The organism is Lysobacter sp. KACC 24251 (assembly GCF_057747755.1).
Genome location: NZ_CM173222.1, coordinates 2,980,001 through 3,036,463, shown reverse-complemented (window position 1 = coordinate 3,036,463; position 56,463 = coordinate 2,980,001). Strand labels below are relative to the sequence as shown.

Here is a 56,463-nt window from a genome sequence, read left to right as displayed (position 1 = left end):
CGCTCGCGCGCACGGGACCGGGTGCGCGCCCCGCCACGGCCACATCCATCCGCGCGAGGTCGCCGCGCGCCACCAGCCCGAGCCGCGGCGCGGTGCGGCCGACCGGCGCGGGGAACACCGCGGTGGCGGTCAGGTCGGCGCGGTAGTCGTCGCGCGGCACGTAGTCGCCATGCAGGGTGAAGCGGCCGCGGTCGCTGTCCATCGCCAGCCGTTCCACGTGCAGCGTGCCGGGTTGTGCGTCCACGCCGCCGCGCAGCTGATGGATGGTGAGCAGCGGGGCGCCCGCGCGGTTCACGCGCAACCCGTCGATGTGCAGGTCATCGGCCTGCAGGGCCAGCGGCGGCTGGATGTCGGGCAGCACGTCCGGCCAGCGCGGCAACTCGAACGGCTCGTTGTCCTCGGGCAGGTCCAGCGTGGCCCCGCTGATCCGCAGCGCATCCAGCCGCAGGCGCCGACCGAGCAGTGGGCGGATGGCCGGGTCCAGCACCAGCGTGTCGGCGGTGAACACCACCGGCCCACTCGGGGTGCAGTCGTGGCGCTCGGGCGGGCACGCCGGGGTGTAGGCGAAGCGCACGCCCCGCAGGGTCATCGGCCCCGCCGCCGGGCCCTCGGCCGAGCGCCAGGTCAGGGATGCGCCATCGGGCAAGCGCGCCACGATCTGCTTGAGCAGTGCGTCGCGCCCGCCAATGGTGGTCAGCAGCCAGTAGACCAGGGCCACGACCGCGAGGGCGAGCACGCCGGCCACCAGGCTGCTGCGCAGCGCCAGCCAGCGCATGCGTGCACGCCGACGCGCACGCAGCTCGGCGATGCGCGCCTCGCGCTCTTCGGGCGACAGGTCCTGCAGGTCGGTGCGCCGCCGGATCACCATGGTTACAGGTCCGGGCCGATGTTGAGGTACAGCTGGAAGCCCGAATCCGGGTCGTCCAGTCCACGGGCAACGTCGATGCGCACCGGGCCCACCGGCGAACGCCAGCGCAGGCCGATGCCCACGCCGGTGCGGAAGTCGGGCGAGTCGTTGAACGCACTGCCGCTGTCCACGAACACCGCCGCGCCCCACGCGTCATTGAAGTAGCGCTCGTACTCCACGCTGCCGGTCAGCACGTTCTTCGCCCCGACCGGAAACTTGTCACCGTCGTCGCCGATCCGCGGGCCCACCTCGCGCCAGCCGTAGCCGCGGATGCTGCGATCGCCACCGGCGTGGAAGCGCAGGCTGGGCGGCAGGTCGACCAGTGCGTCGGTGAGGGTATGGCCAAGTTCGCCGCGGGTGATCAACCGGCTGCGTTCGCCCAGGCCGCGATACAGCCGTGCGGTAATGTGGGCCTGCAGGAAGTTGGCGTCCGAGCCCGCCCCTTCGACGCCCCCGCGCAACATCACCGCACCGCCAAGGCCACGGCGCGGATACAGCCGGTCGTCGGTGTCCAGGTACTCGCCGCGCAGCGACGGGTAGGTATAGCTGGCGTAGCGGTACTCCTCCGGCCCGATCGTGCCCAGCCGACGCTCCGCCTCATACGCCCAGCGCTCGCGCAGTGCGTGCACCGAAGCGACCGCCGTCCAGTGGGCATTGATCTCGCCGCTGCGCGCGGCGATCAGCTCGACCCGGCGATTGTCGATGTAGTCGGTCTGCTCATCGGCGGCCTGCGCGGTCAACGTGTACCAGCCATCGATCCAGCCGAAGGCCGGGATGCGGTACTGCGCGGTCAACGTCTTGCGCTTCACCGCCCAGTCGACCTGGGCCAGTGCCTTGTGGCCACGGTCGTTGACGTAGCGCCGCTCCGCGCCCAGGCGCACGCCCGCGCCACTGTCGGTGCCGTAGCTGAGGCCGGCGGTGTAGATCGACCGCTTGGCAGGGGTCAGCGTCACCGTGGTCGGCACCCGCCCGTCCACCGCCGCGTGCGGGTGTGGTTCGATGTCGATGCTGGAGAAGTAATCGAGCTTGGCCAGCGACTCGCGCAGCCGGTCCAGTTTGCCCTGGTGGTAGTAACTGCCTTCCTCCCAGTACACGAAGTGTTCGAGTATGCCGTCGCGCAGGATCCGCTTGGGCGACTGCACGAACGTGGTCGCGCCCATGTCGTAGCGATCGCCGCTGCTCCAGCGCAGGTCGATGTCGGCGGCGTGTTCGGCGCGGGTCACCTCGACCCGCCGCGAAGTGAAGTCGGCATCGAAATAGCCGCGTTCGGCCAGGCGGCGGGTGATGCGCGCCTTGCTGGCCTCGTAGATGCCATGGTCGAAGATGTCGTCGGTCGCGGGGGTGAACGCGGCGATCTCGCGATCGAGGTAGCGGTCGTCCGCACCCGGGCCCTCGATGGCGACTGTCGCCTGGCGGACCCGCACCGGTTCGCCGGGCTGCACGTTGATCACCACTTCTGTGGTGCCGGCATCATCATCGCGGGTGCGCTCGACGGTGATCGTCGGCGAGTAATAGCCGAACGGCTCCAGCGCCTCACGCGCTTCGTTCTCCGCTTCACGCACCAGATAGCCCAGCCGGCGGCCGGAAATCTCGCGGTCGATGGCGTCGACCAGCGACAGGGAGACCCGCACGTTGGTGGCCATCGCCTCGTCCAGGCCGCGGATGTCGACCCGGGTGACCTTCGCCGCCTGTGCCGTGCCCATCAGGCACAGGCTCATCAGGCCGCAGGTGAGGATCCGGACGACAGGTCGCATCGCCGCAGGATACCCACGGCGTGTCAAAGCGCGATTAACGTCCGCCGCGGGACCAGCCAGCGCTGCCCGCGCCTCGGCCCGCGGGCAAGCCGCGCGGGCCACGGTTGCTGCAGTGGCGAGTCCGTTCGCGATGGGGTGCATGCGTGACCGGCGCGCCGGTCAGATCGCCAGTTGCTCGATCGCCGCCACGCTGCCGAGGCGGTCGCTCAACCGCTGCAGCAGGGCGAGCCGGTTGTTGCGCACCGCCATGTCGTCGGCATTGACCATCACCGCGTCGAAGAACGCATCGACCTGCGGGCGCAGCCGCGCCAGGCGGCCGAGCACGGCCACATAGTCGCGTGAATCCAGCAGGGCGTCCGTGTCGGCCACCGCCGCATCCATCGCCGCGGCCAGCTCGCGCTCGGCCGGCTCGGTCAGCAACGCGGCATCGATCGTCGTCGGCACCGCGCCTTCGACCTTGCGCAGGATGTTGCGGCTGCGCTTGTTGGCCGCGGCCAGCGCGGCCGCCTCCGGCAACTTGCTGAACTCGCCGATGGCGCGCAGCCGCGCGTCGAAGTCCGGCAGCGATTCGTGCACGGCGTTGTACACCGCCTCGAACTGCGCGGCCGACACGCCCTGCTCGGTGTAGTAGCCGCGCAGGCGGTCGTAGACGAACTGGGTGATGTCCAGCGCACCCAGTTCCGGATGCGTGGTCGGCTGCAGCGCCACAGCAGCTTCGACCAGTTCGTGCAGCACCACGTCATGGCCGCCTTCCAGCAATGTCCGCGCCAGACCGAGCGCATTGCGGCGCAGGGCAAACGGGTCCTTGTTGCCGGTCGGGCGCAGGCCCGCGGCGAAACCGCCGGCCAGCGTGTCCAGGCGCTCGGCAATCGCCAGCACCTGGCCCAGCTTCGACGGGGCGATGGCGTCGCCGGCAAAGCGCGGCATGTACGCCTCGTCCAGCGCGTTGGCCAGTTCGATCGGCTCGCCGGCCACCGCCGCGTAGTACCGCCCCGAGATGCCCTGCAGCTCGGGGAACTCGTTGACCAGGCGCGACTGCAGGTCGGCCTTCGACAGTTCCGCCGCACGCCGCGCCAGCGCCGGGTCCACGCCCGCCGCCCGCGCCACGCGTTCGGCCAGCGCTGCCACGCGCGCGACCTTGTCGGCCACCGTGCCGAGCTTGGCCTGGTAGGTCACGCTCGACAGACCCTCGTTCATCGACGCCAGGCCCTGCTTCATGTCCTCGACGAAGAAGAACTTGGCATCGGCGAAGCGCGGCCGGATCACGCGCTCGTAGCCCTTGCGCACCTCGGCCTCGTCGTTCGACTCGATGTTGGCGATGCCGACGAAGTGCTCGCTGAGCTTGCCGTCGGCGTCCAGCACCGGGAAGAACTTCTGGTTGGTTTCCATGGTCGCGATCAGCGCTTCCTGCGGCACGGCAAGGAATTCGCGCTCAAAGCTGCACGCCACCGCCTTCGGCCACTCGGTGAGGCCGTTGACCTCCTCGAGGATGCCGGCATCGATGCGCGCGCTGCCGCCAGCCGAACGTGCGGTGGCCTCGACTTCGGCGACGATGCGCGCGCGGCGCTCGTCCGGATCAACCAGCACCTTGGCACTGCGCAGCGACTCGACGTAGTCGCCCGGGGTGCTGAACCACACCGGCTTGTCATGCATGAAACGGTGGCCGCGGCTGAGGCGGTCGCTGCGCACGCCCAGCACTTCGGCATCGACCACGTCCTTGCCCAGCAGCAGTACCAGCCAGTGCACCGGGCGGGCGAAGCCATACTCGTTCGCGCCCCAGCGCATCGGCTTGGGGATCGGCATCGCCGCGATGGCCTCGCGCACGATGTCGCCCAGCAGCTCGGACGTGCGCAGGCCAGGCTTCACCGAACGATGCACGAAGCGTTCGCCCTTGGCGTCGCTGGTCTTCTGCAGCGTCGTCCAGTCGATGCCCGCCTTGGCGGCGAAGCCCTGCAGCGCCTTGGTCGGCTGGCCGTCGGCATCCAGCGCGATGTTGAGGTACGGTCCCAGCACTTCCGACGCCTGCTCGGGCTGCTCGACGGCCACGCCCGGCAGCAGCACCGCGAGCCGGCGCGGGGTGTACAGCGGCTTGGCGCCTTCGCGGTCGAAGGCGATGCCGCGCTTGTGCAGCCCGTCGATCACGCCGTCGAAGAACGCCTGCGCCAGCCCGGCCAGCGCCTTGACCGGCAGTTCCTCGGTGCCCAGCTCGATCAGCAGGGCCTTCATGTCGGCAACCGCACGCCCGCCGCCGTTGGTCTCATCCATCATCGTCTCGTGTTCCGTCCTGCCGTCTGCCGCGATTGCGTTCGCCTGCGTCGCCATCACGCGGCCTCCGCGTCGGCAGCGCGCTTCAAGCCGGGGAAGCCGAGCTTCTCGCGCTGTGCGAAATACGCCTCGGCCACGCCTTGGGCAATGCGGCGCACGCGCAGGATGTAGCGCTGGCGCTCGGTCACGCTGATCGCGCGGCGCGCATCCAGCAGGTTGAAGCTGTGGCTGGCCTTGCACACCTGGTCATACGCCGGCAGCGGCAGGCCGAGTTCGATCAGCTTCAGCGCCTCGGCTTCGCACGCATCGAAGCGGTGGAATAACTCGGCCACGTCCGCGTGCTCGAAGTTGTACGCCGACTGCTCGACCTCGTTCTGGTGGTACACGTCGCGGTAGGTCACCGGCGTGCCGTCGGGGCCGTAGGTCCACACGATGTCGAACACGTTGTCGACGTTCTGCAGGTACATGCACAGCCGCTCGAGGCCGTAGGTGATCTCGCCCAGCACCGGCTTGCACTCGATGCCACCGGCCTGCTGGAAGTAGGTGAACTGGGTCACCTCCATGCCGTTGAGCCACACCTCCCAGCCCAGGCCCCAGGCGCCCAGCGTCGGCGATTCCCAGTTGTCCTCGACCAGGCGCAGGTCGTGCACCAAGGGGTCCACGCGGAGCGCCTTCAATGAATCGAAATACAGCTCGACGATGTTGGCCGGCGAGGGCTTCATCGCCACCTGGAACTGGTAGTAGCGCTGCAGGCGGTTGGGATTCTCGCCGTAGCGCCCGTCGGTCGGCCGGCGGCAGGGCTGCACGTAGGCCGCGTTCCACGGCTCCGGGCCCAGCGCGCGCAGGAAGGTGGCCGGGTGGAAGGTGCCTGCGCCGACCTCCAGGTCGAGCGGCTGGATCAGCACGCAGCCCTGTTCGGCCCAGAAGGCGTTCAGGCGCTGGATGAGTTCCTGGAAGGTCGGTGCGGCCATGGTCTCGTTTTGCGCGCGACAAGGCGGGCTAGTATAGCGGCGAGGCTGCAGTCGACGGCCCGGAGACGGTGCCGGCGCGTAGCTGCCGCGGGTGGGTCGACGTCCCGTCCACGGCCCGCCAACACGACTTCCTGCCGCCATTTCGTCCAGCTCCCGTCCTGCCGCCGTGTCCAAGTCCGCCCGTGCCCCGTTCCTGATCCTTGAAACCGGCCAGCCGGTGGCCTCGATGCGCCGCCATCGCGGCTTCCCGCACTGGATCCGCGTCGCCGCCGGGTTGGAGGCCGACGAGACCGTGGTGGTCAACGTCCAGGCCGGCGAGCCGCTGCCCATCCGCGAAGGCTTCGCCGGTACCCTGGTGACGGGCTCGGGCGCGATGGTTACCGACCGCGCCGAATGGAGCGAGCGCAGCGCCGACTGGTTGCGCGACGCCGCCCACGCCGGCATGCCGCTGCTGGGCATCTGCTACGGCCACCAGCTGCTGGCCCATGCCCTCGGCGGCGAGGTGGCCGACCATCCGGCCGGGCGCGAGATGGGCACCATCGGCCTGGCCCTTCATGAGACCGCCGCGCACGACCCGCTGTTCACCGGCCTGCCGCCGGTGTTTCCCGCGCAGGCCACGCACCTGCAGACCGTGCTGCGTCCGCCCGTCGGTGCCACCGTGCTGGCCCGCTCGGAACACGATGCCTGCCATGCCTTCCGCTGGGGCGACCGGGCCTGGGGCCTGCAGTTCCATCCCGAATTCAGCGCCACCCACATGCGCGGCTACGTGCGGGCGCGCAGCGAGGCCCTGCTGCGCGAGGGCCGCTGCCCGAAGACCGTGGCGCGCGAGGTCAGCGCCACCCCGCACGCGCGCCGCGTGCTGCGCCGCTTCGTCCGCCACGCGCGCACCCTGTCGGGGCACTGACGGCTCGGGTAGCATGGCCGGGTGCGCGCAGGCGCACCCTTTTCGAATTCCGGGGAACCAGTTCCATGACGACACGTGCGATGGGTCCGATGGCGGGCCTTGATTGGCTCAAGCGCGGGCTGAACCTGGGTCGCCACAACCCGAAGGCGATCTTTGGCGGTGCGGCCGTGCTGGTGGCGGCGGTCTTCGTCGTCGCGCTGGTGGTCAGCCTGTTGATGAGCGGCTTGGCTGCTGCCTTCGGCCAAGGGAGCGCGGGGGCCATGGCCATTGGCCTGCTCACCATCGTGCTGATGCTGCTGGCCATGTCGATCCTGATGGTCGGCTACTTCCGCCTGCTGGATGCCGTTGAGCACGGGCAGCCCGCCCGGGCGCTGGATGTGCTGGCCGGCTTCCGTGACCTGCCCACCAGCGGACGGATGATGGGCTTCATGCTGTCGCTCACCGTGCTGCAGAACCTGCTCCTGCTGGTCGTGGTCGGCACGCTGGCCAGTGACTTTGGCGCGTGGTACCTGGCCAACATGCAGGCCTCGATGGGTGGGGGCACGCCCGCGCCGATGACCGCGCCGCCCGCGGGCTTCGGCCTCGCCTTCGTGGTCATCGTGATCATCGGGTTGTTCTGCTACGCCGTGCAGGCCATCGGCTTCGGCCAGATCGCGCTGCGTGGCCGCGGCATCGGCGGCGCGCTGGCGGACGGCGGCGCCGGGGCGGCCAAGAACCTGCTGCCGCTGCTGGTGTTCGCGCTGACCATGTTCGCGGCGATGCTGCTGCTGGGCGTCGCCATCCTGCTGGTGGCCGGCATCGGTGGCCTGCTGGTCAAGCTGCTCGGTACCTGGGTGGGCATCCTGTTGGGGGTGCCGCTGTATGCCGCCTTCATCATCGGCGTGGTGGTGGTCATGTTCGGCGTGATGTATTACCTGTGGCGCGACGTGGCCGGCGGTGGCGAGCCGCCCGCGGTCAAGCCGGCCGACAGCGGGCACCACATCGAGCTGTAACCCGCTCGGGCCGGTTCCTCCCGAACCGGCTATGATCGGCAGGTGACGACCCCGCGGGCAGCGCCCCGGGTCGCCACGATGCCCCGCACAGGAGTGCGGGATGGGCATGGACCGCGATGACGCCACCCGGCGCGTCGCGGGCACACAAGGAGGTGGAACGCCATGGATCTACTCGCATCGGTGCTGGCCGTGTTGGCCGGCGGCCCCCTGCAGCATGATCGCCTGCTCCGGCTGCACACGCCGCTGGGCCCCGACGTGCTCGTGGCGGAAACGCTGGACGGCGTCGAATCCGTGGATGGCGGCGGCTTCCGCTTCGAGCTGACCGCCCTGTCCGTCGACGCGCACCTGTCGCTCGACCGCCTGTTGGGCGAGCCGGTGCTGCTGCAGTGGCAGACCGACGGAAGCAACGGCACGGCTGGTGCCCACGGCGGCAATGCCATTCAGGGGATGCTGGACAGCGCGCAAGCAGTGCGCCCGCTGCATGGCCACGTGACCCGCTGCGAGCGCGTGGGCAGCAACGGCGGGCTGGCGCGGTACCGCCTGCGCATCGAGCCTTGGCTGGCGTTCCTGCGCCAGCGCGTGGACAGCTACGTCTTCCAGGACATGACGGTGGTCGAGATCGTCGAGTCGGTGTTCGCCGATTACGTCGATGGTGTCGCCGGGCCCGGGGGTGGCGGGAAGCTCGCGCCGGCGTGGCGCTGGGCGCTGAACGATCCGGCCGTGTACCGCAAGCGCAGCCTCACCACGCAATACCAGGAAAGCGACCTCGCGTTCGTCGAGCGACTGCTGGCGGAGGAAGGCATTGCGTACTGGTTCGAACACGAGGGCGCCGCCGGCGCTGCGGCGGGTGGCAGTGACGGGGCGGACGGCGCCTCGCTGGGCACGCACACGCTGGTGCTGGGTGACAACGCGGAGGCCTTCGCCGAGTTGGGCAGCGTGCGCCACCACCGCAGCGACGCCACCGAACGCCACGATGGCGTGCACACCTGGAGCACCGCGCGCCGTTGGCGGCCGGTGCAGCTGCGCCGCGCCAGTTGGGACTACAAGACGCTGGACGTGCGTGCGGTTGAGGCCGGCGTTGGGGGCGACGGCATCGTGGTGCTGGACGATGACACCGCCGGCCCGTACGCGTGGCCCGACCGCGACACCGGCGAGCGCTATGCGCGGCAGCAGTGGGAAGCGTTGCAGGTCGGTGCGCAAACCGGACATGGCGCCGGCACTTGGCGCAGCCTGCGCGCGGGCGCGCGCTTCCAGCTGCTGGACGATGACTGGGCCGGATGGCTGGGTTTGTCCTCGGCATCGAGTACAGCCAGCGTGGACGCCGCAGGCGACAACGCCTTCATCTGCCTGCGCGTGCACCACCGCGCCCGCAACAACCTGGGCGCGCAGATGCTGGCTGCGGTGGAACAGGCGCTGGGGCCTGCCGTCACGGCGACGCCGGCGTTGCCTGGCGCATGGGCGGTGCAAGATGAGGCAACCTGCACCGGGCCGCATCCCGGACTCAATGCCGACTCTGCCGGCGTGGGACGAAACCCTGCCGCAGATGCCGAGACCAACGAGGCAGGCGCGTACTTCTACCAGAACGGTTTCGACGCCATCCCCGCGCATCTGCCGTACCGCCCGATCACCGTGGACGGCCACGGCGTGCGCCGCCACCCGCGCCCCACCGTGCACGGTACCCAGACCGCGATTGTGGTCAGTGACGACGCGCCGCTGCTGACCGACCGCGACCATCGAGTCAAGGTGCAGTTCCCGTGGCAGCGTGGCGGCGACGCCGGGAATCGACTGGAGCACCCGTCCGGTGAAACCAACGCCCCGGCCCACGGCGGCACGGGGACCTGGGTGCGCGTGGCGGGCCCGTGGGCGGGCGACAACTGGGGCAGCGTGCTGGTGCCGCGCAAGGGCCAGGAGGTGCTGGTCGTGTTCCTGGAGGGCGACATCGACCGCCCCGTGGTGATCGGCAGCGTGTACAACGGCCGCGGCAACGCCGACGCCGCGCACAACCAGACCGGCCTTGGTGCGGGCGGCGCCACCGGCAACGCGCCGGCGTGGTTCGATGGCAACGAGCACGCGGCGGTGTTCACCGGCCTCAAGAGCCAGCAGCTGGCCGACAGCCAGGGCGGCACCGGCGGCTACCAGCAGCTGCGTCTGGACGACACACCGGGCCAAGGCCGGGTCCAGGCGAACACCACCCAGTTCGCCAGCGGGCTGACCCTGGGCCACCTCAAGGGCGGCCAGGACAACGAACGCGGCCCCGACCGTGGCTTTGGCTTCGAGCTGGTGACCCAGGCCAGCGGCGGGGTGCGCTCCGGCGCCGGCCTGCTGCTCACCACCGAGCGCGGTAGCCAACAGCTGAGTGCGGACGGCGCACTGCAGCAATTGCAGCAGTCAGAGCAGTTGCTGCAGAGCCTGCACGACGCGGCTACCGCGCAGAACGCCACCTTGCCTGATGATTCGCGTGCGCTGCCCGCGCACGAGTCGATCAAGGCGCTGCAGGAGACCCTGCGCGCCACCCAGACCGGCACCGCTCCCGGCGACGGCATCGGCGGCGGCGAAGGCGACGCGCCGGGCTGGTCATCCCCGGCCATCGTGGCCAGCAGCCCCGACGGCATCGTCAGCGTGACGCCGGCCGACCAGGTGTGGGTGTCGGGCACGCAGTCGGTGATCACCGCTGGGCAGGATCTGCAGTGGATGAGTCAGGGCGAAGCCGTGGCGGCGGTGGCGGGCGGGGTGCTGCTGTATGCGCATGGCAACGAAGCGCCGAAGGGCAAGCCGAACCAGGAGCGGGGGATTGCGCTGCATACGGCGCAGGCAGCAGTCAGCGTGCGGGCGCACGCCAACTTGGCGAGAGTGGCGGCCAAGGTGGGCGTCACGGTGGCCAGTACCAACGCGACTGTAGACCTGAAGGCCGCCAAGCACTTGCTGGTAACCGCTGCAGGAGCCTATCTAAGGATCGAGGGCGGCAACATCGAGCTGGCCGCGCCCAGCTCGATCGAGTTCAAAGCGGCGAGAAAAGAATGGGCGGGAGCACGGAGCGTTCATTCCAGATCGCCGGCATTCCCGCTCCCCCAAAAGCTCCAACGCTTCAGTGAGCAGTTTGACCTCGACGAATTGGTCCTGATGGACGAGACGCTAATCAACGCCGGCTACCTAATGCGCAGCGCCGGCGGCAGGGTGGCGCGGGGAAGGCTGGACTTCAACGGGATGACCGCCCGGATCTACAGCGAGGACAAAGTCGACGTTGAACTATTGGTAGGCGACGGAGACTGGGATGTGTTTGAGGACGTGGGAGCAGAGGATCTCTGGGTAGAGGAAAACAATGAAGGGATTACACATTCTTGACGCAGGTGCGCTTTGCGTTTTGTTGCTCATTGCGGGATGCGGGAACGGATATACCCGCCACCGAATCGTCTTGCCGAGCAGCGAGGCAGGAGCGAGCCGCGCAACAAGCACATCGCACGGGTTCCGGCGGATTGATGCGCCAGTAGGGTGGGCAAAGTACCAGACCGAAATTTTCAATCTGTTGTCAAAGGAGCCATCCGTGATAACCGGGAAGGTGTCCTATGACAAGGAATTCAGCAATGCATTCTCGGCGATGCTGTCAGACGTTGGTGAGAGCGAGCCCAAGCTGTTTGATCAACTCCTGAGTGGGCCGGCAGCAGAAGGAGAGTTCTGGAAAGTGGGTGCTGAATCCGGCTTCCTCTACTCTGTTTGTCAGGCGCACTCATGCTCAACGACCAACTTGGTCATCTTCTACCAGCCACATTCTTCGAGAATGAGCGGGCGACTGCAGCTTAGATGTGTCGTTGAGTGGCTGGGGGCTGCAAGTGACGCTGAAAGGAAATTCTTTGATCTTGTGAAGCCAATCGATCATGGGGACCCAAGTCGTAAGGCGGATTGTTGACGGTCTACAAGGAGGTGGACTAATGGCGTACGGACTACGTGATTTCTTGCACGCTGTTGCCCAAAGGGAAAGTGGTGGCGATGCGCGTGTCATCAATCGGGCTGGCTTCGTCGGCAAGTATCAATTTGGGGAGGCCTGCCTGATCGATACGGGTTACTACATGTCCGACGGGAGCAACTACAGAAACAACTGGGCCGGGCGTTGGACCGGAAAGAATGGAGTGCATAGTCTGGATCAGTTCCGGAGCGCGCCAAATGTTCAGGATATGGCGGCTGTCGAGTGGTTCAGCTTGCTCTGCAAGCGAGCTAGGAACTTGGGGCTGCATAGGTACTACGGCGCTACGATCGCCGGTGTCCCGATCACGGAGTCGGGTGTGTTGGCTGGGGCGCATCTCGTTGGACTGGGAACAAGAAAGAACCCGGGCGGTGTCACCACGTTTCTCCAAACCTCTGGGAGAATGGATCCGGTGGATGGGATGGGGACGAGAGCATCCGAGTATGTGCGCAAGTTCGGTGGGTATGACTTGGACTGTTGCACGGGAAAGTTGAACATCTCCATCCTGGATCGAGACGGCGAACCGATTGCCGGCGCAATGTATGAATTGCGGCGAGGTGGCCACACCGTGCAAGTGGGGACAACAAGGGATGATGGCTTGATCCGGCGCCCGCTCCAAGGCGTGTCCTTTGCCGATCAGTTTGAGTTCTGGATCGCACGCATGGAAGGCGATTTCAAGAAGATCTGGGCTGGGTCCGTTGAATCGGCTGAAAAGATGATCGTTCTGCGCAGCCCGAAGGTCAGGATCACGGGGCAGACGCGCGAGCACGCTGGGGAGCCCGCAGGACACGAAAATCGCACCGTGGAGGCTAGATCATCCGGCGTCCACATCGTACGGAACGGCGACCGACTATGGAACATCGCCAAACGACACAAAACCACGGTTGAGCACCTGAGGCAGCTAAACCCGGCAGTGGCGAAAACCGACACGATCCACCCCGGGCAAAGGATTGTGCTGATTTCCACCACCCATGGCCACGCTCCCGAAGGGCAGCGTAGAGCTCAGGGAGCACGTGGCGTTACGCGAGGAGGTGTCGACACCCTGACATCCACGCCGGTACGCAATGATCAGGGGCATCCCGTCGGCAAGGTAGACAGGACGCCGGCGGTCCCTGTCACCACGGGCACGAATGATCGCCTGATCGAGATCTTGATGACCAATGTTCATTATGGTCGGAAAGACGTCGACTTGGTCGGTCCGGTGGCGGTGAAGAATGTGCTTGCCGGCCGACCCATATCGCAACACAAGAAGCCGCAGTCGAAATCCCTCGGTCGGTGTTACAAGTACGTCAAGATTGCTCTGCAAGCGTCGGGGTTGGTGAACGCCTACTTGTCCTCTGGCCATGCCAAGCAGGCGGGCGCGGATCTGAAAAGGCAAGGGTTTAGAAATCTTCTGGACGCACAAGGTCATGGCATCTCAAGTCCGTTTGATGCGCCAATTGGATCGTTGATCGTCTACGACGTCACAGACGGCACCCCGGACGGGCACATTGAGGTTCGGACTCCCTCCGGATTTGCCAGCGACTATTTCAGCGATAACAGCAGATGCACCGTGCGTGGGAAACCACCGACTATGGTTGGGCGGCATCGTAAGGTGACTGGAGTATGGGTCAAATGAAGCGATTGACACTGGCGATCTTGGGCCTCTTCTTCGTGGCCGCTTGTGGCGAAGCATCCTCCCAGTTGGTGGCGGACGGTGCCACAACGACTACGAGAGCCAGCCTCTCAGCCGTGGATGCGTTCTATTCAAACTTCGGTGAAAGCGAGAGCTTTTCCTGCACACACGGCAACCGCGTCATTGACCTTGGCATAAGTGCTCTCGCGCCAGAAATGGTGGGATTTGACGTGCCGAGGGGTGCATCACCCGATTTCTATAAGGACAAGTTGGCAGTGGACATCACGGAGGACGGTCGCGAGATCACGAGATCTTGGGGTGTTCTGCACTGTGCGTCCAACGAATGCACGATACAACTCCCCAAGGGGGAGCCGCTGCGCTTGCGGCGGTTCGCGAGAATTCCGGATGCATATGCCGACAGGCCGAGTCGGACCCCCTACTTTGATGCTTACGTCGGCAAAGAAAACTTCAAGTGCCGTCTGGAGGCGCAGGATTGAGCTCCCGAGGAGGTTTTGACCTGGCCCGCGGAGAGTGGGGGATAATGCCTGATTCGTTTCGATCCCCGCATACAGGCCACGATGCCCCTGCCTGAACTCCCCGACTACACTTTCAAGCCCCGCCGCTTCGAGGTCCGTCCCGGCATTGCCCTGAGCTACCTGGACGAGGGCCCCCGCGACGGCGAGGTGGTGGTAATGCTCCACGGCAACCCGTCGTGGAGCTTCTACTGGCGCTATCTGGTGCTGGGGCTGCGCGACCGTTACCGCTGCATCGTTCCCGACCACGTCGGCATGGGCCTGTCGGATCGCCCTGACGATGCCGCCCACGCCCAGCCACGCTACGACTACACCCTGCAGGCGCGCGTGGATGATCTGGCGGCGTTGCTCGACCATCTGGAAGTAACCGGTCCGGTCACGCTGGCCGTGCACGACTGGGGCGGCATGGTGGGCTTCGGTTGGGCGCTGTCGCACATGCCACAGGTCAAGCGCTTGGTGATCCTCAACACCGCGGCGTTCCCGCTCCCCGCAGCCAAGCCGATGCCGTGGCAGCTGTCGCTGGGGCGCGACTCGCGGGTGGGCGGCTTCCTGATCCGGGGCTTCAACCTGTTCGCCCGTGGGGCGGCGTGGCTGGGCACCGAGCGGCGCCTGCCGGCGGCGGTGCGTCGCGGCTACATCGCGCCGTACAACGGCTGGCGCAATGCGATCAGCACGCTGCGATTCATGCAGGACATCCCGCTGCGCAAGGGCGATCGGGCATGGTCGCTGCTTGAGGCCGCTGGCCGCGCGTTGCCGCAGTACGCTGATCGTCCGGCGTTCATTGGCTGGGGCCTCAAGGACTTCGTCTTCGACCGCCACTTCCTCGACGGCTTTCGGAAGGCGCTCCCCAACGCCGAGGTGCATGCGTTCGAGGATGCCAACCATTACGTGCTGGAGGACAAGCACGAGGTGCTGGTGCCGGCGATTCGCGCTTTTCTGGACAGGAACCCGCTTTGATGCATGCCTCGGAGAGGGGGCAGTGAAGGAAATTGCAGGTCAGCCCGGAGGTGGGGCCACGGTACCCACCCGCCAGGAAGCCGATCGCTGGGTTACGGGCGCCGCCCCGAAATGAACACGGGGAAGGCCATGGAGGCCATGAGTGAGGTCTGTATCAATTCCGTTGGTGTCTTTCGCCGCGCTTGTTGCGTGTGACAAAAGGGCGACCACTATGCCCAAGCCCATCGCGCATCACGCTCGACATGCGGGCCCCGGTCTGCGACGCCGTAGCGCTCTCAGACTGACGAGCGGCTGAGGTGGATCAGGGCGGATTCCGCTCCGCCACCCCCTCCCAGTCGGCCTCGGTCAGCACCGGCAGCCCATGCGCCAGTCGCGACTTGTCGCACTGCGGGCTGGCGGCCCCGAATTCCCACGAGGCCGGCACCGCGCGGCACACCGACGGCCTCACCGGATGGATGCTGCAGCGGCTGTAGCGGCCGATGTCCGCATCCAGCGCCACGCAGCGCGGGTTGGCCTGCGAGGTACCACGCATCACCCGCTCGTGCTGGCGCAGCGGTTCGGTCAGCTCGATCGGCACAACGCCACCCATCTCCGGGTCGGCCTCCGACCAGTGGAAGCTGACGCGGAAGAAGGCACAGCAGGCACCGCAGGTCAGGCAGGGATGGTTCATCGGGGCGCAGAGGTTGGGTGGTAACGCCCGGAACCCCGACATAGCCGGGTCCGGCTTCCGACGCCGGGGATCGCCCACCCGTCACCGCTCCACGGGGAACGGGGGCTGAGGTCGTGGTCCAATGGCCTCGGGTGCGCGGTCCGAGGCAGGGGACGCCTCTGCCGGCGGGTGGCGAATTTTTCATCATCGACCGGGCCGGGCGCAAGTGTCGGCCGACAGGCGACAATGAACGGATGACTGCCCCCTGCAACATTGCGGCCGCGTTGCCGCGGCTGGCCGCCGAGCGGCCCGACCAGATCGCCTTGCGTTGCCCCGGCACGCGTGGGCCGGACGGGTTGGCCCGCTATGACCAGACCCTGACCTACGCCGCGCTGGACCGGCGTAGTGACGCCATCGCCGCCGGTCTGGCCCACCACGGCATTGGCCGCGGCACGCGCACGGTGGTGATGGTGCGACCCTCGCCCGAGTTCTTCCTGCTGATGTTCGCGCTGTTCAAGGCGGGCGCGGTACCAGTGCTGGTGGACCCGGGCATCGACAAGCGGGCGCTGCACCAGTGTCTGGACGAGGCACAGCCGCAGGCGTTCATCGGCATCCCGCTGACGCACCTGGCGCGGCGCCTGTTGGGCTGGGCCAAGGCGGCCACGAAGCACGTCACCACCGGCCGCCGCGCGTGGCTGGCCGACGTGACCCTCTCGGCCGTGGAGCAGGCGGGCGCGGCCGCGGGGCCGCAGCTGGCCGACACCGCCCCGGACGACGTGGCCGCGATCCTGTTCACCAGCGGCTCCACCGGGGTGCCCAAGGGCGTGGTCTACCGTCATCGGCATTTCGTCGCGCAGATCGAGCTGCTCGGCCGGGCCTTCGGCCTGCAGCCGGGTGGGGTGGACCTGCCGACTTTCCCGCCATTCGCACTGTTCGACCCGGCGTTGGGGCTGACCTCGGTGATCCCCGACATGGACCCGACGCGCCCGGCCAAGGCCGATCCGCGCCGGCTGCATGACGCCATCGCCCGCTTCGGCGTGGACCAGTTGTTCGGCTCGCCGGCGCTGATGGCGGTGCTCGCCCGCCATGGTCAGCCGTTGCCGACCCTGCGCCGGGTGACCTCGGCCGGTGCGCCGGTGCCGCCGGACACGGTGGCGGCACTGCGGGCGCTGCTGCCCGAGGGCGCACAGTTCTGGACGCCCTACGGCGCCACCGAATGCCTGCCGGTGGCCGTGGTCGAAGGCGCCGAGCTGCAGGCCACCCGCGCCGCCACCGAGACCGGCGCCGGCACCTGCGTGGGGCGCCCGGTACCACCCAACGAGGTGCGCATCATCGCCATCACCGACGACGCCATCGCCGACTGGCGCGACGTGCGCGTGCTGGGCGTGGGCGAGGTCGGCGAGATCACCGTGACCGGCCCGACCACGACCGACACCTACTTCAACCGCGACGCGCAGACGCGCCAGGCCAAGATCCGCGAGGGAGAACGGGTGGTGCACCGCATGGGCGACGTCGGCTATTTCGATGCCGAGGGCCGCCTGTGGTTCTGCGGCCGCAAGTCGCACCGCGTCGAGGCCGCAGGCGGCCCGCTGTACACCGAGCAGGTCGAGCCGGTGTTCAACGTGCATCCGCAAGTGCGGCGCACCGCCTTGGTGGGTGTCGGTGCGGCCGCCGCGCAGCGCCCGGTGCTATGCGTCGAGCTGGCCCAAGGCGTTCCCGCCCGCGAGTGGCCGCGCATCGAGCGCGAGCTGCGGGAGATCGGCGGGCGGCACTCGCACACCGCGCGCATCGCCCGCTTCCTGCGCCACAAGCGCTTCCCGGTGGACATCCGCCACAACGCCAAGATCGGCCGCGAGAAGCTGGCCCTGTGGGCCGCGCAGCAAGGAGTCACGACATGAAGATCCTGGTCACCGGCGGAGGCGGCTTCCTCGGCCAGGCGCTATGCCGCGGCCTGCGTGAGCGCGGCCATGAAGTGGTCAGCTTCAACCGCGGCCATTACCCCTCGCTCGACGCGCTGGGCGTGCGCCAGGTGCGCGGCGACCTCGCCCAGCGCGACGCCGTCGTCAGTGCGGCGGAGGGCTGCGAAGCCGTGTTCCACAACGCCGCGAAGGCCGGCGCCTGGGGCAGTTACGAGAGCTACCACCTAGCCAACGTGATCGGCACCGAAAACGTGCTGGTCGCCTGCCGTACGCATCGCATACCAAAGCTGGTCTACACCTCCACGCCCAGCGTCACCCACCGCGCCACGCACCCGGTGGAGGGTGGCACCGCCGACAGCGTGCCCTACGGTGAGCACCTGAAAGCCCCGTATGCGGCGACCAAGTTGATCGCCGAAAAGGCCGTCCTGGCCGCCAACGATGCGGCGCTGGCCACCGTGGCCCTGCGCCCGCGGCTGATCTGGGGCGTGGGCGACAACCAGTTGCTGCCGCGGCTGGTGGAGCGGGCGAAGGCCGGTCGCCTGCGTTTCGTTGGCGACGGCGGCAACCGCGTCGACACCACCTACATCGACAACGCCGCACAGGCGCACTTCGACGCGTTCGCGCATCTGGCACCGGGCAGCGCATGCGCCGGGCGCGCGTACTTCATCAGCAACGGCGACCCGCGCACCATGCGCGAGACGCTCAATGGCCTGCTGCGCGCCGCGGGCGCGCCGGAGGTCACCGGCACGGTGCCGTTCCGGGTGGCCTATGCGCTGGGCGCGGTGTGCGAAGGCCTGTGGCATGCGCTGCCGCTGCGCGGTGAGCCGCCGATGACCCGCTTCCTCGCCGAACAACTGGCGACCACCCACTGGTACGACATGGCGCCGGCGCGGCGCGACTTCGGCTACGTGCCGACGGTGTCGTTCGACGAAGGGCTGCGCCGGCTGGCGGTGGCGTGGCATGACGGCGCTGGCACGGCGGCCCGGTAGAATGCGGCCATGACCGACCGCTCCTCGCCGCTGGATTCGCTCAAGCCGCTCGCCGGCCGCACCCTGGAGGCCGCGCTCAACCGCGCGCTGGCCCTCGACCCGGAGACCCGCGAAGGCCTGCGCGCGCTAGATGGCCGCACAGTCGCCCTGCACGTGGCCGCACCGCCACTGGCACTGCAGATCCGGGTCAACGGGGACCGGCTGGACGTCGGTCCGGTGCTCGACCCCGCCACGCCCGACCTGTCGGTGCGCAGCACGCTGGGTGGGCTGCTGTCGCAGCTGCCGTTCCTGCGCAACGACAACGCGCCGCCGGTGGGCAAGCTGCGCATCGAGGGCGATGCCGACCTCGCGCGTCGCCTGCAGCGCCTGGCCGAGCGCTTCGACCCCGATTGGCAGCAGCCGTTCACCCGCGTGTTCGGCGACATCCTCGGCGTGCAGGTGGCCAATGCCATTGCCGGTGCGTTGCGCCATGCCAAGGACGCCGCCGGTGCGTTCGCCAGCAACGCCGCCGAGTACGTGACCGAGGAATCGCGGGACGTGGTGCCGCGCGACGAGCTCAATGCCTTCCACGACGATGTCGATGCGTTGCGCGACGACGTCGAGCGCGTCGCCGCACGCGTGGCACGACTGGCCAACCGCATCCCCGCCGCGCCCACGCGCGAGGACACGCCATGAAGTCGGCGCTGCGCGCCTGGCGCATCGGCCGGGTCCTGCTGCGCTACCGCCTCGACGACCTGCTCGACGGCACCCCGGTCGAAGGCTGGCTCAAGCTGGCGCGACCGTTCGTGCCACGGGCCTCGGCCGAGATCGCGGCGATGTCGCGCGGCGCGCGCCTGCGCCTGGCGCTGCAGGAACTCGGCCCGATCTTCGTCAAGTTCGGGCAGATCCTCTCCACCCGCCGCGATCTCGTACCGCCGGATGTCGCCGAGGAGCTGGCGCTGCTGCAGGACCGCGTCGCGCCGTTCGACGGCGAACTCGCACGGCGCATCGTCGAGGCCGCGCTCGGCCGTCCGGTGGCCGAAGCGTTCATCGATTTCGACACCACGCCGCTGGCGTCGGCCTCGATTGCGCAGGTGCACGCTGCGACCTTGCCAGCCACCGCGGAGACCGCCGCGCGTGAAGTCGTGGTCAAGGTCCTGCGCCCCCACATCGAGCCGGAAATCGCCAGCGACATCGCGCTGCTCAGCGCCATCGCCGGCATCGTCGAACGCACCCACCCCAGCGCCGACAAGATCCGCCCGCGCGAGATCGTCGCCGAGATCGAGAACACCCTCAATGCCGAACTGGACCTGCAGCGCGAGGGCGGCAACGCCAGCGTGCTGCGGCGCTTCTGGCAGGGCAGCGACGATCTGTACGTGCCCGAGGTGATCTGGTCGCACACCGCCGACCGGGTGCTCACCATGGAGCGCGTCTACGGCATTCCTTCGGACGACATCGACGCGCTCGATGCCGCCGGCATTGACCGCCACGCGCTCGCCGCCAAGGGCGTGCGCGTGTTCTACACCAGCGTGTTCCGCGACAATTTTTTCCACGCCGATGCGCATGCCGGCAACATCTGGGTGGACACCGACCCGGGGCGCAAGGCCAACCCACGTTTCATCGCGTTGGATTTCGGTATCGTCGGCCAGCTCTCCAGCGAGGACCAGTACTACCTCGCCGAGAACTTCATGGCAATCTTCAACCGCGACTACCGCCGCATCGCCGAGTTGCACGTGCGCGCCGGCTGGATGCCGTCGCACATCCGCATCGATGAGCTGGAGGCGGCGGTGCGCGGCGTGTGCGAGCCGTACTTCACCCGCCCGCTGAGCGAGATCTCGCTGGCCGAAGTGCTGCTCAAGCTGTTCCGCACCGCGCAGCGCTACGAGCTGACCCTGCAGCCGCAGCTGATCCTGCTGCAGAAGACCCTGCTCAACATCGAAGGCGTGGGCCGCCTGCTGGACCCCAGGCTCGACATCTGGGCGGTGGCGCGGCCGGTGCTGGAGAAGATCCTGGTCGAGCGCTACAGCCCGCAGCGGTTGGCCAGCGAGTTCCGCAAGCGCCTGCCCGAGCTGGTGACCCACGCGCCAGAAATGCCGCGCCTGCTACACGCCTGGCTGGACCAGCAGGTCACCGGCCAGCACCACCTGTCGATGCGTTCGCAGGACCTCGCCGAGCTGTCTCGCACGGTCAAGGACGCGCAACGCCGCACGGTGGCCGCGATCCTCGGCACCGGGCTGCTGATCGTCGCCGCGGTGTTGTATGGCTTGGAAGCCGGCGGACCGCGGGTGTTGTCGGTGCCGGCGTCGTCGTGGATTGCCGGGCTGGGCGGGCTCTGGGCACTGCTGGCGGCGTGGCCGCGGCGGCGGTGAGTCCGTCAGCGCGGGCTGGGTTGGCCGGGGTCGCGCGCCCACGCATGCGCGAAGCGCAGCCTGTCGTCCACGCGCGTGACGATAGCGGTCCTGCACTGCATTCCGTCGAGTGCACCATGGCCCATGAGCTCCGTGATTTTCCCGAGTGGCACCGCGGCATCGCGCGTTACGGCTTCTGGGCGGTGCGGGTGGAATGCCCGCAGTGGCAGGCGCTGTTCGAAGCCGGCCGTCGGCACGTCGCCGGCTACGTCCACGGCAACTACGTCCGCCAGCCGCACATCACCATCGCGGCCGCAGGATTGCTCGATGAGGCCCACCTGTCGCAGACCCTGCGTCGACGCCAGATCGACGCGGTCCGCGCCATGAGCGAGAGCGCCTTCGAGTTGGAGGCCGGTCCGCTGGATAGCTTCACCTCCTCCCCGCACATCGTCGTGGACGACCCATCCGGCGCGCTGTCGCGGCTGCGCGCAGGCCTGCATGCGGTGCGCCGTGACGATCCCGCGCCGGTGTATCGGCCGCACCTCACCGTCGGCCTGTATCGCGAGGCATTCGCGCTCTGCGACGTGCATCGGCACCTGGCCGCGTTCCACGCGCCGCCTCCAGCGCCATTGCGGGTGCGCGAAGTGAGCTTCTGCGCGTACCTGACCCATGAGTTGCAGGGACGGTTTGAAGTCCTCGATACGATTCCGCTGGAACGCGCATGACCACCGAAACCGCGATGGCGTCCGCCGCGCCCGAGGCCGAAGGGCCTGATTCCGCCCCGCTCGATGTCCTGTATATCGACGACAGGCTGGCCGTGGTCAACAAGCCTGCCGGCCTGATGGTCCACGACAGCGCGCTGGCACGTGGCGAGACCGACTTCGCCGCCGATCGCCTGCGCGAGCAATTCGGTCGGCCGATCTTCCTCGTGCACCGGCTCGACCGCGCCACCAGCGGCGCGCTGCTGCTGGCCTTCGACCGCGACACCGCCGCGGCGCTGGGCCAGGTGATGATGTCGCGCGAGGTCGAGAAGGACTACTGGGCGGTGTGCCGAGGCTGGCCCGAGCCGCAGTTCACCGTCGACCACCCGCTCGACGGCGGTCCGGGCAAGCCGCAGAAGAAGCCGGCGGTGACCCGCTTCACGCGCCTGGCCACCACCGAACTCACCGTGCCCTCGGCGGGGTTCGAGACCTCGCGCTACGCGCTGCTCTGCGCGCAGCCGGAGACCGGCCGCTTCCGCCAGATCCGCCGCCACCTCAAGCATGTCTCGCACCACCTGATCGGCGACACCAGTCATGGCGACGGCCGCCACAACCGCAACTTCCGCATGCTGGGCATCCACCGCATGCTGCTGCACGCGCGCCGGTTGGCCTTCCTGCACCCCGCCAACGGCGCACGCGTGGTGGCCACGGCGCCGCCGGACGCGGAGTTCACCCGCGCGCTGGCACTGTTCGAAGGTTTCGAGCCCTAGCCACGGGGCGTGCGGAAGACGTCAGCGGGAACGACCGCCGATTTCCCTACAATGCCCGGGAGGAGGACGCCGCCCATGCTGCGAGTTAGCGAAGACGTGGAAATCGCCGACGACGAGCTGGTCGAGCGTTTCGTGCGCTCGACCGGTCCCGGTGGGCAGAACGTCAACAAGGTGGCCACCGCGGTGGAGCTGCGTTTTGACGTCGCGCAATCGCCGTCCCTGCCCGACGCGGTGCGCGTGCGGTTGCTGGCCAAGCGCGACCGGCGCATGACCGGCGAGGGCGTGCTGGTGATCAACGCCCAGCGCTTCCGCACTCAGGAGCGCAACCGCGAGGACGCCCGCGTACGGCTGGTCGCCTTCATCGAAAGCGGGCTGCACGCGCCAGTGCCGCGGATTGCCACCCGCCCCACCCGCGCCTCCAAGGTCCGGCGGCTGGAAGCCAAGCGCGAACGCAGTACGATCAAGCAGGGGCGCACCCGGCGGGACTGGGACTGACGGGCACGCGCTCCGGCCCCCGCCACGCTCCCCCGCACCCGACGCCGCCAAAGGCACTGCATGCCCCCCGACGCCGCACCCTCCGCCATCGTCCTGACGCTGCCGCCGCAGGTGCCGCGCGTGCGGCCACACGCCTTCGTCCGCTGGCTGGGGCGCACGATCCTGCGGCTGGCCGGTTGGCGCATGGTCGGCGCCTTCCCCGACATCCCGCGTGCGGTGCTGATCGGCGCGCCGCATTCCAGCAACTGGGATGGGGTGTTGGGCCTCGCCGCCAAGATGGGCATGGGCCTGGACATCAAGATCCTGGGCAAGGATTCGCTGTTCAAGCTGCCGCTGATGGGCACCCTGCTGCACCGGCTGGGCGTGATCCCGGTCGACCGCAGCGCCGCGCATGGCGTGGTCGAGCAGGCCGCGGAGATGATCCGCGGCAATCCCCAGCTCTGGTACGGGCTGGCACCGGAAGGCACGCGCAAGCCGGTGGAGCGCTGGAAGCCAGGCTTCTGGCGCATCGCCAAGGCGGCCGGGGTGCCGGTGGTGCCCGCGTATTTCCACTACGGCCAGCGCGTGATCGGCATCGGCCCGCCGTTCGAGCTGGGCGACGACATGGACGCCGACATCGAGCGCATCCGCGCGTGGTACCGCACGGTCTCGCACGGCAAGTTCCACGACGCCTGAGGCCTCAGCGGTCGGACTGGCCCGTCGCGTAGTAGTCCGCACGCTGGAACAACGCCGGCTGGATCAACTCGGTGAACGCCCGCGCCTGCGGTGACAGGTACTTGCCCTTGCGCACCACCACCCCATAGCTGCGCGACGGGAAGTAGCGCGCCAGCGAACGCGCCGCCAGGCGCTCGTGGTCGGCCTCGGTCAGGCAGATGGCGGTGACGATGCTGATTCCCAGCCCCATCGCCACGTACTGCTTGATCACCTCCCAGCCGCCGACCTCCAGCGCCACCGTGTACGGCACCCGGTTCTGGTGGAAGACCAGGTCGACCAGCCGGTAGGTGGTCAGGCGCTGCGGCGGCAGGATCAGCCCATAGGGCGAAATGTCCTGGAGGGTGAGGTCGTCCTTCTGCGCCAGCGGGTGGTCGCGCGGGGTGATCAGCATCGGCTCGAAGCGGTACACCGGCGCATAGCTCAGGTCGCCGGGGACGTCGATCATCGAGCCCACCGCCAGGTCCACCCCATCCGAACGCAGTAGGTCCAAGCCACCGGCGCCGGTGACGTTGTGCAGGGTCAGGCGCACGTCCGGGTGGGCGGCGCGGAAGGCCTCCACGATCTTCGGCAGCAGGTAGAGGATGGTCGAAGTGCCAGCGGCCACGTTGAGCTCGCCCGCGTCCAGCCCGCGCACCCGCTCGCGGAAGCTGGCGTCCAGCCCGTCCAGGCCTTCGACCAGCGGCCGCGCCAGTTCGTACAGGGCCTCGCCCTCGGCGGTCAGGGCCAGGCGGCGGCCGGTGCGCTCCAGCAGCCGCACCCCCATTTCCCGCTCCAGCGCCTGCAACTGCAGGGTGACCGCGGGCTGGGTCAGGTACAGGGCATCGGCCGCGCGCGATACCGAGCCCAGGCGCGCGGTCTGGCAGAACGCCCGCAACGGCTTCATCCGGTCGCCCTTGTAGGCAAAGCGCGGGGCCTTGGGGAGCCGGTCGGCCATTGGTTTCAACTATGTATTAGTTCCCCTAATGATAAACATTGAAAAAACTTGATTGTCAAATACAAGACGCGGGCGCATGGTGTTTTTGCACCGCAACACGCACCAGCCCCAGCGAGGAGAGTTCGAAATGTCGGCAGTCTTGGCGGAACAACGGGAGCCCCGGAATGGGGCTGAGTCGGTCACCGGGATCGAGGTGACGGCCACCCTTCCGGGGCAGGAGACGCTGCTGACGGCGGTAGCCCTCGACTTCCTCGCCGGGCTGCACCGCCGCTTCGAGTCCACCCGCCAGGCCCGACTGGCCGCCCGCCGCGAGCGCCAGGCGTTCTTCGACGCCGGCGGCCTGCCGGACTTCCGCGCCGACACCGCCGCCCTCCGTGCCGGCGACTGGCGAGTGGCGCCCATCCCGGCCGCCCTGCAGGACCGCCGCGTGGAGATCACCGGCCCGGTCGACCCGAAGATGGTGATCAACGCCCTCAACTCGGGCGCCAACTGCTACATGGCCGACTTCGAGGACAGCACCGCGCCGACGTGGGCCAACCTGGTCGCCGGCCAGCAGGCCCTCCGACAGGCCGTGGCCGGCACTCTCGAGTACAGCGCGCCAGACACCGGCAAGCACTACGCGCTCAAGCCGTTCGCCCAGCAGGCCGTTCTGCTGGTCCGCCCGCGCGGCTGGCACCTGGACGAGAAGCATGTGCGCATCGACGGCGCGCCGATGTCCGGCAGCCTGTTCGACCTCGGCTTGTTCGCCTTCCACAACGCCAAGGCGCTCGCCGGCAAGGACCGCGGCCCGTACTTCTACCTGCCGAAGCTGCAGTCGATGGAAGAAGCGGCGCTGTGGAACGACGTGCTCGAGCACGTCGAGCGCGCCATCGGCCTCCCCGCTGGCCAGCTCAAGGTCACCGTGCTGATCGAGACCCTGCCGGCCGTGTTCGAGATGGACGAGATCCTGCATGCGCTGCGCAGCCGCATCGTCGGGCTCAACTGCGGCCGCTGGGATTACGTCTTCTCCTACATCAAGACCTTCCGCCGCCACCGCGACAAGGTGCTGCCCGAGCGCGGCCAGGTGACCATGACCCAGCCGTTCCTGCGGGCGTACTCGGAGCTGCTGATCCAGACCTGCCACAAGCGCGGCGCCCACGCGATGGGCGGCATGGCCGCGCAGATCCCGATCAGCGGCGACGCCGACGCCAACGCCGCCGCGCTGGCCAAGGTTCGCGCCGACAAGCTGCGCGAGGTCACCGCCGGCCACGATGGCACCTGGGTCGCGCACCCGGCGCTGATCCCGCTGGCACGTGAAGTGTTCGACGAGCGCATGCCCACCCCGCACCAGCAGCACGTCAAGCGCGAGGAGGTCGTCGTCACCCGCGACGACCTGGTCAAGCCGTCGCTGGGCACGATCACCCGCAAGGGCTTCGAGAACAACGTCGAGGTGTGCGTGCGTTACCTCGCGGCATGGCTGGACGGCAGCGGTTGCGTGCCGATCCACTGGCTGATGGAGGATGCGGCCACCGCCGAGATCGCCCGGGCCCAGTTGTGGCAGTGGCTGCACAGCGATGGCCTGCATCTCGACGATGGCACCGAGGTGGACTTCGCCCTGCTCGAGCGCGCCCTCATCAACCTGCCGGGCAAGTTGACCGACCGCCTGCAGATGCCCGGTGGCAGCCGCGTGGCGGAAGCCATCGGCCTGCTCGACCGGCTCACCCACGCCGACACCCTGGAGGACTTCCTGACCCTCCCCGCCTACAAGCGACTGAGCTGATCCAACCCGGCGCGTGGCGACCGGCAGGTGCGGGCCTTGGCCCGCGCCAACGGCCCCGCCATGCCCAAGGACAGCCGGCCGCGTGGCGCCATCGCGCCGATATCGCTCCGACGACCGCATCACCGACTTCCGCTTCACCCACCCAGGAAGACGCCATGTCTTTCCCGCACCGACCACAGCCAACAGCCTGACTTGAGGAACGCCGCCATGACCAGCAAGCTCCCCACCGCCGACCAACTGCGCCACGACTGGGCCACCAACCCGCGTTGGGCCGGGATCAACCGCCCGTACTCGGCCGAGGACGTGGTGCGCCTTCGCGGCACCGTGCCCGTGGAGCACTCCCTTGCCAAGCTGGGCGCGGAGAAGCTGTGGAAGTCGCTGCAGACCGAGGACTTCATCAACGCCCTCGGCGCGCTGACCGGCAACCAGGCCATGCAGCAGGTCAAGGCCGGGCTCAAGGCGATCTACCTTTCCGGCTGGCAGGTGGCGGCCGATGCCAACATCGCCGGCGAGATGTACCCGGACCAGTCGCTGTACCCGGCCAACTCGGTGCCCCAGGTCGTGCGCCGCATCAACAACACCCTGCTGCGCGCCGACCAGATCCAGTGCGCCGAAGGCAGTAGCGACATCGACTTCCTGCAGCCGATCGTCGCCGATGCCGAGGCCGGCTTCGGCGGCGTGCTCAACGCCTTCGAACTGATGAAGGGCATGATCGAGGCGGGCGCGTCCGGCGTGCACTTCGAGGACCAGCTCGCCTCGGTGAAGAAGTGCGGACACATGGGTGGCAAGGTGCTGGTGCCGACCCGCGAAGCGGTCGAGAAGCTGGTCGCCGCGCGCCTGGCCGCCGACGTGATGGGCGTGCCGACCCTGATCGTCGCGCGCACCGATGCCGAGGCCGCCGACCTGCTCACCAGCGACGTCGACCCCAACGATGTGCCGTTCACCACCGGCGAGCGCACCGTCGAAGGCTTCTACAAGACCAACAACGGCCTCGACCAGGCCATCAGCCGCGGCCTGGCCTACGCGCCGTACGCCGACCTGGTGTGGTGCGAGACCGGCAAGCCGGATCTGGAGTTCGCGCGCAAGTTCGCCGAGGCGATCCACGCCAAGTTCCCGGGCAAGCTGCTCGCCTACAACTGCTCGCCGTCGTTCAACTGGAAGAAGAACCTCGACGACGCGACCATTGCGAAGTTCCAGAAGGAAATCGCCACCTACGGCTACAAGTTCCAGTTCATCACCCTGGCCGGCTTCCACAGCCTCAACTACGGCATGTTCAACCTCGCCCACGGCTACGCCCGCCGCCAGATGAGCGCCTTCGTCGAGCTGCAGGAAGCCGAGTTCGCCGCCGCCGAACAGGGCTTCACCGCGGTCAAGCATCAGCGTGAAGTGGGCACCGGCTATTTTGACGCGGTGACCCAGACCATCCAGGGCGGCAAGTCGTCCACGGTGGCGCTGAAGGGCTCGACCGAAGAGGAGCAGTTCCACGAGGCGCGCGCCGCGGCCTGACGCCCGACCGCGGGCAGTGCGGTCCCCGTTGCGGGCCGCACGCCGCAAACCTGTCGCACCGACGGGCCGGTACTCGATTCCGGCCCGTCTGCATCCAGCAGGGCCGTGGCCTTGCGGGCTTGGGGCCCGCGTTCCCTGAACGGATAAGGTGGTAGTCTTCGAGGCAGCGAGGGCAAGGGCCAGCGACATGAAAGTGGAAGGCGCGGCGGCCGCCGCGTTCAAGGACATGGTCGCCAGGGACGGTGCGTCGATGCCGGCGCGCGAAGAGCTGGCGATGGCTGCGCTTACGCCCGAGGAATTCGCCCTGTTCGCCGACGTCGGTCGCGTGCGCCGTGTGTACGCCGGCGACGTGCTGTTCCGCCGCGGTGAGCTGGGCACCACCATGTACGTGGTGGTCAAGGGCGCCATCGACCTCGACTTCGGTGACGACCTCATCGTCAAGCGCCTGGGGCCGGCGGAGTTCTTCGGCGAACTGGGCCTGCTCATCGGCGACCATGCGCGCAGCGCCGAAGCGTCCGTACCGGTGGATGGCGAACTGCTGGAGTTGCACCACGAGGAGTTCCAGCGCCTGGTCGAGCGTGAACCGGGCATGGTCTGTTACTTCCTGCGCCGCGCGATCATGCGCGTGGTGCTTAATGAGCAGGGCCTGATCCGCCGCCTGCGCCGTCGCAACCAGGACCTGGAGGCCGCGCTGGACAACCTGCGCGCCACCGCGCACCAGCTGCAGCAGACCGAGGTGCTGATCCGCACCGACGAACTCACCGGCTTGGCCAACCGCCGCGGCATGACCCGGCACCTGGCCGACCGCCGCCGCAATGGCGCCATGAGCGGCCTGGGCCTGTTGCTGGTGGACTGCGACAGCTTCAAGCAGATCAACGACGACCACGGCCACCTGGTCGGCGACCGCGTGCTGCAGAGCGTGGCCAACATCCTGCGTTCGGTCTCCGGTGCGGGTGATGTCGCCTGCCGCTTGGGCGGCGACGAATTCGCGCTGCTGATCAAGGCGACCACGCGCGACGAAGTGATGCGCATCGCCGAGTTCGTGCTGACCACGGCGCAGGGCTTGCAGCGCATGGGCCACACCCCGCCGCTGATCTGCAGCCTCAGCATCGGCGCATGCCTCGTCGGCCCCGAAGGCGACTTCAACGACTGGTACGCCAGTGCCGACGCGGCCCTGTACCGCGCCAAGCGCGACGGCGGCAACCGTGTGGAATGGCAGGACAACCGCCCGATGCCGGCGTGACGGATCCCCGTGCATGATCGCCTCCGTCGCTCCGCCGTCCGCCCGACCCGCCGCCGACCAGGCGCCACAACTGCGCACGCTGCTGCTCACCGACCTGTGCGATTCCACCGCGCTCGTGGAGCGCATCGGCGACGTCGCCGCCGCCGCGCTGTTCCGCGAGCACGATCGTCTGGTGCTCGCCCTGCAGCAGCAGTGGCACGGTCGCCTGATCGACCGCTCCGACGGCCTGTTGCTGCTGTTCGAGCGTCCCATCGACGGCCTTGGATTCGCCCTCGACTACACCCGCGGCCTGCGCGACCTCGGCGCCGCACACCACGTGGAGTTGAAGGCGCGGGCCGGCCTTCACGTGGGCGAGGTGTTGACCTGGCGCAACAGCGAGGAAGCCGTGCGCGTCGGCGCCAAGCCGCTGGAAGTCGAGGGGCTGGCCAAGCCGATGGCCGGCCGGCTGATGGCGACCGCCCGGCCCGGGCAGATCCTCCTGTCGGCCGTGGCCGAACCGCTCGCCCACCGCTCGGCGCGCGAGCTCGGCGAACGCGGGCTGGGCCTGCTGTGGAAGTCGTATGGGCGCTGGCGCTTCAAGGGTGTGCCCGAGGCGCAGGAGATCTTCGAAGTCGGCGAGCCGGGCATCGCGCCGCTGCGTGCGCCGCCGGCGACGCCCAAGGCGTGGCGCGACATCCCGCTGTGGCGCCGACCGGCCGCGCTCGCCGCGGAGGTTGCGGTGCTGGCGGTGCTCGGCCTGGGTTTGTGGTGGATCACGCGCCCGCAACCGGCCATTGCCTTCGCCAACCGCGACTGGGTGGTGGTGGCCGACCTGCGCAACCTCACCGGCAACCATGCGTACGACGACGCGGTGGAGACGGTGCTGCGCGTCGCGCTGGAACAGTCGCGCCACGTCAACGTGGTCGCCGAATCGCGCGTGGACGAATCGCTGCAAGGCATGGGCCTGGACCCGGCGAAGGCCACGCTGGACCGTAACGTGGCCTCGGAGATCGCGGTGCGCGATGGCGTCCGCGCCGTGCTCCTGCCCACCGTGGCCGACGTGGGCGGCCAGTTGCGGGTGACGCTGGAGGTGGTGGACCCGGCGACCCAGGCCACTGTCTTCACCGAGTCTGCGACCGGGCGGGGCCCCGAGGCCATGGTCAGCGCGGTCGGCGAGGCCAGCGACGCCCTGCGCCAGCGCCTGGGCGAGGCGCTTGCGTCGGTGCAGGCCAGCTCGGCGCCGCTGGACAAGGCCACCACCGCCAACCTCGACGCTCTGCGCGCCTATGGGCTGGGCCAGGGGGCATACGCCACCCAGGACCTGGACGCCGCCGAGCAGCACTTCCGCCAGGCCCTCGCGCTGGACCCGGGTTTCGCCATGGCGCGGATCGGCCTGTCGCGGATCGCCTATACCCGCACCGACGTGCCGACCGCGCTCTCGGAGTTGACCCTGGCCCTGCGCGATACCTCGCGCCTCACCGACCGCGAGCGCTTGTACGCCAAGGCGCAGCTGGCCCAGTTGCGCCTGGACCGCGACGCGCTCGAACAGTGGCAGGCGCTCGCCAAGCTCTATCCGGATTTCCACGTCGCCGCCTTCAACACCGCCAACCTGCTGCGCTTCGCCAACCGTTACCGGCCGATGCGTGAGTACGCCCGCCAGGCCACCGCACGGCAGGCGGTGACCCGACCGGCCGCATGGCACTACCTCGGCGTCGCCGAAGCCGCGTTGGGCGATGCGGCGTCCGCGCGCCGCGACTTCGACGCCGCGCGCAAGGCCGGATTCCCACCCGTGTTCATCGAGCCCGCGCTGCTCGAGGCGGCCCAGCGCCACCCCGACAAGGCGTTGGCCCTGTTGCCCCCGACAACGCGCCTGCCGCCGCCGATGGCGTTGGAGAATCGGATTGCGCGCATGACCATTGCCGCCGATGCGGGCCGTTGGCCGGAGGCCCTGCGCGCCGCCGACGAACTGGCGGCCAGCGTCCGGGAGCCGCGCCAGGCCTTTGAATGGGCGGCCCGCGCGGCCGTGCTCGCCGTGCGCCAGCACGATTCGCCTGCCGCGCGCCTGCGCGCGGACGCCGGAACGCTGCTCGACCAGGCGGCGGCCGCGCTGCCCCAGACCGTCGGCCGGACCCGTGAATCGGTGGCGGCCGCGGCGTTGTACGCGGGCTACGTCGCCGCCGGCTGGGGCGACGAGGCTGCGGTGCGCCGTGCCGTCGACGCCACGCGACCGGTGGTCGCACAGTCGCCGTTCAACGTGCTGGCCAACCTCGCCGCGCTCGCGCAGGCGCGTCTAGCATTGCAGCAGGGCGATGCCGCGCGTGCGCGCCAGTTGCTGCAGCCCCACCAGGGTGAAGACGCACTGCTGCTGACCCGCTACTGGCAAGCCCGCGCCGACGGCCGTCCAAGCGCGGCGCCCGCGCCTGTCTCCGCCGCGACGCGCCTGCGCGCCTACGGCGAGTGGGCTGCCGAACGCCCGCCCGTGCTGGAAGCGCTGCAGCCGCTCAGCGGCAGAAAATGATCCAGCCGCTGGTGGCTTCCAGCTGCCGGGCAAACTTGTCGGCGTTCTCGCGCAGGTGCTCCTTGGAGGGCAGCGACACCCGCTCCGGTGCGATGCTCGGGTCGACCACGAAGCCGAATTCGGCCAACGTGGCGACCGGGTCGGTCTCCATGCGCGCGCGCAGTGCGTCGTCTTCGGCCAGCCCCTTCAACAGCGCCAGCGTTTGGCTCTGGTTTGCCATGCCACGGTCCCCTTGGTCCCCCGTAGCGGGTTGTACCGGCTCGGCGGTTACTCCGCAACTGCCGCCCAGGGCACGGGCTTGAGGTGCAGGAGGTCGCGGGTCGGGTCGGGCACGCCCATGCCGTTGGCGCCGATGGCGATCTCCACCTGCGGCCGCAGCTTAAGCAAGGCGGCCACGTCGGCATCATTGATGGCCGCGGTGTAGAACGCACCCAACCCGCGTTCGGCGGCCAGCAGGTAGAAGGTCTGGCTGAGGTGGCCCGAGTCGAGCAGCACCGCCTTGTAGGCCTTCGGGTGGCGGCGGTACTTCCAGTGATGGCGGTCCAGCCGAGCGACGTGGAAGACCATCGCGTGCGCCTCGGCGAAGTACTCCTGGCCGATGGTCAGCGCGCTGGCCAGAGCGCGCGCCCGTTCGCACGCAAGTGGCTGCAGCAGCGCCAGCGCATGGCTGTCGGTCTCGTAGTGGTAGACGCCCGGTGCCAGGCCCTCCACGTTGATCACAAGCGGGTAGGCATCGATCGGATGCAGGCCGCCGCCGGAAGCGCTGGTGCGCCGCAGCGCCACCATGCCCGGCGCGAGGGTCTCCGCGCCGAGCGTGCCAAAGGTGCCGTACAGCACCCGGGTGAAATCCGCGAGGGGCAACGCGACATCGGTGCGGAAGTGGCGGGTGGTACGGCGTGCGCGCAGGGTGGCGGCAAAGGCGTCGTCCAGCGGCTCGGTGGGCAGTTGACTACGCGCCAAGGCGTCCTCGCGCCGCCAGGCGTGCGGGGGCAGGGGCCCCAGCGTGGCGGCATGCCGCTCCAGGCGCTCGCGATGGGCCGCGTCATCATGGCGGCGCCGACCTTCTTCGCCGACCACGCCCTGCCACTGGGACGCCACGTGGTACAGCGCTGCATCGGGGTGCCAGCCGACTGCCTCCAACCTTGCCTCGCCATCGCGCAGCGCCTGCGCGTCGGGCGCATCGGAATCGGAGACCAGCAGGCCACGTTGGGCGAGCGCGACCAGCGTTGCCGGCGCGATCCCCAACATCTTCGCCGCGACGTGAAGCTCCACCCAGTCCGGGCCGGGGAAACGCGCCAGCAGCGCCGCCTCGTCCGCCGTGATCGGCACGCGGACGCCGGTGACGGGGCAGAGCAGGTGAAGGCGGGGTTCCGAGGCGAAACGGAGTTCGCCCTGCAGCAGCGCACCCAGGTCCGGGACCATCGCGTCCCCGATCTGCAAGTGGCACGGCTGGCGGCGGCGGAGGCGCATCGCCGGAGTATGGCTCTTGCCGTGAACCGGTGCCGATCGGCCACTGAGAAAAAATGTACGAGGCGGTGGGACGTTTGGCAGTCGACAACGGCCACGCCGCTTGCGTAGTGTCGCGCCTTTCCCCCAGATCAGAGTGGTAGATCCATGCGCATGCACGCATTCCTGGCTGCACTGGCCTTCGGCTTCGGCGGTCTCCCGGCGGCAGCGTCAGCCGGCGATACACAAGCCGCAGCGCCGACCCCGCCCGCAGCCACGGCAGCGACGCCTCGGGTCGCCAAGCCAGAGTCGGATGACGAGCGCATGGTGTGCAAGGCAGAGCGCACCATAGGCAGTAACCGCGTGCAGCGGGTGTGCCGTTCGGCGGCCCAGATCGAGCGTGAGCGTGAGGCTGCCCGCTCTCAGCTCGACAAGGCTCAGGTGGGCGGTTGATCTGCGCGGGCGAGCGAACCCGGGCGGTTGAGCTCCGTTGGGGTCTGGCGTAGGCTCCAGGGATTGGCAGGTTTTCCGGCAATACCACGGAGGTGTGTCATGGCAAACCGGTTGTTCGTGGGCCTTGCAGTCGCGGGGCTACTGGCGGTGGGCGCGACGTCTGGCGGGGCGCTGGCCTCGGAGACGGCGACGCTTGCGCAGATCGTCCAGCAACAACAAGGACTTCGGGCGCAATTGGACCGTGGCGACACGTCCGATCTGACCCCGCGGCGCGCGCGCGCTGTCCGTAAGGCGCAAGACCAGGTGTTTCGCCTTGCCGAGGGCAAGAGCCAGCTCGATGAATTGAACATCGAGGAGCGCGTGCAGTTGGAGAACGCGCTGGAGACGATTAATGCAGAAGTGGTTGGCACCCGCGTCGCGCAGGAAAACCGCGACGTCTGCTGGACCGAAGCCAAGTCCGGCTCAAAACTGAAGGTCACGCGTTGCGGCACGCAGGAAGAGATTGACGAGGCGCGCCGGGGAGCGCGCGCGTGGATGGAGAAGCCCAAAATCTGCTCAGGCCCTGGTTGCGGCTGAACGCCATCAGCACTTGGACGTAGTCAGGTCATGGCGGCGCGGCCAGTTTCACCGCGCCGGTACCCGATCGCCTCCGTGACATGAGCTACGCCAATTGACTCGCTATCCGCGAGATCGGCGATGGTCCGGGCGACTCGCAAAATCCGGTGGGTGGAGCGGGCGCTGAGTTGCAGATGCTCCACGGCTTTTTCCAGCAGCACCTGCGCTTGTTCGGGCAAGCGGCAATCCCGCTCCGTCTCGGCTTGGCCCAGCATCGCGTTCGCCTTCCCCGCCCGCTTGGCCTGCAGGGCGCGGGCGTGGCTTACCCGGTCGCGCACCGCTGCCGAACTCTCGCCGCGGGGCGCGTCGGGCCGCAGTTCGCCCGGCGCGAGCCGCGCCATGGACACATGCAGATCGATGCGGTCCATCAATGGGCCCGAAACCCGGGCGCGGTAGCGATCAACCGCCTCATCGCCGCATCGGCAACGGCCGCTGGGGTCGCCGGCCCAGCCGCACGGGCAGGGATTCATGGCGGCGACCAGCTGGAAGCGGGCGGGAAACTCCGCGCTACGGGTGGCGCGTGAGACGGTAACCACGCCCGACTCCAGTGGCTCGCGCAGTACTTCGAGGGCCTGGCGGCTCCACTCGGGCAATTCGTCGAGGAACAGCACGCCATTGTGGGCCAGCGAGACCTCGCCGGGGCGGGGCACGGTGCCACCCCCGACCAACGCCACGGCGCTTGCGGTGTGATGGGGCGCGCGGAACGGGCGCGAGCGCCAGCTCCTGTTCGAATCGGTGCTACCGCCGCTGCCTTGGCGCGACACCGACAGCACCGCGGCCGTTTCCAGCGCCTCAGTGTCCGTTTGCGGCGGCAGCAGACCCGGTAGCCGTGAGGCGAGCAGCGTCTTGCCACACCCGGGTGGGCCCACCAACAGCAGGTGATGCCCTCCGGCGGCCGCGATCTCCAGCGCGCGTCGGGCATGCGCCTGGCCGCGCACGTCCGCCATGTCGGGGACCGTGAGGGTGGGCCCGGGCGCAAGGATGGGCGGCGGCTCCGGCACCTTTCGGCCGGTGAGGACGGCGCATGTTTCCAACAGGGTACGCGGGGCGAAGGTGCGGACATGGTCCGCAAGCGCGGCTTCCTCGGCATTGGCAGCCGGCACTACCAGTTTCCGTCCTGCCTGTCCGGTGGCCAGTGCCGCCGGGAGCACGCCATCCACCCCCCGCAGCTCGCCGGTCAGCCCCAGTTCTCCCAGGAACTCGGTGTTCTCCAGCGCTTGCAGTGGAATCTGCCCGCTCGCCGCGAGGATGCCCAGCGCAATCGGCAGGTCGAAGCGGCCGCCGTCCTTGGGCAGGTCCGCGGGAGCCAGGTTGACGGTGATGCGCCGCGCCGGGAACTCCAGTTGCGAGGACTGCAGCGCCGCGCGCACCCGGTCCTTCGCCTCACGCACCGCGGCAGCGGGCAGGCCGACGATGGACATTGACGGCAATCCGCCGCCTAGATGCACTTCGACCCGTACTTCGGGCGCACGCACGCCCGATCGCGCACGGCTGTGCACGATGGCCAGATTCATGGGGCCGACCTCAGTGGCGCGGCGCGGTGGCGTCGGCGCCCAGGCGGGCCTCGAGCTCCTCGACGGTGCGCTGCAGCGCTTCCAGCTTTTCGCGGGTGCGCAGCAGCACCGCGCGCTGGACCTCGAATTCCTCGCGGGTCACCAGGTCGAGCTTGGCCAGTCCGCTCTGCAGCACTGACTTGAAGTTCTGCTGCAATTCCTCGCGGCCCTCGCGCAGGCCGGGCGGCACCAGGCTGCTGAGGCGGCGGGCGAGGTCGTCAATCTGGTTGAGGTCGATCATGGGGGGATTCCTCCGTCGGGGCGTCCAGCGTGGCGCACCCGGCGGTTGGGCGCCGTCGGCGGACGCCGCGGCGTGGTGTAGGAAAATTCCTAACGGTGCGTCGGAATTCTAGCCGACGCAGTGATGAGCGCGTCGTCAACGGCCTTCGCGATATCCTGATGCATGGGGCGGCGACCCCGGAATCGCAGGGCAGGGCCCGAAGGAGACAGTTCGATGAAGATGGTCATGGCGGTGATCAAGCCGTTCAAGCTCGACGACGTGCGCGAGGCGCTGGCCGACGCCGGCGTGGCCGGCATCACCGCCACCGAGGTCAAGGGCTTCGGCCGGCAGAAGGGCCACACCGAGCTGTATCGCGGCGCCGAGTACGTGGTCGACTTCCTGCCCAAGATCAAGCTGGAGGTGGCGGTGACCGATGACCAGGTCGACGCCGTGGTCGAAGCCATCATGAAGGCGGCCGGCACCGGCAAGATCGGCGACGGCAAGATCTTCGTCTGGGATCTCAACCAGGTGGTGCGGATCCGCACCGGCGAGCTGGACGGCGACGCGCTGTAAATCCGTACAACCGCGCAACCTCGGAGCCCGCTGGGGACTTGTCCAGAGGGGTACCACGGAGGCTGCGACTGCCCAGTGGCCTATAACTACGGCGGCGCCGCTTGTGCTTGGTCGGGCGAAGCACCGCTGCGCGAGCCGCGCGAAGTAGAAGCCCCGCCGCAGCGGGGCTTTTCGGGGGCTGCGAGATTGGGCTTTACTCGCCCAGCGCCTCCTCCACGAACGGCGGCAGGCTGGCCGCGCCCTTGTGGATGTCGGCGGTGTAGTACTTGGTCGCGAATGCCTTCGCGCGCGCGTCGGCCTCGCGGAAGTCGAAGCCCTGGCCCTTGCGCGCCATCGTGCAGCTCCACCAGCCCGTCGGGTAGCACGGCTGCGGGAACGGCAGGGTCTGGAACGTGGTGAAGCCGGCCTTGCCCATCTCGGCGCGCATCGCCTTGATCAGCTCCAGCAGCACCAGCGGCGACTCCGACTGCTGCACCAGGATGCCGTCGTCCTTCAGCGCGCGGAAGCAGCTTCCGAAGAACGCCTTGTTGAACAGCCCCTCGGCCGGGCCGACCGGGTCGGTCGAGTCGACGATCACGATATCCAGCGAGTTCGGCGCGCAGTTGGCCATGTAGGCGATGCCGTCGTCGAACAGCAGTTCGGCGCGCGGGTCATCGTTGCTGTCGCACAGTTCCGGGAACCACTTCTCGGCCATGCGGGTGACCTGTTCGTCGATGTCGCACTGCACCGCCTTCTCCACGCCTGGGTGCTTGAGCACTTCGCGCAGCGTGCCGCAATCGCCGCCACCGATGATCACCACGTTCTTCGGGTTGGCATGGGTGAATAGCGCCGGGTGCGACATCATCTCGTGGTAGAGGAAATTGTCGCGGGTGGTCAGCATCATCGCGCCGTCGATGAGCATCAGGTTGCCCCAGTCGGTGCTCTCGAAGATCTCGATTTTCTGGAACGGCGACTGCACCTCGTCCAGCTTCTTGGTGATCCGGTAGCCGATGGCCGAGCCGGCAGGCTCGAAATTCTCGTAGTGCCAGGAGGTGTTGTCGCTCATGCCAGTCGGTCCTTGTGGGTGTGGGGCGGGCTGCTCCGGGCAGCTTGCGGCCGGGCCAGGTGGGGCGTCAAAGACGCGGGTGGCGCTCGGTGTCCGCCGGGAGCGGGCCGTGCGAGGCCGCGGATTGTAGCGGACGCTCGCCGGTGGCGTGATGAAGGTTCGGCAACGGTTCCACGCGCCGCAGGCGCACGTGCGTGGTGCGACCATCGCCTCACGTCCCCCCCAGCCCCCCGGGGGGTAGAATGCGCCTCCCCACACCCCCTTGGTGCCACGCCAATGTCCGACTGGTCGATTGATCAGGCCCGCCAGACCTACTCGATCCCCTACTGGAGCGAGGGCTTCTATGACGTGGACGCAGCCGGCCGCATCAGCGTGCGCCCGCGCGGCGACGCCGGTCCCGCGGTCGCGCTGCCCGAGATCGTTGACCAGGCCCGGGCCAACGGCGCCAAGCTGCCGCTGCTGGTCCGCTTCCCCGACATTCTCGGCGCGCGCCTGCGCAAGCTGCAGGGCGCCTTCGCCCACGCCATGGACGAGTGGAGCTACCGGGGCGGCTACACCGCGGTGTATCCGATTAAGGTCAACCAGCACCAGGGCGTGGCCGGCACGCTGGCGCAGATCGGTGCCAATGCTGCCGACGCGCCTGCCAACACCGGCTTCGGCCTGGAAGCGGGCAGCAAGCCCGAGCTGATGGCGGTGCTGGCGCTGAGCCAGCCCGGCGGCCTGATCGTCTGCAACGGCTACAAGGACCGTGAGTACATCCGGCTGGCGTTGATCGGGCGCAAGCTTGGCCTCAACACCTGGATCGTGGTGGAGAAGCCCTCCGAGCTGGCGCTGGTGCTGGAAGAGTCCGAGGCCCTGGGCGTGAAGCCGGGCCTGGGCGTGCGCATGCGCCTGGCCTCGCTGGGCGCGGGCAAGTGGCAGAACAGCGGCGGCGACAAGGCCAAGTTCGGCCTGTCCCCGCGCCAGGTGCTGGACCTGTGGAAGCAGCTGCGCGACGTCGGCATGGGCGACTGCCTGGGGCTGCTGCACTTCCACATGGGCAGCCAGATCTCCAACGTGCGCGACATCGCCAACGGCATGCGCGAGGCAGTGCGCTACTTTGTGGAGCTGTCGGTGCTCGGCGCCAAGGTCGAGTTCATGGACGTGGGCGGCGGCCTCGGCGTGGACTACGAGGGCACCCGCTCGCGCAGCTACTGCTCTATCAACTACGGCGTCGCCCAGTACGCCAGCACGATCGTGCAGCCGCTGGCCGAGGCCTGCGAGGAATATGGCCTGACCCCGCCGCGCCTGGTCACCGAATGTGGACGCGCGATGACCGCGCACCACGCGGTGCTGGTGGCCAACGTGTCGGAAGTGGAGCAGGCGCCCGAAGGCCGCGTGCCGGAGGCGCATGACGACGAGCCGGCGGTGATCCGTCATCTGCGCGAAATCCACGGCGAACTGGGCAGCCGCCCGGCGGTGGAACTGTTCCACGAGGCCGTGCACCACCACGGCGAAGGCCTGTCGCTGTACGCATTGGGCCAGATCGACCTGGTCCACCGCGCGCGTATCGACGACCTGTTCTACGCCATTGCCAACGGCGTGCGTGAGCGCTTGCACCCGGGCGAGAAGAGCCACCAGGCGGTGCTGGACGAGCTCAACCAGCGTCTGGTCGACAAATATTTCGTCAACTTCAGCGTGTTCGAGTCGATGCCCGACGTCTGGGCGATCCAGCAGGTGTTCCCGATCGCGCCGATCGAACGCCTGGACGAGATGCCCACCCGGCGTGGCGTGATCGCCGACCTGACCTGCGACTCCGACGGCCGCATCGACACCTATGTCGAGAACGAGACGCTCAACACCTCGATGCCGATCCACGCGCTGAAGCACGGCGAGAGCTACCGCCTCGGCTTCTTCATGGTTGGCGCCTACCAGGAAATCCTCGGCGACATCCACAACCTGTTCGGCGACACCGACGCGGTGGAAGTGCGCGTGGATGGCGATGCGGTCAAACTGGTGCAGCAGCGCCGCGGCGACACCACCGACGTGATGCTCGACTACGTGGGCTACAAGCTCGACGACCTGCGTGCGGCCTACCGCGCCCGGGTGGCCGCCGCGCACCTGCCCGCCGACGAGGCGGAGCGGCTCAACGCCGCGCTCGAGACCGGCCTGACCGGCTACACCTACCTGGACGACGCGCCGCTCGCCTGAGCGCGCCGTTCGCTGGCTTCCCCGGGCGCCGCTGGGCGTCCACCCCTTGATGCACCGCCTGCGCCTGGCGCGGGCGGCGCACCGGAGGAGCGCCACCATCGGCGACTCCACCGTCCCTACCGGAGGCAACACCATGAAAGTCGGATTCATTGGCCTGGGCGCGATGGGCGCGCCGATGGCCCGCCACCTGCACGCCAAGGGCTTGTTGACCGCGGTCGGCAACCGCACCCAGTCCAAGGCGGACGAGCTGGCTGCCGAACTGGGCGTGCGCGCGGCGCGCTCCACCGACAATTTCGCCGACTGCGACGTGGTCGCGCTGTGCGTGTCGCTGGACCACGACGTGCTGACCACGGTCGAAGGCCTGGCCAACGTGCTCCGCGCCGGCACCGTGGTCGTCGACCACTCCACCGTCTCGGTGGAAACCGCACGCCGCGCGGCCGCCATGCTCGCCACGCACGACATCGCCTTCATCGACGCGCCGGTCTCCGGCGGCGTGGAGGGCGCGCGCAACGGCAAGCTCTCGGTGATGCTGGGCGCGGACGAGGCGGCCCTGGAAAAGGCGCGGCCGGTGCTGGAAGCCTACGCGGCGCGCATCACCCACATGGGCGGCATCGGCGCGGGCCAGGCGACCAAGGCGATCAACCAGGTGCTGGTCGCCGGCATCAACGAGGCCGTGTGCGAGGGTCTGGCGCTGGGCGAAAAGCTCGGCCTGGATCCGGACAAGCTGCTGCCAACCTTGATGGCCGGCGCGGCCAACAGCTGGTTCCTCGAAAAGCGCGGCGCGACGATGATGCGCGATGAGTTCACGCCCGGCTTCAAGTGCGTGCACATGCTCAAGGACCTGCGGATCGTGCAGGGCATCGCGGCCAGCGCTGGCATCCGCACCACCGCCATCGACCAGGCGGCTGCCGACTACGCGGAGCTGGTGGAGCGCGGGCAGGGCGAGGCGGATACGTCGGCGCTGATCACGCTGAAGCGGGAAAGGCCGTCGCAGGGGTGAGCCTGTCGGGAGCGGGCCGCGGTGGCTCGCTCTTCCGACCCCGCCAAGATCACTCGACCTTGATCGCCATCGCCGTCAATCCGCCTGACGACAGCTTGCGCTTGGCCTCGGCCAGGTCGCTGGCGGTGCCGTACGGCCCCATGCGCACGCGGTAGACCGTCTTCCCCTTGATCTGCGCCCCTTCCACGCGCGCGCCCACGCCGAGCATGGCGATCTTCGCCTTGAGCTCCTCGGCCTGACCGGACGCCTGGAACGCGCCGGCCTGCAGCAGGTAGCGGGTGTCCTCACTGGCCGCGGCGGTCTTGGCGGTCGTCATTGCCGTCGAGTCCACCGGCTTGGTCGGGGCGACGGCACGTGCGCCAGTTCCATCCTCGCTGACCGGCGGGGGCAGCGGCTCGGGACGCGGTGCCGTGGAAGTCGTCGCTGTCGTCGCTGTACCTGCCGCGCCTGCCGACGAGGTCGGGGTCGCGGTCGTCTGCGCGGCGGCGGCCTGCTGGTGCTGGCGCGCCTGACGTTCAGCCTCGGCCCGCTCGGTGGCGGCCAGCTCGGCATCGGTCATAGGCACTTCCTTGCCCGGCAACAGGGTGTAGAAGTCGTACTCCGGGTCCTTGGCGTCGCCGGCTGCCGGCTTGGCTGCCGCACCCGCCGGCGGAGCGGCGGCGGCCTCGTCGGCCGGCAACAACTCGTCGTCCTCCACCGACACCGGCGTCGGTTGCGCGTCGGGGTTGGCGTGCGGGCGCAGGAAGCCATCGCCATCGCCCTTCAGCAGCTTCGGCGCCACCATCACGACAATGATCGTGATCACCACGCCCAGCACCAGCCACGCCCAGCCTGGCAGGCCGCCGCTGTTGCCGCCGTTGCGCCGGGCCTGCGATTTACCGCGTCGTGCCGCCATTTACATCACCTCGGGGGCATTCACGCCCAGTAATTCCAACCCGTTCGCCAGTACCTGTCGCGTGGCCATCGCCAATACCAGGCGCGCATCGCGCACATCAGCGTCGTCGACCAGGAACTGGTGATCGTTGTAATACGTCTGGAACGTCTGCGCGAGTTCCAGCAGGTACACGGCGACCTGGTGGGGCTCCAGGTCACGCCCGGCGCTGGCCACCACGTCGGGGTAGCGCAGCAGGGTCTGCACCAGTTCGTGGGCGGCCGCGTCCTCCACGTCCAGCGGTTGCGCCAAGCCATTGGCAGCATCGAAGGCCAAGCCCTGTTCGCGCAGCTTGCGCAGCAGGCCGTGCATGCGCGCGTGGGATACCTGCACGTAGTACACCGGGTTGTCGAGCGACTGGCTGCGCGCCAGGTCAATGTCGAAGGTGAGCTGCGAGTCCGGCTTGCGCGCGATCAGGAACCAGCGCGTCGCGTCGCGGCCGACCTCGTCGATCAGGTCGCGCAGCGTCAGGTAGCTGCCGGCGCGCTTGGACAGCTTCACTTCCTCGCCGCCCCGCATCACCGTCACCATCTGGTGCAGCACGTATTCCGGCCAACCCTGCGGGATGCCGCAGTCCAGCGCCTGCAGGCCCGCCCTTACACGGGCCAGGCTGCCGTGGTGGTCGGCGCCCAGCTCGGTGATCGCTCGCACGTAGCCGCGCTGCCACTTGCTCAGGTGGTAGGCCACGTCCGGCACGAAATAGGTGTATGTGCCGTCGGACTTGCGCATCACGCGGTCCTTGTCGTCACCGAAGTCGGTGCTGCGCAGCCACAGCGCGCCGCCTTCCTCGTAGGTGTGGCCATGGGCGATCAGCTCGCGCACGGTCTCCTCGACCTTGCCGTCGGTGTACAGCGAGGACTCGAGGAAGTACACGTCGAAGCCGACGCCGTAGGCGGCCAGGTCGGCGTTCTGCTCGCGCCGCAGGTAGGCCACGGCGAAGGCGCGGATCGCGTCCAGGTTCTCCGGGTCCTTCGCGCCGGTGACCACGTGGCCCTCGACCTCGACGCTGTCGCCGCGCAGGTAGGCGTTGGCAACGTCGACGATGTAGTCACCGCGGTAGCCGTCCTCCGGCCAGCCGGCATCGTCCGGGCCGCGACCCTGCGCGCGCGCCTGTACCGAGGTCGCCAGGTTGTTGATCTGCGCGCCGGCGTCGTTGTAGTAGAACTCCCGCTTCAGGTTCCAGCCGTTGGCGGCGAGCACGCGGCCGATACAGTCGCCGATCACCGCGGCGCGGCCGTGGCCCACGTGCAGCGGGCCGGTCGGGTTGGCCGACACGTACTCAACGCCCGCCACGCGGCCTTCGCCGCTGGTGTTGCGGCCGTAGGCATCGCCCTGCTCGAGTACTTGTGCGATCTGCCGACGCCACGCAGCCTCGGCCACGTGGAAGTTGATGAAGCCCGGCCCGGCGATCTCGACCCTGGCGACGTCGTCGCTGGCCGGCAGCGCGTCCACCAGGGCCTGCGCGATCGCGCGCGGGTTGGACTTGGCCGGCTTGGCCAGCAGCATCGCGGCGTTGGTGGAAAAGTCACCCTGCGCGCGCGACTTGGGACGCTCGATGACGAAGTCGGGCGTGTCGAGGTCGGCCGGCAGGGTGCCGGCGGCGCGCAGCGCATCGATGGCCTGCGTCACCAGGTCGCGGAGGGTGGCTTTCACGGAGTATCCGGGGAGTTGCAGCGGGAACCTGTCATTTTAACCGGGTTGGCGGCGGCCGTTGCCCGACGGCTGCCCCGGCGTTCAGACCCACCCGCGCGCGGCCAGCGACACCGGCGGCCCGTCGGCAATGACGAAGTGGTCGAGCAGGCGCAGGTCGACCAGCGCCAGCGCCTGTTTCAGCCGCGCGGTCACCGCCCGGTCGGCGGCCGAAGGCTCCGGATTCCCGCTGGGATGGTTGTGCCCCACGATCACCGCCGCGGCGTTCAGCGCCAGCGCCCGCTGCACCACCACGCGTGGATGCACCTCCGCCCCGTCCAATGTGCCGTGGAACAATTCCTCGAAGCCCAGGGCGCGGTGGCGGGTATCGAGGAACAGCGCCGCGAACACCTCGTGCGGCCGGCCGCGCAGGCGCTGGGCGAAGTAGCGGCCGGCGGCCTGGGGGTCGGTCATCGCCTCGCCTCGCTCCAACGCGGCGCTGAGGTGGCGGTGGCCCAGTTCCAGCGCGGCGGCCAGCGCGCAGGCGCGCGCGGGCCCCAGCCCGGGCAGCTTCGCCAAGGCGCTGGGCGAGCGCTCCAGCAAGGGCCGCAACGGGCCGTGCGCCGCCAGCAGATCGCGCGCCGTGGCCACCGCGTCGCGCCCGGGGAGGCCCGAGCCGAGGAAGATCGCCAGCAGTTCGGCGTCCGACAGGGCAGAGGCGCCGCGGGCCAGGAGTTTTTCGCGGGGACGCTCGGCCGCGGGCCAGTCTCGAATGTGCATGCGGACAGCATCAGGCCGGCACTGCGACCGCGGTATCGGGCCAATCCACCGCATCAGGTAAGCTAAACGCTGCATATGCGGTAGGAATTTGCCCCATCCATGGCCGATGACATGCCCACCCCGGCAGGGACCCTGTCCGGACAGCACGTGTTGCTGTGCGTCTGCGGCGGCATTGCCGCGTACAAGGCGGCAGATCTGGTCCGGCGCCTGCGCGACGCCGGCGCGGAAGTGCGGGTGGCAATGACCGGGAACGCGCAGCACTTCGTCGGTGCCGCCACCTTCCAGGCGCTGTCCGGCCAACCGGTGCGGACCTCGCTGTGGGATGAGGCGGCCGAGGCCGCGATGGGGCACATCGAACTGGCGCGCTGGGCCGATCGCATCGTGGTGGCGCCGGCCACCGCCAACACCCTGGCCAAGTTGGCACACGGCTTCGCCGACGATCTGGTGAGCACCCTGTGCCTGGCGAGTGACGCGGCACTGTTCGTGGCCCCGGCGATGAACCGTCTGATGTGGGCGCACCCGGCCACCCAGGCCAACATGGCGACCCTCCGCGATCGCGGCGTTGCCGTGCTGGGCCCGGGAACCGGCGGGCAGGCCTGCGGCGAGACCGGCGAAGGGCGCCTGATGGAGCCGGTCGACATCGTGGGGGCGCTGGCCGCCACGCCACTGCGGAGCCGCGCATGAGTGCCGCGCGATCGCTGGCCGGGATACGCATCGTCGTCAGTGCCGGGCCGACCTTCGAGGACATCGACCCGGTCCGCTTCATCGGCAACCGCAGCAGCGGCAAGATGGGTTTCGCCATCGCCGAGGCCGCCGCGCGCCGGGGTGCCGAAGTGGTGCTGGTGGCGGGGCCGGTGACCTTGCCCACGCCCGCGGGCGTGGCGCGGGTCAACGTGCGTTCGGCGGCGCAGATGCACGCCACCGTGCTCGGCGCGCTGCCGGCGGACGTCTACATCGGCGCGGCCGCGGTCGCCGACTACACCCCGCGCCAGGTGGCGGCGGGCAAGATCAAGAAGCAGCCCGGCCAGGACACCCTGGTGCTGGAACTGGTGCGCACCGCGGACGTGCTGGCCGACGTGGCCAACCACCCGCAGCGCCCGCGCCTGGTGGTCGGTTTTGCCGCCGAGACCCATGACGTGGCGCACTACGCACGCGGCAAGCTGATCAACAAGAAGGTAGACCTGATCGCCGCCAACCGCGTCGGTGTGGAAGGTAGTGGTTTCGAAGCCGACGACAACGCGCTGGTGGTGTACGCCGCCGATGGCGAGACCCCGCTCGGCCCCGCGCCCAAGCCGCAACTTGCCGAGCAGCTGCTCGATCTCGTCGCCGCGCGCCTCGTGGCCGCGTGAGCCGCTCCGGCCCCCGGCGCGCCCTTCCTTTCCTGGCCCCGTGACAAGGACCGCATGCACCACACCCTCGAACTGAAGATCCTCGATGCGCGCTTCGGCACCGAGTGGGCGTTGCCCGACTACGCCACGCCCGCCAGCGCCGGACTGGACCTGCGGGCCGCGCTGGATGCCGCCCTGACCCTGCAGCCCGGGGACACTGCCCTGGTGCCGTCGGGCCTGGCGGTCCACGTCGGCGACCCCACGCTGTGCGCGGTGATCCTGCCGCGCTCCGGGTTGGGCCACAAACACGGCATCGTGCTGGGCAACGGCACCGGCCTGATCGATGCCGATTACCAGGGTCCGCTGATGATCAGCGTGTGGAATCGCGGCCGCGAGGCTTTTACGATGCAACCAGGGGATCGCATCGCCCAGCTGGTGGTCCTGCCGATCGTGCGGGCCCGGCTGCAGGTGGTCGAGGAATTCGAAACCAGTGCACGCGGTGCGGGTGGTTTCGGCCACACCGGCGTGCGCTGACAGGGGAAACACATGGTGGACATGAAGATCGAACGCCCGCAGCTGTCGCTGGCGCAACTCAAGCCGCTGCTGCCGGTGGTGATCGTGGGCTCGCTGTTGCTCGCCGGCTGGTTCGGCTGGAGTGGCTGGGAGCAGCATCGCGACGGCGCCCGGCGGGTGGCGCTGCAGCAGGCGCGCGACACGGCGGTGCAGCAGGTGCAGGCCGCGATCGCCGCCGACACCAAGCGTCTGGCCGAGCAGGTGGGCAAGCCCGCGTTCCTCGCCGCGCTCACCGGCGGTGACCTGGCCACGGCCAGCGCCGAACTGGCCAAGGGCTGGCCGGAAGCCAAGGGCGCCAACGTGCAGCCCACCGATCTGGAGGCCGCGTACGGGAGTTTGGCGACCAACGGCGGCAAGGGCGGCTACGGCCGTCTGGCCACGCAGGAGTCCGCACTGATGGCGGGCAAGCCGGTGGTCGCAATCGTCCGCGATGGTGGCAGTAACCAGCTGGTAGTGGCCGCGCCGGTTCCGCTGGATGGCGTGGCCATTGGCGTGGCCAGCGTGCTGCTGCCGGCCACCCGGGTGGCCAGTGCGGTCGAGCAGGCCGCCGTCGCCGACGGCAGCTACCTGGCCCTGCGCCAGGGCGGCCACAGCGTGGTCGAGCGCGGTGACGTGGCACTCAACACCGGCGCCGAGGCCATGGCGGCCAAGGTGCCGGGCAGCGGCCTGCGTGTCGCCGCGGCGGTGCCCGACGTGGCCGGCGGCCCGTTCGGGCTCGGCGCGATGGCCTGCTTCGGTGCGGCGGCGGGCTTCCTGCTGCTGGCGCTGCTGGCTTGGCGCGCACCGACGCTGCGGCGGCGCAAGACCGGCACCGACGCCGAGCCCGAGGGCAGCGAACTGACGCTGGCCGATGTTGCCGAGCAGGTCCCGGCGCGCGTCGTCGCGCCGGCGCCGGTGGCCGTCGCCACCCCGGCCGCGTCGTCGGTGCTGGCCGTGGACCCGGGCATCTTCCGCGCCTACGACATCCGCGGCGTGGTCGGGAGCAGCCTCGATGCAGGCGTCACCACCCTGATCGGCCAGGCCGTCGGCACCGTGATGCAGGAGAAGGGCCTGACGGAGATTGTGGTGGGCCGCGACGGTCGCCTGTCCGGTCCGATGCTGGCCGGCGGTCTGATCGACGGCCTGCGCAAGGCCGGCTGCAACGTCACCGACATCGGCCTGGCGCCCACCCCGCTGGTCTACTTCGGCGCCTACCAGTTGCGTGCAGGCTCGTGCGTCTCGGTCACCGGCAGCCACAACCCGCCGGACTACAACGGCTTCAAGGTCGTGGTCGGTGGCGAGACGCTCTCGGGCGACACCATCACCGACCTCTACCGCCGGATCGCCGAGGACCGCCTGCACACCGCGCCGGCGCCGGGCCTGCTGCAGCAGCGCGACATCAGCGAGGACTACGTGCAGCGGGTCGCCGCCGACGTGCAGCTGGAGCGGCCCTTGCATGTGGTCGTCGACGCCGGCAACGGCGTGGCCGGCGACCTCGGCCCGCGCGTGCTGCGTGCGATCGGCGCGGAGGTCACCCCGCTGTACTGCGAGATCGACGGCACCTTCCCCAACCACCATCCGGACCCCAGCGAGCCGCACAACCTCGAGGACCTCGTGGCCACCGTGGCGCGGCTGGGCGCCGACCTTGGCATCGCCTTCGACGGCGATGGCGACCGCCTTGGCGTGGTCACCCGCGATGGCGAGAACATCTTCCCCGACCGCCTGCTGATGCTGTTCGCCGCCGACGTGCTCGAGCGCAATCCGGGCGCGCAGATCATCTACGACGTGAAGTGCACCGGCCGCCTGCCGGGCCACATCCTGCGTCACGGCGGCAGCCCGTTGATGTGGAAGACCGGTCACTCGCTGATCAAGGCCAAGATGCGCGAGACCGAGGCCGAACTGGCCGGTGAGATGAGCGGCCACTTCTTCTTCAAGGAACGCTGGTACGGCTTCGACGACGGCATCTACTCCGCGGCGCGCCTGCTGGAGATCGTGGCCGGCAAGATGCAGACGCCCACCGAGACCCTGGCCGCACTGCCCAACGGCATCGCCACGCCGGAGATCAAGGTCGATGCGCCGGAGGGTAACCCGCACGCGTTCGTCGACCGCTTCGTCACCGACGCGAAGTTCGACGGCGCTCGCCTGTCGACCATCGACGGGCTGCGCGTGGACTGGCCGGACGGCTGGGGGTTGGTGCGCGCCTCCAACACCACGCCGATCCTGGTGATGCGCTTCGATGCGGACAACGAGGCGGCGATGGCACGGATCAAGGGGGCGTTCCGCGCGCAGCTGCTGGCCCTCAAGCCCGACCTGGTGTTGCCGTTCTGATGCCGTCGCGGCCTGGTGCCGCGCGCGATGCACGGATGCAACAAGGGGCGCCTCGGCGCCCCTTGTTCCTTGCGGCTGGCGTGTTTCGCGACCGCCGTCGCGGGCCACCTCAACCCTCGGTCGGCGGGGCCATCGGCACCTTCAGTTCGCGGTAGCGCTTCAGCGCCGCAGCCAGTTCCGCATCCATCGCCGCACGCTCGCCGCGCTGGCGCACCAGCGCCGCCTGCTGCCGCAGCAGCTGCTGGTGCTGGGTCTGGATCGACGCGGCCAACGGGGCCGGCACCGGCTTGCCGGCCAATTCCGCCTCGCCGGCCCGCTGCAGCAGGCTGACCAGACTCTGGCGCAGGCCGGTCACCCCCAGCGAGGAGGCCTTCACGGTCTCGTCCAGCAGGGTGATGCGGTGCTCGAAGGCGCGCATCAGTTCTTCTTCGGTGGTGTACGACTCCACCATCGCATGTTCGCGCCGCTGCCGCGCCTCCTCGGCCAAGGCGCCCAGGCGCGCGGCCTCGGCTTCCCGCGCAGCGGTCGCGCGCTCGGCTTCGGTCAGCGCACGCGCCACTTGGCCGGTCTTCAACCCGCTCTTGGCGCTGATCTCGGTGCGAGCCGCGTCGGCGGCGCTCGCCGGCAGCGCGTCGCCGCAGACCTTGCGGCCGTTCTCGTTCCAGCAGTACAGCTTCTTGCCGCCGGCCTGCTGCGCCGCAACCGGCGCCGCCGCCAATGCCATCAGCAGGCCTGTGGCCAGTGCGGTGGTCTTCGTGTTCATGTCGGCCCCCCTGCCGTTGTTACGGATACGCCACCGTCCTCGGTGGCACAGTCGCCAATGCTAACAAGCAAGAATCGCGCCACCCGTGCCGAGTCTCGCCAGGACAGCGTCAACCGGCGCTGCCGTAGGCCTCACGGTACGCCAGCAGCCGCTCACGTTGCGTGGCCAGCGTCGCACTGCTGCCGGTGTACGCGAGCAGGTCGCCCAAGGTGGCCACCGCCACCACCGGCAACCCATGTTCGTCGGCGACGGTTTGTGCCGCGGAGCGTCGGCTTTGGCCGGCGGCCAGTTCGACGCCGCCGGCCACTTCCTGGCGATCCAGCGCAATGACGATGCCAGCCACCTGTCCGCCTGCGGCGGCGATGATGCCCAACGCCTCGCGGATGGCGGTGCCGGCGGTGATCACGTCGTCCACGATCAGCACCCGCCGGCCGGCCAGCGGCGCGCCGATCAGGGTGCCGCCCTCGCCATGCGCCTTGGCTTCCTTGCGGTTGAACGCCACCGGCAGGTCGCGGCCGCGGCGGGCGTATTCGCAAGCCAGCGCGGTAGCGAGGGGGATGCCTTTGTAGGCCGGGCCGAACAACAGGTCGAAGTCCACCCCGGCTGCGTCCACCGCATCGGCGTAACAGCCGGCCAGCTCCGAAAGGGTGGCGCCGGAGTTGAACAGCCCGGCATTGAAGAAATACGGGCTCTGACGGCCCGACTTGAGGGTGAATTCACCAAAGCGCAGTGCATCGGCGCGCAGGGCAAGTTCGAGGAAACGGGTACGGTGGTCGCTCATGCGCATAGTGTCGGGCGCCGCGCCGGTTTTCGCCACCCGGGCCATCCGGTACCCTGCCGCTTCGTCCAACCCGTGGGGCCGTGCGTGCGGATCATCAGTTTCAATGCCAACGGCATCCGCTCGGCGGCCAACAAGGGTTTTTTCGACTGGTTCCGGCAGCAGGATGCCGACGTGTTGTGCCTGCAGGAGACCAAGGCGCAGGAATCGCAACTGAGTGACCCGCAGTTCCGCCCCGACGGCCACCATTGCTTCTACAAGGACGCCAGCACAAAGAAGGGCTACAGCGGCGTGGCCATCTATGCGCGGCGCGAACCCGATGAGGTGCTCACCTCGATCGGTCGCCCGTCATTCGACGACGAGGGCCGCTACATCGAAGCGCGCTTCGGAAACCTCAGCGTGGTCAGCTTCTACATCCCCTCCGGCTCGTCGGGTGACGAGCGCCAGGGCTTCAAGTTCGAGGTCATGGACTGGCTCAAGCCGGTGCTGGACGGCTGGCTTCGCAGTGGCCGCGAGTACGTGCTGTGCGGCGACTGGAACATCGTGCGCAGCCGGCTGGACATCAGGAACTGGTCCAGCAACCAGAAGAACTCCGGCTGCCTGCCGCCCGAACGCGACTGGCTGAACGGCCTGTGCGCGGACGACGCGGCGATGGCCGAACCTGCGTCCGGTCGCGGCTGGGTCGATGCCTACCGCGCGTTGCATCCCGAGGGCCAGGACTACACCTGGTGGAGCAACCGTGGCGCGGCGCGCGCCAACAACGTCGGTTGGCGCATCGATTACCAGTTCGTGACCCCGGGCTTGCGCGACAAGCTGCGGGGCTGCTCGATCCTGCGCGAGCCGCGCTTCTCCGACCACGCGCCGTTCACCGTCGACTACGCCCTGTAACGCCTTTCCACGCTGCGCTGTCGATCGGCGCGGTGCGGGACAGGCCAGGCGGCGCGCCCTGGGCGCGCTTTGGCTAGGTTCCGGTAACGCGCCGGCTTATGCCGCGGCGCGCACGTCCGCCTCGGCGATGGCGCTTTCCACCAGCCCACGCCGCGACATCCACGCGAACAGGGCCACGCCCGGCAGCGCCACCAGCGTGGTCAGCAGGTAGAACTCCACGTAGCCCATCTGCTCGATGAGGCCGCCGGCGGTGGTGCCGGTAACCACGCGGCCAACCACCGAGGCCGCCGCCGACAGCAGCGCGAACTGCGACGCGGTGAACGACAGGTTGCACAGCGCCGACAGGTAGGCGACCACCGCCACGCCGCCGATGCCGCTGGCCACGTTTTCGAAACAGATGGTGAAGGCCAGCAGCGCATTGTCGTGGCCGGCGCTGGCCAGCCAGGCGAACGACAGGTTGGACACCGCCATCAGCACCAGGCTCAGCAGCACCGCGCGCTTCATCCCCAGCCGCGAATACAGCACGCCGCCGATGAAGATGCCGATCAGGTAGGCGAAGAAGCCGAAGCCCACGTCGTAGGTGGCGATCTCATCGTTGCTGAAGCCCAGGTCGTCCAGCAACAGGCGCAACGTCAGGTTGGCGAGGGTGTCGCCAATCTTGTGCAGCAACACGAACAGCAACACCAGCCACGCGCCGCGCCGGGCGAAGAACTCGGTCAGCGGTACCGTCACCGCGGCGAGCATGGCATCCAGTCCGCGTCGAGCCATCGGCTCGCGGTGGCGCGCCGGCTCGCCCTGCCACAACGCCGCCACCACCGCCGGCGCCACAAACAAAGCGCACAGTACGTATGCGGCGCTCCAGCCTGCGCGCGCCGACACCAGTAGCGCCAGCGCGCCAGCGCTGACCGAGCCGATTCTCCACCCGTACTGGGACATGCCCGAGCCCACGCCCAGTTGCCGCGGTTCGAGGATCTCGATGCGGTAGGCATCGATCACGATGTCGAACGTCGCACCCGAAATGCCCACCAGCACCGCAGCGATCGCCACCGTCTGCAACGAGGTATTCGGGTCCGCCACGCCGAGGAACATGACCGACGCGGCCACCATTGCCGCCGCCAGCAGCAGCCAGGAACGGCGCTGGCCAAGGCGATGCAGCAGTGGCAGATGCACACGGTCCACCGCCGGTGCCCACAGGAACTTCAGGTTGTAAGCCAGGAACGCCAACGAGAACGCGGTGACGCTCTTCTTGCTGATGCCGTCCTGCGCCAGTCGCGTGGTCAGCGTCGCACCGATCATCGCGTACGGAAACCCCGACGAGATGCCCAGCAGCAGGGCAGCGAGCGGTGCCCGCTCCAGATAGGGGCTGATGGAAGCGAGCAGGCCGGAAGTGGCTGGCGGGCGCGGGGTGGTGGCGGTCATCGGGTCTGCGTCGGACGGAGCAGCGGTCACCATAGCGTGTGCACCAGCCCCCGCGAAGCCCCGGAGCAGGTGCGTGATCGCCGCCCGTGCGAGCCTCGTTCAATCGGGTTATGTTAGGCGCGAACCAGGACGGTCCCGATGAGCGAAACCCTCCAGATCCAACTCGACGCGGTACTGCTCGAGCGCGTCCGGCGTGTTGCCCAGGCGCGCGGCTGGAGCGAGGCGGTGGCCATCCGCCACCTGATCGAGCACGGCCTGTTCGCGGTCGAACCACGTGGCGAGCCGCGTCTGGACGACCTGGATGTCAACATCCTGCAGTCGGCCATCGCCGCCCTCGAAGGCATTCCCGACGACCCCGGCTTTTCGCTGATCGGTCGCGCCAGCGACGGTCAGGCCGGGTAGACCACCCCCAGCACCCGCAGGCCGCGCGCGCCGGTCACGGCCGGCAGGTTGCCGGGCGCACCTGCCAGCGTCTGCCGCGCGAGCCACGCGAAAGCCATCGCCTCGACGTAATCGGGATCCAGTCCCAACGCGGCGGTCGAGACCACCTCCACGTCACCGAGCAGCTCGCCGATCCGCGCCATCAGCGCGCCGTTACGCACGCCGCCACCACAGACCAGCACGCGCCGGCTGGCGGGCTGCTCGCGGCGCAGCGCCTGGCACACGGTCACCGCCGTCAATTCCAGCAAGGTGGCCTGCACGTCCTCAGCGCGCTCGTGGCCCCCCAGCCGCGCCTGCACCCAATCCAGGTGGAACTGCTCGCGCCCCGTGCTCTTGGGCGGCGGCAGCGCGAACCACGCCTCACCCAGCAGGCGGGTGAGCAGCGCCCTGTCGACCGTCCCGCGCGCGGCCATCGCGCCATCGCGGTCAAAGGCTTCGCCGAAGTGGCGCTGGCACCACGCGTCCATCAATGCGTTCGCCGGTCCGGTATCGAAACCGCGCACCGCGCCCGCCGCCGGCAACAGGGTGAAGTTGCCGATCCCGCCGAGGTTCAGCACCGCGCGATCCTCGGCGGCGGAGTGCAGCAGGGCGGCGTGGAAGGCTGGCACCAACGGGGCACCATGCCCCCCCGCTGCCACGTCGCGGCGGCGGAAGTCGGCCACCGTGGTGACGCCGGTGCGCTCGGCGATCACATTGCCGTCGCCCAGTTGCAGGGTGAATGGGTGCCGGCCATCAAAGGCGGCGCCGTCAGGCCGGTGGCGCACGGTCTGCCCATGGGAGCCAATCGCGGTGATCGCGCTGGTCGCCAGGCCAGCTTCGGCCAGCAGCCGCGTTGCGGCGTCGGCCAAGGCTTCGGCAATGCGCACGTCCAGCGTGCCCACCTCGTCCAGCGAATCGATCCGCGCGCCTTGCCCGACCGCCACCAGCCGCTCGCGCAGCACGGGCTCCCAGGGGTACGTGCGCCCCAGTTGCAGTGCACCATGCGGCGCGCCATCGGTCTCGTCGAAACGCACCAGCGCCGCGTCGATACCGTCGGCACTGGTGCCGGACATCAGGCCGATGAAAAAGCGAGGTCCCGTGGCGTGGTCGCGCACGGGCCCGGCAGGAACGGTCATGTGTGGGTCAGGCCTTCGACTTGCCGCCCTTGCGCGGCGCGTCCTTGCTGGCCACCGCCTTGTCCGACTTCAGCGGCGCCGCGTCGGCGTAGATCACGTTCTCCACTTCCTGGATCCGTGCCAGCGCATTGCGGGTGTAGCTGCGGAACGCGGTCAGCGCGGCGCCGCTCAGCGGCTCCGGCGGCGGCATGGTCACCGACAGCGGGTTGCGGTGCACGCCATTGATCTGGAATTCGTAATGCAGGTGTGGCCCCGTCGACATCCCCGAGGTGCCCACGTAGCCGATCACCGCGCCCTGCGGCACGCGCTGGCCCGCGGTGTACCGGCCGAAACGCGACATGTGCGCGTACAGGGTGGTGTAGCCGCGGCCGTGGTCCAACTGCACCACGCGGCCATAGCCTCCCTTCCAGCCGACGAACTTCACGCGGGCGTCGCCGGCCGCCATGATCGGCGTACCAGTGCCCGCGGCGTAGTCGACGCCCTTGTGCTGCCGGACGCGGCCCAGCACCGGGTGCCGGCGCGAGCCGAAACCAGAAGTCAGGCGCGCATAGGGGATCGGCATGCGGATGAACGACTTCTTCAGCGGCCGGCCTTCAGCCGTGAAGTACTCGGGCTTGCCGTTGCGCTCGAAGCGGAAGCCGCTGTGCAGCTTGCCGCCAGCAGTGAACGTCGCGGCCAGCACCGGGCTGGTGGCCACCAGTTCGCCCTCGCGCCAGGTCTGCTCGACCACCACGCTGAAGCGGTCCTTGGCTCCGACGTCTTCATTGAAGTCGATGTCGTACTTGAAAATCTCGTCGGTGAGCGTGTTGATCGCCTTCGCGCTCAGGCCCTGCTTGCGCGCCGAGCGGTACAGCGACTTGCCCACTTCGCCGCTGATCACCACGGTGCGGGTCTGGGTCGGGCGCTCGATCACCTTCTGCGTGACCGTGTCCCCCTTGAGCGCCATTTCCACCCGGTGGGTGGGGTCGCGGTCGTAGCGGAAGCCCCGCAGCGCGCCATTGACCGGCAGGTCGAAGGCCAGTTCCGTGCCTGGCCGCAGGCGGCGCAGGGCGTCCTTGGCGCCTGGCTGCTCCAGGATCGCGTGCAGGGTCGAGGCGGGGATGCCCAGTTCATCGAACAGCTCGCTCAGGGTCTGCCCACGCTCCACGCGTACCACCTGCCAGCTGTCGCCCTGCGTACCACGCAGTCGAGCGATGGGCAGTGGCGGCAACGCCAGCGCCATCGAGTGCCGCGGGGTGTGGTGCGGACGCTCCAGCGCCAGAGGCTTGCCGAGTCCGGGCACGATCGCCGCGACTAGCATCCCGATGGTGGCGAACAGGCTCGCGTGCGCCCAGTGGCGTCGCGACCAGCGGCCAGTGAACCCTTCGTCCAGATGCCGGGCCAGCACCGGGCGGTGCAAGGCAGCCTCGCGAAGGGCTTTCAATCGTTCGCGACGTTCCTTGCCGGCGGTGTTGTCGGTCATTGGGTGCTCCCCCTACACGCGGCGGGTGAAAACCGCGTAACGCGCGTACCATAATCACACGAGGACTCTGCGTCAAACCATTGAGCTGGATGGAGTTTTTGACCTCCGTCCCATTTAACGCCGAATTAACTGCTACCTTTGAACGCCGTCATATTCAGTTTCGGCGCCCGCTGCGAGAACTGCCCTGTGTCTGTCCAAGTGTCTGTCCAAGAATCCCTCGACCTGATCGGCCGCGGCGCCGAAGAAATCCTCAAGCGCGACGAGCTGGAGGCCCGCCTCAAACTCGGCCGGCCGCTGCGCGTCAAGGCCGGCTTCGACCCGACCGCCCCCGACCTGCATCTGGGCCACACCGTGCTGCTCAACAAGATGCGGCAGTTCCAGGACCTCGGCCACCAGGTGATCTTCCTGATTGGCGACTTCACCGGGATGATCGGCGACCCGACCGGCAAGAACGTGACCCGCAAGCCGCTCACCCGTGAGGACGTGCTGGCCAACGCGCAGACCTACGCCGACCAGGTGTTCAAGGTGCTCGACAAGGAGCGTACCGAGGTGCGCTTCAACTCCGAGTGGTTCGGCCAGATGTCGGCGGCGGACATGATCCGGCTGGCGGCGCAGCACACCGTGGCGCGCATGCTCGAACGCGACGATTTCGCCAAGCGCTACGCCGCCCAGCAATCCATCGCCATTCACGAATTCCTGTATCCGCTGGTCCAGGGTTACGACTCGGTCGCGCTGAAGGCCGACGTCGAGCTCGGCGGTACCGACCAGAAGTTCAACCTGCTGATGGGCCGCGGCCTGCAGGAAAGTCACGGCCAGCCACCGCAGATAGTGCTGACCATGCCGCTGCTGGAAGGCCTGGACGGCGTCAACAAGATGTCCAAGTCTCTCGGCAACTACATCGGCATCAACGAGCCGGCGATCGACATCGTCACCAAGACCATGAAGATCGACGACGTGCTGATGTGGCGCTGGATCGACCTGCTCAGCTTCGAGATCACCCTCTCCGAGGTTGCCAGCCTCAAGCACGACATCGAAGCCGGCCAACTCAACCCGCGCGACCTCAAGTTGCGGCTGGCGCGCGAGCTTGCTGCGCGCTTCCACGGGGCGGGCGCGGCCGAAACCGCCATCGCCGGCTGGAACGCCGCGGTGCGCGGCGAGGGTGACACCGCCTCGCTGGCGCTTACCGACGTGGCCGTGCCCGTGGAAGGCTTGCGCCTGGCCGCATTGCTGACCGCGGCCGGGCTGACCCCCAGCAACTCCGAGGCCAACCGCAAGCTCAAGGAGCGCGCGGTGCGCATCGACGGCGAGGTGGTCGAGGATGCCCAGCGCCAGTTCGCGCCCGGCTTTGAAGGCGTGCTCGCCGTCGGGAAGCGGACCTTTGCCCGGGTGCGGCTGGTGCAGGCCTGAGCCACTGGCTGGGCCCGCGGGGTCCTGCGGATGCCGACAACCACGCCACCCTCGGGTGGCGTTTTTGTTTTCGACGGCCGGGGGCGTGTCCGCCGAGCAGGCGGAGCAGCGGCGCGTTTACGCATCCGGGGGTGCGTGCGGGCGTGCTGGCCGCGATCCCTCCCTGGCGTGGCGCGGCTTGCGCTGGT

Annotated in this window: 48 protein-coding genes and 1 pseudogene (1 of these 49 running past the window's edge); 30 read left to right on the top strand and 19 right to left on the bottom strand. The window is 69.0% G+C overall.

The annotated features are described in order from the left end of the window. The 4 genes from AC3ARF_RS14040 to glyQ form a co-directional block, all read right to left on the bottom strand. Nucleotides 1–775: the 5' end (the start) of a translocation/assembly module TamB domain-containing protein gene (locus AC3ARF_RS14040; RefSeq protein WP_498931895.1), read on the bottom strand. The gene continues 3,014 nt to the left of window position 1, outside the view; only the first 775 of its 3,789 coding nucleotides appear in the window; the start codon lies at nucleotides 773–775; its stop codon lies beyond the left edge, outside the window. Nucleotides 776–870: 95 nt separating this feature from the next. Beyond that, complete coding sequence (locus AC3ARF_RS14035) at nucleotides 871–2,661, bottom strand: autotransporter assembly complex protein TamA (protein ID WP_498928920.1); 1,791 nt, start codon at nucleotides 2,659–2,661, stop codon at nucleotides 871–873. A 159-nt stretch (nucleotides 2,662–2,820) separates the two neighbouring features. Beyond that, nucleotides 2,821–4,887, bottom strand: coding sequence for a glycine--tRNA ligase subunit beta (gene glyS / locus AC3ARF_RS14030; protein ID WP_498931893.1), 2,067 nt, complete (start codon nucleotides 4,885–4,887; stop codon nucleotides 2,821–2,823). Between the two features lie 95 nt (nucleotides 4,888–4,982). Further along, nucleotides 4,983–5,897, bottom strand: coding sequence for a glycine--tRNA ligase subunit alpha (glyQ, locus tag AC3ARF_RS14025; protein ID WP_498928918.1), 915 nt, complete (start codon nucleotides 5,895–5,897; stop codon nucleotides 4,983–4,985). A 166-nt stretch (nucleotides 5,898–6,063) separates the two neighbouring features. On the opposite strand from glyQ, the gene AC3ARF_RS14020 reads away from it, so the two are divergent. From AC3ARF_RS14020 to AC3ARF_RS13990, 7 genes are all read left to right on the top strand, one after another. Continuing rightward, nucleotides 6,064–6,801 carry a glutamine amidotransferase gene (locus AC3ARF_RS14020; protein ID WP_498928916.1) on the top strand — a complete coding sequence of 246 codons (738 nt, stop codon included), beginning with the start codon at nucleotides 6,064–6,066 and terminating at the stop codon, nucleotides 6,799–6,801. Nucleotides 6,802–6,866: 65 nt separating this feature from the next. Then, nucleotides 6,867–7,793, top strand: coding sequence for a hypothetical protein (locus AC3ARF_RS14015; protein WP_498928914.1), 927 nt, complete (start codon nucleotides 6,867–6,869; stop codon nucleotides 7,791–7,793). 162 nt (nucleotides 7,794–7,955) lie between these two features. Next, nucleotides 7,956–11,135 (top strand): type VI secretion system Vgr family protein, encoded by a 3,180-nt coding sequence (locus AC3ARF_RS14010; protein ID WP_498928912.1) that lies wholly within the window; start codon nucleotides 7,956–7,958, stop codon nucleotides 11,133–11,135. A 214-nt stretch (nucleotides 11,136–11,349) separates the two neighbouring features. After that, entirely contained in the window at nucleotides 11,350–11,697 is a 348-nt protein-coding gene (locus AC3ARF_RS14005; RefSeq protein WP_498928910.1) for a hypothetical protein, read from the top strand. A gap of 22 nt (nucleotides 11,698–11,719) precedes the next feature. Continuing rightward, complete coding sequence (locus AC3ARF_RS14000; RefSeq protein WP_498928909.1) at nucleotides 11,720–13,369, top strand: LysM peptidoglycan-binding domain-containing protein; 1,650 nt, start codon at nucleotides 11,720–11,722, stop codon at nucleotides 13,367–13,369. After that, nucleotides 13,366–13,863, top strand: a complete 498-nt coding sequence (locus AC3ARF_RS13995) for a hypothetical protein (protein WP_498928907.1) — start codon at nucleotides 13,366–13,368, stop codon at nucleotides 13,861–13,863. Before AC3ARF_RS14000 ends, AC3ARF_RS13995 begins: the two co-directional genes overlap by 4 nt. A gap of 81 nt (nucleotides 13,864–13,944) precedes the next feature. Next, nucleotides 13,945–14,856, top strand: a complete 912-nt coding sequence (locus AC3ARF_RS13990; RefSeq protein ID WP_498928906.1) for an alpha/beta fold hydrolase — start codon at nucleotides 13,945–13,947, stop codon at nucleotides 14,854–14,856. A 301-nt stretch (nucleotides 14,857–15,157) separates the two neighbouring features. On the opposite strand, the gene AC3ARF_RS13985 is transcribed toward AC3ARF_RS13990, so the two are convergent. After that, complete coding sequence (locus AC3ARF_RS13985) at nucleotides 15,158–15,526, bottom strand: YkgJ family cysteine cluster protein (RefSeq protein ID WP_498928905.1); 369 nt, start codon at nucleotides 15,524–15,526, stop codon at nucleotides 15,158–15,160. A gap of 233 nt (nucleotides 15,527–15,759) precedes the next feature. Between AC3ARF_RS13985 and oleC the strand changes: the two genes are divergently transcribed. From oleC to AC3ARF_RS13945, 8 genes are all read left to right on the top strand, one after another. After that, the gene (gene oleC / locus AC3ARF_RS13980) at nucleotides 15,760–17,403 is read left to right on the top strand and encodes an olefin beta-lactone synthetase (RefSeq protein WP_498928903.1); all 1,644 of its coding nucleotides are present in this window, start codon (nucleotides 15,760–15,762) and stop codon (nucleotides 17,401–17,403) included. Next, nucleotides 17,400–18,413, top strand: coding sequence for a 2-alkyl-3-oxoalkanoate reductase (gene oleD, locus AC3ARF_RS13975; protein ID WP_498928902.1), 1,014 nt, complete (start codon nucleotides 17,400–17,402; stop codon nucleotides 18,411–18,413). The genes oleC and oleD overlap by 4 nt, the downstream gene beginning before the upstream one ends. 9 nt (nucleotides 18,414–18,422) lie before the next feature. Next, on the top strand, nucleotides 18,423–19,088 hold the full coding sequence (locus AC3ARF_RS13970; RefSeq protein ID WP_498928899.1) for a ubiquinone biosynthesis accessory factor UbiJ: 666 nt from the start codon (nucleotides 18,423–18,425) through the stop codon (nucleotides 19,086–19,088). Continuing rightward, on the top strand, nucleotides 19,085–20,761 hold the full coding sequence (ubiB, locus tag AC3ARF_RS13965) for a ubiquinone biosynthesis regulatory protein kinase UbiB (RefSeq protein ID WP_498928897.1): 1,677 nt from the start codon (nucleotides 19,085–19,087) through the stop codon (nucleotides 20,759–20,761). Before AC3ARF_RS13970 ends, ubiB begins: the two co-directional genes overlap by 4 nt. Before the next feature lie 116 nt (nucleotides 20,762–20,877). Then, the gene (locus AC3ARF_RS13960; RefSeq protein WP_498928895.1) at nucleotides 20,878–21,465 is read left to right on the top strand and encodes a 2'-5' RNA ligase family protein; all 588 of its coding nucleotides are present in this window, start codon (nucleotides 20,878–20,880) and stop codon (nucleotides 21,463–21,465) included. A 14-nt stretch (nucleotides 21,466–21,479) separates the two neighbouring features. Continuing rightward, a complete protein-coding gene (locus tag AC3ARF_RS13955) occupies nucleotides 21,480–22,211 on the top strand; it encodes a pseudouridine synthase (protein WP_498931891.1) in 732 nt (243 codons plus the stop codon). Between the two features lie 75 nt (nucleotides 22,212–22,286). Further along, the gene (gene arfB / locus AC3ARF_RS13950; protein ID WP_498928893.1) at nucleotides 22,287–22,706 is read left to right on the top strand and encodes an alternative ribosome rescue aminoacyl-tRNA hydrolase ArfB; all 420 of its coding nucleotides are present in this window, start codon (nucleotides 22,287–22,289) and stop codon (nucleotides 22,704–22,706) included. Nucleotides 22,707–22,766: 60 nt separating this feature from the next. Beyond that, nucleotides 22,767–23,381 carry a lysophospholipid acyltransferase family protein gene (locus AC3ARF_RS13945; RefSeq protein ID WP_498928892.1) on the top strand — a complete coding sequence of 205 codons (615 nt, stop codon included), beginning with the start codon at nucleotides 22,767–22,769 and terminating at the stop codon, nucleotides 23,379–23,381. A 4-nt stretch (nucleotides 23,382–23,385) separates the two neighbouring features. Here AC3ARF_RS13945 and AC3ARF_RS13940 read toward each other — a convergent pair whose 3' ends face one another. Beyond that, nucleotides 23,386–24,354, bottom strand: a complete 969-nt coding sequence (locus AC3ARF_RS13940) for a LysR family transcriptional regulator (RefSeq protein ID WP_498928890.1) — start codon at nucleotides 24,352–24,354, stop codon at nucleotides 23,386–23,388. Nucleotides 24,355–24,481: 127 nt separating this feature from the next. Here AC3ARF_RS13940 and aceB point away from each other — a divergent pair, with 127 nt between their 5' ends. The 4 genes from aceB (at nucleotide 24,482) to AC3ARF_RS13920 (ending at nucleotide 31,359) form a co-directional block, all read left to right on the top strand. Continuing rightward, a complete protein-coding gene (gene aceB, locus AC3ARF_RS13935; protein ID WP_498928888.1) occupies nucleotides 24,482–26,113 on the top strand; it encodes a malate synthase A in 1,632 nt (543 codons plus the stop codon). Nucleotides 26,114–26,320: 207 nt separating this feature from the next. Continuing rightward, nucleotides 26,321–27,619, top strand: a complete 1,299-nt coding sequence (gene aceA / locus AC3ARF_RS13930) for an isocitrate lyase (RefSeq protein WP_498928886.1) — start codon at nucleotides 26,321–26,323, stop codon at nucleotides 27,617–27,619. Nucleotides 27,620–27,845: 226 nt separating this feature from the next. After that, nucleotides 27,846–28,862 carry a GGDEF domain-containing protein gene (locus AC3ARF_RS13925; protein WP_498931889.1) on the top strand — a complete coding sequence of 339 codons (1,017 nt, stop codon included), beginning with the start codon at nucleotides 27,846–27,848 and terminating at the stop codon, nucleotides 28,860–28,862. Nucleotides 28,863–28,875: 13 nt separating this feature from the next. Beyond that, nucleotides 28,876–31,359 (top strand): putative peptide modification system cyclase, encoded by a 2,484-nt coding sequence (locus AC3ARF_RS13920; RefSeq protein ID WP_498928884.1) that lies wholly within the window; start codon nucleotides 28,876–28,878, stop codon nucleotides 31,357–31,359. On the opposite strand, the gene AC3ARF_RS13915 is transcribed toward AC3ARF_RS13920, so the two are convergent. After that, on the bottom strand, nucleotides 31,343–31,579 hold the full coding sequence (locus AC3ARF_RS13915; RefSeq protein WP_036138116.1) for an NHLP-related RiPP peptide: 237 nt from the start codon (nucleotides 31,577–31,579) through the stop codon (nucleotides 31,343–31,345). The genes AC3ARF_RS13920 and AC3ARF_RS13915 overlap by 17 nt on opposite strands. A gap of 47 nt (nucleotides 31,580–31,626) precedes the next feature. Beyond that, nucleotides 31,627–32,829: a putative peptide maturation dehydrogenase gene (locus AC3ARF_RS13910; protein WP_498928882.1), complete on the bottom strand. Its 1,203-nt coding sequence runs from the start codon at nucleotides 32,827–32,829 to the stop codon at nucleotides 31,627–31,629. Between the two features lie 150 nt (nucleotides 32,830–32,979). Between AC3ARF_RS13910 and AC3ARF_RS13905 the strand changes: the two genes are divergently transcribed. Both AC3ARF_RS13905 and AC3ARF_RS13900 read left to right on the top strand, forming a co-directional pair. Continuing rightward, on the top strand, nucleotides 32,980–33,258 hold the full coding sequence (locus tag AC3ARF_RS13905) for a hypothetical protein (RefSeq protein WP_498928881.1): 279 nt from the start codon (nucleotides 32,980–32,982) through the stop codon (nucleotides 33,256–33,258). A gap of 99 nt (nucleotides 33,259–33,357) precedes the next feature. Then, nucleotides 33,358–33,834 (top strand): hypothetical protein, encoded by a 477-nt coding sequence (locus AC3ARF_RS13900; RefSeq protein ID WP_498928879.1) that lies wholly within the window; start codon nucleotides 33,358–33,360, stop codon nucleotides 33,832–33,834. A gap of 23 nt (nucleotides 33,835–33,857) precedes the next feature. Here the strand turns inward: AC3ARF_RS13900 and AC3ARF_RS13895 are convergent, their stop codons facing one another. Both AC3ARF_RS13895 and ubiK read right to left on the bottom strand, forming a co-directional pair. Then, nucleotides 33,858–35,387, bottom strand: a complete 1,530-nt coding sequence (locus AC3ARF_RS13895) for a YifB family Mg chelatase-like AAA ATPase (protein ID WP_498928877.1) — start codon at nucleotides 35,385–35,387, stop codon at nucleotides 33,858–33,860. Nucleotides 35,388–35,397: 10 nt separating this feature from the next. Beyond that, complete coding sequence (gene ubiK, locus AC3ARF_RS13890) at nucleotides 35,398–35,667, bottom strand: ubiquinone biosynthesis accessory factor UbiK (protein WP_498928875.1); 270 nt, start codon at nucleotides 35,665–35,667, stop codon at nucleotides 35,398–35,400. Nucleotides 35,668–35,880: 213 nt separating this feature from the next. On the opposite strand from ubiK, the gene AC3ARF_RS13885 reads away from it, so the two are divergent. Then, nucleotides 35,881–36,219, top strand: a complete 339-nt coding sequence (locus tag AC3ARF_RS13885) for a P-II family nitrogen regulator (protein ID WP_144812233.1) — start codon at nucleotides 35,881–35,883, stop codon at nucleotides 36,217–36,219. Nucleotides 36,220–36,412: 193 nt separating this feature from the next. On the opposite strand, the gene speE is transcribed toward AC3ARF_RS13885, so the two are convergent. Further along, nucleotides 36,413–37,264 carry a polyamine aminopropyltransferase gene (gene speE / locus AC3ARF_RS13880; RefSeq protein ID WP_498928873.1) on the bottom strand — a complete coding sequence of 284 codons (852 nt, stop codon included), beginning with the start codon at nucleotides 37,262–37,264 and terminating at the stop codon, nucleotides 36,413–36,415. A 276-nt stretch (nucleotides 37,265–37,540) separates the two neighbouring features. Between speE and speA the strand changes: the two genes are divergently transcribed. Together speA and AC3ARF_RS13870 are read left to right on the top strand one after the other, a co-directional pair. After that, on the top strand, nucleotides 37,541–39,454 hold the full coding sequence (gene speA, locus AC3ARF_RS13875; protein WP_498928871.1) for an arginine decarboxylase: 1,914 nt from the start codon (nucleotides 37,541–37,543) through the stop codon (nucleotides 39,452–39,454). A gap of 133 nt (nucleotides 39,455–39,587) precedes the next feature. Beyond that, the gene (locus AC3ARF_RS13870) at nucleotides 39,588–40,454 is read left to right on the top strand and encodes an NAD(P)-dependent oxidoreductase (RefSeq protein WP_498928869.1); all 867 of its coding nucleotides are present in this window, start codon (nucleotides 39,588–39,590) and stop codon (nucleotides 40,452–40,454) included. Nucleotides 40,455–40,503: 49 nt separating this feature from the next. Here the strand turns inward: AC3ARF_RS13870 and AC3ARF_RS13865 are convergent, their stop codons facing one another. The 3 genes from AC3ARF_RS13865 to radC form a co-directional block, all read right to left on the bottom strand. Then, on the bottom strand, nucleotides 40,504–41,349 hold the full coding sequence (locus tag AC3ARF_RS13865; RefSeq protein WP_498928867.1) for an SPOR domain-containing protein: 846 nt from the start codon (nucleotides 41,347–41,349) through the stop codon (nucleotides 40,504–40,506). After that, the gene (argS, locus tag AC3ARF_RS13860; RefSeq protein ID WP_498928865.1) at nucleotides 41,350–43,038 is read right to left on the bottom strand and encodes an arginine--tRNA ligase; all 1,689 of its coding nucleotides are present in this window, start codon (nucleotides 43,036–43,038) and stop codon (nucleotides 41,350–41,352) included. Between the two features lie 81 nt (nucleotides 43,039–43,119). Continuing rightward, complete coding sequence (gene radC, locus AC3ARF_RS13855; RefSeq protein ID WP_498928863.1) at nucleotides 43,120–43,794, bottom strand: RadC family protein; 675 nt, start codon at nucleotides 43,792–43,794, stop codon at nucleotides 43,120–43,122. A 111-nt stretch (nucleotides 43,795–43,905) separates the two neighbouring features. On the opposite strand from radC, the pseudogene coaBC reads away from it, so the two are divergent. The 3 genes and pseudogenes from coaBC (at nucleotide 43,906) to AC3ARF_RS13840 (ending at nucleotide 48,002) form a co-directional block, all read left to right on the top strand. Next, a pseudogene (gene coaBC / locus AC3ARF_RS13850) lies at nucleotides 43,906–45,143 on the top strand (bifunctional phosphopantothenoylcysteine decarboxylase/phosphopantothenate--cysteine ligase CoaBC). 54 nt (nucleotides 45,144–45,197) lie between these two features. Next, a complete protein-coding gene (gene dut / locus AC3ARF_RS13845) occupies nucleotides 45,198–45,656 on the top strand; it encodes a dUTP diphosphatase (protein WP_498928862.1) in 459 nt (152 codons plus the stop codon). Nucleotides 45,657–45,677: 21 nt separating this feature from the next. Beyond that, nucleotides 45,678–48,002 (top strand): phosphomannomutase/phosphoglucomutase, encoded by a 2,325-nt coding sequence (locus AC3ARF_RS13840; RefSeq protein ID WP_498928860.1) that lies wholly within the window; start codon nucleotides 45,678–45,680, stop codon nucleotides 48,000–48,002. A gap of 109 nt (nucleotides 48,003–48,111) precedes the next feature. Here the strand turns inward: AC3ARF_RS13840 and AC3ARF_RS13835 are convergent, their stop codons facing one another. Together AC3ARF_RS13835 and pyrE are read right to left on the bottom strand one after the other, a co-directional pair. Beyond that, nucleotides 48,112–48,765, bottom strand: coding sequence for a hypothetical protein (locus tag AC3ARF_RS13835; RefSeq protein ID WP_498928858.1), 654 nt, complete (start codon nucleotides 48,763–48,765; stop codon nucleotides 48,112–48,114). A gap of 109 nt (nucleotides 48,766–48,874) precedes the next feature. After that, nucleotides 48,875–49,546, bottom strand: coding sequence for an orotate phosphoribosyltransferase (gene pyrE, locus AC3ARF_RS13830; RefSeq protein WP_498928856.1), 672 nt, complete (start codon nucleotides 49,544–49,546; stop codon nucleotides 48,875–48,877). Between the two features lie 84 nt (nucleotides 49,547–49,630). On the opposite strand from pyrE, the gene AC3ARF_RS13825 reads away from it, so the two are divergent. Then, nucleotides 49,631–50,431: an exodeoxyribonuclease III gene (locus AC3ARF_RS13825; protein WP_498928854.1), complete on the top strand. Its 801-nt coding sequence runs from the start codon at nucleotides 49,631–49,633 to the stop codon at nucleotides 50,429–50,431. A 96-nt stretch (nucleotides 50,432–50,527) separates the two neighbouring features. Here the strand turns inward: AC3ARF_RS13825 and AC3ARF_RS13820 are convergent, their stop codons facing one another. Further along, nucleotides 50,528–51,850 carry an AmpG family muropeptide MFS transporter gene (locus AC3ARF_RS13820; protein ID WP_498928852.1) on the bottom strand — a complete coding sequence of 441 codons (1,323 nt, stop codon included), beginning with the start codon at nucleotides 51,848–51,850 and terminating at the stop codon, nucleotides 50,528–50,530. A 138-nt stretch (nucleotides 51,851–51,988) separates the two neighbouring features. On the opposite strand from AC3ARF_RS13820, the gene AC3ARF_RS13815 reads away from it, so the two are divergent. After that, nucleotides 51,989–52,252, top strand: a complete 264-nt coding sequence (locus AC3ARF_RS13815) for a hypothetical protein (protein WP_498928851.1) — start codon at nucleotides 51,989–51,991, stop codon at nucleotides 52,250–52,252. Here AC3ARF_RS13815 and AC3ARF_RS13810 read toward each other — a convergent pair. Together AC3ARF_RS13810 and AC3ARF_RS13805 are read right to left on the bottom strand one after the other, a co-directional pair. After that, nucleotides 52,240–53,406, bottom strand: coding sequence for an anhydro-N-acetylmuramic acid kinase (locus AC3ARF_RS13810; RefSeq protein WP_498928849.1), 1,167 nt, complete (start codon nucleotides 53,404–53,406; stop codon nucleotides 52,240–52,242). The genes AC3ARF_RS13815 and AC3ARF_RS13810 overlap by 13 nt on opposite strands. Before the next feature lie 7 nt (nucleotides 53,407–53,413). After that, a complete protein-coding gene (locus AC3ARF_RS13805) occupies nucleotides 53,414–54,868 on the bottom strand; it encodes a peptidoglycan DD-metalloendopeptidase family protein (protein WP_498928847.1) in 1,455 nt (484 codons plus the stop codon). A gap of 198 nt (nucleotides 54,869–55,066) precedes the next feature. Between AC3ARF_RS13805 and tyrS the strand changes: the two genes are divergently transcribed. Then, the gene (tyrS, locus tag AC3ARF_RS13800) at nucleotides 55,067–56,275 is read left to right on the top strand and encodes a tyrosine--tRNA ligase (protein WP_498928846.1); all 1,209 of its coding nucleotides are present in this window, start codon (nucleotides 55,067–55,069) and stop codon (nucleotides 56,273–56,275) included. The last annotated feature ends 188 nt before the right edge of the window (nucleotides 56,276–56,463 follow it).

Bases quoted from the DNA above. Each gene is read 5' to 3' on its own strand.
- AC3ARF_RS14035 (WP_498928920.1), bottom strand. From the start codon at position 2,661: ATGCGACCTGTCGTCCGGATCCTCACCTGCGGCCTGATGAGCCTGTGC.
- glyS (WP_498931893.1), bottom strand. From the start codon at position 4,887: ATGAAGGCCCTGCTGATCGAGCTGGGCACCGAGGAACTGCCGGTCAAG.
- glyQ (WP_498928918.1), bottom strand. From the start codon at position 5,897: ATGGCCGCACCGACCTTCCAGGAACTCATCCAGCGCCTGAACGCCTTC.
- AC3ARF_RS14015 (WP_498928914.1), top strand. From the start codon at position 6,867: ATGACGACACGTGCGATGGGTCCGATGGCGGGCCTTGATTGGCTCAAG.
- AC3ARF_RS14010 (WP_498928912.1), top strand. From the start codon at position 7,956: ATGGATCTACTCGCATCGGTGCTGGCCGTGTTGGCCGGCGGCCCCCTG.
- AC3ARF_RS14000 (WP_498928909.1), top strand. From the start codon at position 11,720: ATGGCGTACGGACTACGTGATTTCTTGCACGCTGTTGCCCAAAGGGAA.
- AC3ARF_RS13995 (WP_498928907.1), top strand. From the start codon at position 13,366: ATGAAGCGATTGACACTGGCGATCTTGGGCCTCTTCTTCGTGGCCGCT.
- AC3ARF_RS13990 (WP_498928906.1), top strand. From the start codon at position 13,945: ATGCCCCTGCCTGAACTCCCCGACTACACTTTCAAGCCCCGCCGCTTC.
- AC3ARF_RS13985 (WP_498928905.1), bottom strand. From the start codon at position 15,526: ATGAACCATCCCTGCCTGACCTGCGGTGCCTGCTGTGCCTTCTTCCGC.
- oleC (WP_498928903.1), top strand. From the start codon at position 15,760: ATGACTGCCCCCTGCAACATTGCGGCCGCGTTGCCGCGGCTGGCCGCC.
- oleD (WP_498928902.1), top strand. From the start codon at position 17,400: ATGAAGATCCTGGTCACCGGCGGAGGCGGCTTCCTCGGCCAGGCGCTA.
- AC3ARF_RS13970 (WP_498928899.1), top strand. From the start codon at position 18,423: ATGACCGACCGCTCCTCGCCGCTGGATTCGCTCAAGCCGCTCGCCGGC.
- ubiB (WP_498928897.1), top strand. From the start codon at position 19,085: ATGAAGTCGGCGCTGCGCGCCTGGCGCATCGGCCGGGTCCTGCTGCGC.
- AC3ARF_RS13960 (WP_498928895.1), top strand. From the start codon at position 20,878: ATGGCCCATGAGCTCCGTGATTTTCCCGAGTGGCACCGCGGCATCGCG.
- AC3ARF_RS13955 (WP_498931891.1), top strand. From the start codon at position 21,480: ATGGCGTCCGCCGCGCCCGAGGCCGAAGGGCCTGATTCCGCCCCGCTC.
- arfB (WP_498928893.1), top strand. From the start codon at position 22,287: ATGCTGCGAGTTAGCGAAGACGTGGAAATCGCCGACGACGAGCTGGTC.
- AC3ARF_RS13945 (WP_498928892.1), top strand. From the start codon at position 22,767: ATGCCCCCCGACGCCGCACCCTCCGCCATCGTCCTGACGCTGCCGCCG.
- AC3ARF_RS13940 (WP_498928890.1), bottom strand. From the start codon at position 24,354: ATGGCCGACCGGCTCCCCAAGGCCCCGCGCTTTGCCTACAAGGGCGAC.
- aceB (WP_498928888.1), top strand. From the start codon at position 24,482: ATGTCGGCAGTCTTGGCGGAACAACGGGAGCCCCGGAATGGGGCTGAG.
- aceA (WP_498928886.1), top strand. From the start codon at position 26,321: ATGACCAGCAAGCTCCCCACCGCCGACCAACTGCGCCACGACTGGGCC.
- AC3ARF_RS13925 (WP_498931889.1), top strand. From the start codon at position 27,846: ATGGTCGCCAGGGACGGTGCGTCGATGCCGGCGCGCGAAGAGCTGGCG.
- AC3ARF_RS13920 (WP_498928884.1), top strand. From the start codon at position 28,876: ATGATCGCCTCCGTCGCTCCGCCGTCCGCCCGACCCGCCGCCGACCAG.
- AC3ARF_RS13915 (WP_036138116.1), bottom strand. From the start codon at position 31,579: ATGGCAAACCAGAGCCAAACGCTGGCGCTGTTGAAGGGGCTGGCCGAA.
- AC3ARF_RS13910 (WP_498928882.1), bottom strand. From the start codon at position 32,829: ATGCGCCTCCGCCGCCGCCAGCCGTGCCACTTGCAGATCGGGGACGCG.
- AC3ARF_RS13905 (WP_498928881.1), top strand. From the start codon at position 32,980: ATGCACGCATTCCTGGCTGCACTGGCCTTCGGCTTCGGCGGTCTCCCG.
- AC3ARF_RS13900 (WP_498928879.1), top strand. From the start codon at position 33,358: ATGGCAAACCGGTTGTTCGTGGGCCTTGCAGTCGCGGGGCTACTGGCG.
- AC3ARF_RS13895 (WP_498928877.1), bottom strand. From the start codon at position 35,387: ATGAATCTGGCCATCGTGCACAGCCGTGCGCGATCGGGCGTGCGTGCG.
- ubiK (WP_498928875.1), bottom strand. From the start codon at position 35,667: ATGATCGACCTCAACCAGATTGACGACCTCGCCCGCCGCCTCAGCAGC.
- AC3ARF_RS13885 (WP_144812233.1), top strand. From the start codon at position 35,881: ATGAAGATGGTCATGGCGGTGATCAAGCCGTTCAAGCTCGACGACGTG.
- speE (WP_498928873.1), bottom strand. From the start codon at position 37,264: ATGAGCGACAACACCTCCTGGCACTACGAGAATTTCGAGCCTGCCGGC.
- speA (WP_498928871.1), top strand. From the start codon at position 37,541: ATGTCCGACTGGTCGATTGATCAGGCCCGCCAGACCTACTCGATCCCC.
- AC3ARF_RS13870 (WP_498928869.1), top strand. From the start codon at position 39,588: ATGAAAGTCGGATTCATTGGCCTGGGCGCGATGGGCGCGCCGATGGCC.
- AC3ARF_RS13865 (WP_498928867.1), bottom strand. From the start codon at position 41,349: ATGGCGGCACGACGCGGTAAATCGCAGGCCCGGCGCAACGGCGGCAAC.
- radC (WP_498928863.1), bottom strand. From the start codon at position 43,794: ATGCACATTCGAGACTGGCCCGCGGCCGAGCGTCCCCGCGAAAAACTC.
- dut (WP_498928862.1), top strand. From the start codon at position 45,198: ATGCACCACACCCTCGAACTGAAGATCCTCGATGCGCGCTTCGGCACC.
- AC3ARF_RS13840 (WP_498928860.1), top strand. From the start codon at position 45,678: ATGAAGATCGAACGCCCGCAGCTGTCGCTGGCGCAACTCAAGCCGCTG.
- AC3ARF_RS13835 (WP_498928858.1), bottom strand. From the start codon at position 48,765: ATGAACACGAAGACCACCGCACTGGCCACAGGCCTGCTGATGGCATTG.
- pyrE (WP_498928856.1), bottom strand. From the start codon at position 49,546: ATGAGCGACCACCGTACCCGTTTCCTCGAACTTGCCCTGCGCGCCGAT.
- AC3ARF_RS13820 (WP_498928852.1), bottom strand. From the start codon at position 51,850: ATGACCGCCACCACCCCGCGCCCGCCAGCCACTTCCGGCCTGCTCGCT.
- AC3ARF_RS13815 (WP_498928851.1), top strand. From the start codon at position 51,989: ATGAGCGAAACCCTCCAGATCCAACTCGACGCGGTACTGCTCGAGCGC.
- AC3ARF_RS13810 (WP_498928849.1), bottom strand. From the start codon at position 53,406: ATGACCGTTCCTGCCGGGCCCGTGCGCGACCACGCCACGGGACCTCGC.
- AC3ARF_RS13805 (WP_498928847.1), bottom strand. From the start codon at position 54,868: ATGACCGACAACACCGCCGGCAAGGAACGTCGCGAACGATTGAAAGCC.